The sequence below is a fragment of the Mycolicibacterium sichuanense genome (assembly GCF_033741125.1).
Classification (GTDB): Bacteria; Actinomycetota; Actinomycetes; order Mycobacteriales; family Mycobacteriaceae; genus Mycobacterium.
Genome location: NZ_JAWQPU010000001.1, coordinates 1261058 through 1318118 on the forward strand (window position 1 = coordinate 1261058; position 57061 = coordinate 1318118).

The window sequence follows — 57061 nt, forward strand, 5'->3', positions numbered from 1 at the left end:
CCGACGGCAGGGTCGAGGCCAGCACGGTCGGCGAGATCCGGGTCGCCGGCGTGCGCGGCCGCGAGGACGCGTTCTACGACTTCGCCACCAAGTATCTCGAGGACGCTGCCGAGCTCGACGTCCCGGCGAAGGTGGACGACGAGATCGCCGAGGAGATAAGGCAACTCGCGATCAGGGCGTTCCGTGCCATCGATTGCCAGGGCCTGGCACGGGTCGACTTCTTCCTGACCGACGACGGCCCGGTGATCAACGAGATCAACACGATGCCGGGCTTCACCACCATCTCGATGTACCCGAGGATGTGGGCGGCCAGCGGGCTGGACTACCCGGCGCTGCTCGCCACGATGGTCGATACCGCGGTGGCCAGGGGGATCGGTCTGCGCTAGCGCGCCGGCGCGGGATCGAGCGCGGTGGCGGGCAGCGTCTGGGCCACCGTCCGCGAGATCACTTGAATGGGTGTCGGTCCCGAGTCGTCGGGCAGCGTCAATGCCACGTAGACCGGACGGTCGACGGTCACCCACGTGGTGCGGCCGTCACCGGGGATGCGGAACCACTGGACGTCGTCCACCACCTGCAGCGGCGAGCTCACCACGAAGTCGTCGGGGCGGTCCAGCCCGCAGCGCAGGATGACCGGGTCACCCCCCGACGCCGTCTGCCACGCCGCGGCCCCCGCCGGAACGGGTTCGACGGCCTTGGCGCGGTGGTAGTCGCCCAACGCGTCGGGCAGAGCCTTCAACAAGGCGCCACACGCCTCGCCATCGGCATGGGGCGCCGGCGCGGCGGCGATGGCCACGGGCTGCGGGGCCGGCGTGGCCTCCCTGATGGCGGCGAACACCAGAATCCCGACCACCGCACCGACGGCGACGACGATCGCGGCGATCAACAGCGCGCGCGGGGGACCGTCTTCGTCTTCGTCGTCATCGCCGTCGCCGACGTTGGCGGGGCCCTCGGCGGTGGCTTCTTCGATCACCCCTGCACTCTAGGAGTGCACTCCGTCGGCGATCGGACAGGTCAGGGTGCGGGTGATGCCGATGACGTTCTGCACGCTGGGCACCACGACGGATTCGAGCTCGTCGGTGGTGCTGGCCTCGACGCGGACGACGACGTCGTAGGGGCCCGTCACGTACTCTGCGGAGGCCACTCCCGGCAGTCCCGCCAGCTGCTTGGCGACCACCTCGGCGCGCCCGACCTCGGTCTGCACCAGCATGAATGCCTCGACCACTCGCGCCGTCCTCCGTTCCGCCTGCATAGACTCCACGCCGCAGGGACCCAAACGTACCGCAGGTCGCGCCGGTGTTCAGGACACGCAATCAAGGGGTGACATGGCCGATCGTGAAGTCGGCGACACGCTCGCCGATCGCGGCGAGTTCGTCGTGATCGACGGCCTCGTCGCGGGGCGCTCGCACCCGCGGACCGTCCAGGTGGGACCGGGTGACGACGCCGCCGTGGTCGTCGCGGCCGACGGCCGGGTGGTGGTGACGACCGACATGCTGGTCGAGGGGCGACACTTTCGGCTGGACTGGTCGGCGCCGCAGGACGTCGGCCGCAAGGCGATCGCCCAGAACGCCGCCGACGTGGAAGCGATGGGGGCCGTCGCCACGGCGTTCGTGGTCGCGTTCGGCGCTCCCGGGTCCACCTTGGCCGACGACGCCCAGCGGCTCTCGGACGGAATGTGGCAGGAGGCAGGCACGTTCGGCGCGAGCATCGTCGGCGGTGACTTGGTCGCGGCTCCGCAGTGGGTGATCTCGGTGACCGCCATCGGCGATCTCGGCGGTAGGCAGCCGGTGTTGCTCGCCGGTGCCCGCCCTGGTGACGTCGTCGCGGTCGTCGGTGAGCTGGGCCGCTCGGCTGCCGGACATGCCCTATGGCTGGGTGACGTCGACGAACACCCCGACCTTCGCGGCCGACATCTGGTGCCCGCGGTGCCCTACGGTCAGGGGCGTGCTGCCGCCGACGCCGGTGCGACGGCGATGACCGACGTCTCCGATGGCCTACTCGCCGACCTCGGCCATGTCGCAGCGGCGTCGGGTGTCGGTCTTGACCTGTCGCGGGCCGCGCTGGCGGCCGACCACGACGCGGTCGCCGGCGCCGCCGAGCTCACCGGTGCGGACCCGTGGACCTGGGTGCTGGCCGGCGGTGAGGACCACGCGCTGGTCGCGACCTTCCCGGGCGCCCTCCCGGCCGGGTGGCGGCCGATCGGGCACGTGATCGATGGGCCGGCGCGGGTGCTGGTGGACGGCGCCGCGCCCGCCGGTGCCACGGGCTGGCAATCGTTTTGATGGCTCGACGGTGTCATCGGGTGTGACGTTCCCGACCCCATGGAGCCGATTCGGTCGGCACGCCCGGTGTGGTCACACGATAGGTTGACCTCTCGTGACTGCACGCCCGCTCTCCGAGCTCGTCGAGAAGGGCTGGGCGCAAGCGCTCGAGCCCGTGGCCGACCAGGTAGCCCAGATGGGTGAATTCCTGCGCGCCGAGTTGGCCTCCGGCCGGGGTTATCTGCCCGCCGGTCAGAACGTGCTGCGGGCCTTCACCTTTCCCTTCGAGGACGTGCGGGTGCTCATCGTGGGGCAGGACCCCTATCCGACGCCGGGACACGCCGTCGGCCTGAGCTTCTCGGTGGCCCCCGACGTGCGGCCGCTGCCGCGCAGCCTGGACAACATCTTCAAGGAGTACGCCACGGATCTGGGCCACCCGGCGCCGAGCTGCGGCGACCTGACGCCATGGTCGCAGCGCGGGGTGATGATGCTCAACAGGGTGCTCACGGTCAGGGCGGGCACGCCCGCCTCGCACCGCGGCAAGGGTTGGGAAGCGGTGACCGAGCGCGCGATCCGGGCGCTGGCCGACCGGTCCGAACCGCTGGTGGCCATCCTGTGGGGCCGCGACGCGCAGACGCTGAAGCCGATGCTGACCGATGCGCACTGCGCGACCATCGAGTCGGTACACCCATCGCCGCTGTCGGCGTCGCGGGGGTTCTTCGGTTCACGGCCGTTCAGCCGCGCCAACGAACTGTTGGAGAAGATGGGCGCCGAGCCGATCGACTGGCGACTGCCCTAGGCCACGCAGACACGCCGGGTGTGCCGGCAGGTCGTCATCCGACGGGTCGGGACGATCTCACCGCACACTCGGCGTGTGGTGAAGCGGCTAATCAGCCGCGGGCGACCTTGCCTGCCTTGATGCAGGACGTGCACGCATTGATGCGCTTCTTGTTGCCACCGGGACGGGTGACGGCATGCACGGTCTGGATGTTCGGATCCCACCGGCGGTTGGTCCGACGATGGGAGTGCGACACCGACTTGCCGAAGCCGGGACCCTTCCCGCAGACATCGCAAACCGCAGCCATGTGAACTCCTTGATCGGTACTGGGGGCCAACGACCGCGACGCGGGTGACCCGACAACCTGACCAGGATACCGGCCGCACCGGGTATCGCCAAAACCGTATGCACAGCACCGCTGCGCGCTGTGCATGGCGCCGACGGCATCGGCGCGGTGTCGGGCACAGTGGCTAGGCTGACGCGCACGTGGCCGCGTTGGGTCGAAGGAGAGGCGGTTGGGAATGTCCGCACGCCGACTCGACGCCACTGCCCTGCGGGAGTGGGCGCACGCCGCCGTCAGCCACCTCATGGCGCGCACCGACGAGATCAACCGGCTCAACGTCTTCCCCGTCGCCGATGCCGACACGGGCACCAACATGCTCTTCACCATGCGCGCGGCAGGGGCGAGGGCCGAATCGACCCGCGTCGCCGACGTGGCGGCCGTCGCCGCCGCGCTGGCCGAGGGCGCCCTGCAGGGAGCGCGCGGCAACTCCGGGGTCATCCTCTCCCAGATCCTGCGCGGGCTTGCCGACGTCGCCGCCGGCGCCGCCGAGGAGCGCGGCGGCGTGCTCGCCGACATCGACGGACCGCTGCTGGCCTCGGCGCTGCGCCATGCCGTGGTCCTGGCCGACGCCTGCGTCGGTGAGACGGTGCCCGGCACCATCGTCTCGGTGCTTGCGGCGGCCGCGGGTGCCGCCGAGGACGCCGCGCTCGACTGCCCGGACGTGGCCGACGTGGTGGCCGTGGCGTCCAACGCCGCGGTGATCGCGCTGGAGAAGACGCCGCAACAGCTCGACGTCCTGGCCGACGCCGGAGTCGTCGACGCGGGCGGCCGCGGTCTGCTGGTCCTGCTCGACGCGCTGAGCGCCACCCTGACCGGACACGTCCCGCACCGCGGTGCCTACGAGCCGACCGGTGTCGTCACCGGGTCGACCGAGGTGTCCGTCGTCGCGCCCCCTCGATTCGAGGTGATGTACCTGGTCGACGAATGCGATCGGGCCGGGCTGGAGACGCTTCGCGCCCGGCTCGAGAAACTCGGCGACTCCGTCACCATCGCCACCTCGGGCACCGGCGAGCGCTACTCGGTGCACGTCCACAGCGACGATGCGGGGGCCGCGGTCGAGGCGGTGCTCGACGTCGGCACGCCAAGCCGCATCCAGATCACCGCGCTGACGGGCGCCGGCGCGATTCCCTCGGGTGGGTGGGCCCGCGACCGGGCCGTGCTGGCGATCGTGGACGGCGAGGGAGCGGGGGAGCTGTTCGAGGGCGAGGGCGCACACGTCCTGCGCCGGGGTGAGGAGGCGATCGGCGCCCAGCACCTCCTGCGGGCGCTCGTCGATGCCGGCGCGGCGCAGATCATGGTGTTGCCCAACGGGTACGTCGCCGCCGAGGAGCTGGTGGCCGGGTGCACCGCGGCGATCGGGTGGGGCATCGACGTGGTGCCCATGCCCGCGGGCTCGATGGTGCAGGGGCTGGCCGCGCTCGCGGTGCACGACGCCGCCCGCCAGGCCGTCGACGACGGCTACACCATGGCCCGGGCCGCAGCCGGCGCCAGGCACGGATCGGTGCGGGTGGCCACCGAGGAGGCGCTGACGTGGGCGGGCACCTGCAGCCCCGGTGACGGGCTCGGCATCTCCGGTGACGAGGTGCTCGTGGTCGGCAAGGACGTCGTCGCAGCGGGCGAGGGCCTCATCGATCTGCTGCTCAGTGCCGGAGGCGAACTCGTCACCGTTCTGACCGGCGAGGGGGTCGACCCGTCGGTGGGCGCCGCGCTGCAGGACTACGTCCACAACCGACACCTCGGCGCCGAGTTGGTGACCTATCACACCGGCCATCGCGGCGACGCGCTGCTGATTGGGGTGGAGTAGCCGTGCCGGGCGAGCGAAGCGACGCAGCGACATGACCGTCGCCCTCACCGATTCCCTGGACCGGGTCATCGGTGCCAAGGCCGCGGGTCCGCTCGAGGAGCACTTCGGCATCCGCACCGTCGACGACCTGTTGCGGCACTATCCGCGCAGCTACAGCCACGGCATGTCGGTGCTCGACGAGGGCTGGCAACCCCCCGAGGAGGGCGAGCACGTCACCTTCGTCGATCAGATCGCCAAGGCCGACGTCCGCTGGACCAACCGGCAGCCCAAGCGGGAATTCCTGGTGGTCACGCTCGAGAACCGCAAACCCAAGGTCACGGCCACCTTCTTCAACGCCAAGTACACCAAGAACATCCTGGTGCCGGGAACGCAGCTGATGCTCTCGGGCGAGGTCGGGTTCTTCCGCGGCACGATGCAGTTGACCCATCCCGCGTTCTTGATCCTGGAGGGTGCCGGACAGGGCAAGGGCAGCCGGTCGCTGGCCAAGATCGCCGAGACGTCGCGCACCAGCGATGGCGAGCTATCGCTCTCGGGGTTCGAGCGGGAGTTCTTCCCCATCTATCCGGCCTCGGCGAAGGTGCAGAGCTGGGATATCTACGCCTGCATTCGCCAGGTGCTTGCCGTCCTCGATCCGATCGAGGACCCGTTGCCCGAATCCCTGCGCCGGCAATGGGATCTGCTCGGGGAGGACGAGGCCCTGCGAGCCATCCACCTCGCCGAGAGCGAGGACGAGCGCGAACGCGCCAAGTTGCGCCTGGCGTTCGACGAGGCCGTCGGACTGCAGTGGGCGCTGGTGGAACGTCGTCACGGTGCGCTCGGCGACACGGGCCCGCCCGCCCCGGCGCGTGACGACGGACTGGCCGCCGCGCTGTGGCGGCAACTGCCGTTCGAGCTGACGGCGGGCCAGCGCGACGTACTCGAGGTCCTGTCCGCCGAACTCGCCGAAACCAAGCCCATGCACCGGATGCTGCAGGGGGAGGTGGGTTCGGGAAAGACCATCGTCTCGGTCCTGGCGATGGCGCAGATGGTCGACGCCGGATATCAGTGCGCATTGCTGGCGCCGACGGAAGTTCTTGCAGTGCAACATGACCGGTCCATTCGGGCCGTCCTCGGTCCGTTGGCGATGGCGGGCCAGCTCGGTGGCGTCGAGGGTGCCACCCGGGTCGCACTGCTCACCGGATCGATGACGCCCCAGCAGAAGCGGCAGGCACGCGAGGCGGTCGCGAGCGGGGAGGCCGGCATCGTCGTCGGCACGCACGCGCTGCTGCAGGACGCCGTGGAGTTCCACGACCTCGGCATGGTGGTGGTCGACGAACAGCACCGCTTCGGTGTCGAGCAGCGAGACCGACTGCGCGCCAAGGCCGTTGGTGGCATCACCCCGCACCTCCTGGTGATGACGGCCACGCCGATCCCGCGCACCGTAGCGCTGACGGTCTACGGCGACCTCGAGACGTCGGTGCTTCGCGAGCTTCCCCGCGGCAGGCAGCCCATCGCCACCAACACCATCTTCGTCGGACAGCAGCCCGCCTGGCTGCAGCGAGCCTGGCAGCGAATCGTCGAGGAGGTCCGCGCCGGCAGACAGGCCTACGTCGTCGCCTCGCGCATCGACGAAACCGACACGGGCGGTAAGGATTCCGGCAAGAAGGCAACCGATGGCCAGCAGGGTCCGCCGGTGACCACCGTGGTGGAACTATTCGAACTCCTCGGGCGCGGGCCGCTGAGCGGGCTGCGCCTCGGGTTGATGCACGGCCGGCTCTCCGGGGACGAGAAGGACGCCGTGATGTCCGCGTTCCGCGCCGGCGAGATCGACGTCCTGGTGTGCACCACCGTCATCGAGGTCGGCGTCGACGTCCCCAACGCGACCGTGATGGTCGTGATGGACGCCGACCGCTTCGGCATCAGCCAGCTGCACCAGCTGCGCGGACGCATCGGCCGCGGTCAGCACCCCAGCCTCTGTCTGCTGGCCACCAACCTCCCCGAGAACTCCAAGGCCGGGGCGCGGTTGAAGGCCGTGGCGTCCACCCTCGACGGTTTCGAGCTCGCCGACCTCGATCTCGAGGAACGCCGGGAGGGCGACGTTCTCGGGCTCACCCAGTCCGGCCGACCGATCACGCTGAAACTGCTGTCGTTGGCCGAGCACCGGCAGATCATCGAGGCCGCGCGGGCGTTCGCCGAACAGGTGTACGAGGCCGACCCCCGGCTGCTGGAGTACCGCGGAATCGCCGTGCTGGCAGCGCCGTTCGCCGAGACCGAGCGCGTCGAGTACCTGGACAAGGCGTGAGGAAGCCGGTCTGGCTCATCGTCGCGGTGGTCCTGGCCGTCACCGTCGCCGTCCAGGTCTCCGTCGCCGCCGAGCGCGACGGTCGCTTCGTCGCCGCGGCCGACGTGCCGACGGTGGCGCCGGGGGTGGACGTCCTGGCCGGCATCCCGTCGATCCCGGTCCGGGTGCGCGAACACGACTATCGCCGAGCGGCCTTCGGGGAGGCCTGGACCGACGACAACGGCGCGCCGGGTGGACACAACGGCTGTGACACCCGCAACGACATCCTCGACCGCGACCTCGTCGACAAGACGTTCACCTCGATCAAGCGCTGCCCGACGGCCGTCGCGGCGGGCACGCTGCACGATCCGTACACCAATGACACCGTGGCGTTCACCCGCGGCAATCAGATCGGCGCAGCAGTCCAGATCGATCACATCGTGCCGTTGGCCCTGGCCTGGGATCTCGGCGCTCGCGACTGGCCCGATGACCTGCGCGTGCGATTCGCCAACGATCCGGCCAACCTGCTGGCCGTGCAGGGGCAGGCCAACCAGGACAAGGGCGACGCCGAGCCGGCCGACTGGATGCCGCCGAATCACGCCTTCTGGTGCCAGTACGCCGTCCAGTTCGCCGCCGTGCTGCGGGGTTACGCGCTGCCGATCGACGAGCGCTCTGCGGTGGTACTGCGCGACGCCGCCGCGACCTGTCCCGCCGGGTGAGGTGGGGTGGCGGCGTCCCGTCCGACGTGCTGGCTTGTCCGTGCATCCGCACCACGGATAACTTGGACACATGTCCAGTCAAGGGTCGTCCGACGTGACCGACTTGGAGGTTCGGCGGCGCGCCAGGTCGAACGAGGAGATCACCCAGCGGCTGGTCGATGCGACCGTGGCCCTGCTGCGCGAGTCCTCGGCGAATCACGTCACGGTCCACGAGGTGGCCACCCGCGCCGGCGTCTCCACCAGGGCCGCTGGTGAGCTGTTCTCCTCGACCGACGCCCTGATCGTCGAGACGTGCCTGCGCCGGATTCGGGGCGTCGAGTTGAGTACCGAGGCCAGCCACGGTTCGCTGACCCGGGTCGCCGAGCAGCTCAGCCAGATGATGCTGATGATCGCAGAGGAGCCCGCGATCGCGTCGGCCTGTTCGGCGGTGTTCCTCGACGGCGGGCCGACCGCCGACCGGGCGCGGGAGCTGATCGGACAGGAGATCCACCGGCTCATCGCCTCCGCCGTCGGCCCCGGCTCGTGGCCCGAGGTGATCACCACGCTCGAGCTGGTGTTCTCCGGAGCCCTGATTCAGGCGGCGGCGGGCACGATGACCTTCCAGCGGGCCGCCGAACGCGTCGAGACGGCGGTCAGCCTCATCCTCGAGGGAGTGCCGCCGCGCTGACCCCTCGACGACGGTCTAGGTGCCCGTGTACGTCGCGGGGTCCGGGCGGAAGCGGGTGCCCTCGTCGAGCCCGTTGAGCGCGTCCATGTGCTCGGCGGCCAGCTCGAACTCGAACACGTCGGCGTTCTCGACGATCCGCTCCGGCGTCGCCGACCGGGGGATGACGACGTTGCCGAGCTGCAGGCTCCATCGGATCAGCACCTGGGCGGGCGACTTGCCGTACTCCCCAGCGATCGAGGTGACGGTCGGATTGTCCAGCAGCCGACCGACGCCCAGCGGCCCGTAGGCCTCGGTGACGATGTCGTGCTCGGCGTTGGCGGCGCGCAGCTCGGCCTGGTTAAGCAACGGGTGCAGCTCGATCTGGTTGATGGCGGGCGCGCTGAAGGACAGCTCGATGACGTTGGACAGATCCTCGGCCGAGAAGTTGCATACGCCGATCGACTTGGCCAGGCCGTCCTCCCTGAGCTTGAGCATGCCGCCCCAGCTGTGCATGTAGGCGCCGGGGTCGGGACCGGGCCAGTGGATCAGGTAGGCGTCGACGTAGTCGGTGCCCAGTCGCTCGAGGCTGGCCCGGCAGGCGTCCTGAGCCGACCGGAACCCGTGATCCGGCATCGCCAGCTTGGTGGTGACGAAGATTTCCGCGCGCGGAATGCCGGACGCGGCGATCGCGCGCCCGACCGCCGCCTCGTTGCCGTAGGCCGCCGCCGTGTCGATCAGGCGGATGCCGATCTCGAGCGCGGTCGAGACCGCGCGCTCGGTTTCGGCGTCCGACAGTTCGCCCACCCCGATTCCGAGCGCGGGAATGCTGTTCTCGTCGTTGAGTGCCACCGAAGGAATGGCTGCCGCCGAGGTCATGTCACCTACCCTGTGAAGTTGAAGGTTCGTGGATCGGGCCCCAGCCGCGTGCCGTCCTCGAGCGAAGCGATGGACGCCATGTCCTGCTCGCCGAGTTCGAAGTCGAACACGTCGATGTTGCTCTTGATCCTGTCGGGGTTCACCGATTTGGGGATGACGATATTACCGAGCTGCACGTGCCACCTAATCAAGATCTGAGCTGGTGTCCGCCCGTGCGCCTCGGCAATGCCGACGACGGTGGCGTGCTCCAGCAGTGAGCCCTGTCCCAGCGGGCTCCACGCCTCGGTTGCGATGCCGAGCTTGGCGTGCAACTCCCGCAGTTCGTGCTGGGGGAGCAGGGGATGGAGTTCGATCTGGTTGACCGCGGGGACGATGCCCGTCTGGTCGATCAGCAGCGTGAGGTGCTCCGGTTCGAAGTTGCTGACGCCGATCGAGCGAATTCGGCCCTGATCGCGGAGATGGGCGAACGCCCTGAAGGTGTCGACGTAGGCGTCGACCTCGGGCAGTGGCCAGTGGATGAGGTAGAGGTCCAGGTAGTCGAGCGCGAGCTTGCCCATGCTCTCGTCGAAGGCCCGCAGCGTCTTGTCGTAACCCTGTTCCGAGTTCCAGAGCTTGGTCACGACGAAGACGTCGTCGCGGGCGATTCCCGAGGCCTGTGCACCGGCGAGGGCCAGCCCCACTTCTGCTTCGTTACCGTATGCCGCCGCGGTGTCGACGTGGCGATAGCCTGCGTCCAGCGCGGCAGTCACCGCGCGTTCGGTGTCACCCGCCGGGGTTTGCCATACCCCCAGTCCGATGGCTGGTATCGAATTACCGTCGTTCAGCGTGATCGAGGGAACCGAAGGGTTCGAAGGAGAAGCCATGACGAGAAGTCTGCCAGTCGAGGGTCGGATCGCCGCGCGCACCGCGCCGGTGCCGCACGCCGAGGTGGGCCGTCCCGGGCGGGCCAAGCTGGCGATGCTGAACGCATCGAGCGCGGTCATGCTGCGGCTCCTGCCGCACGTCCCCGACGCCGTCAAACGACTATTGCTCGGCCGACGCACGATCACGGTCGACGGCAACACGCTCGACACCACGTTGCAGTTCATGCTCGCCGCGCAGCGGGCAGCCGGGGTGAACGGATTGGTCGCCAGCAGCGATGTCGGCGTCGCGCGCGACCAGCTGCGCACCCTCTCGGCGATGCTCGACGCCGGCATCGCCGTCGGGGTCCGGGACACCTCGGTGCCCGGTCTCGAGGGACCAATCCCGGTGCGGCACTACACCCCGGTCAACGTGGTCGGCCCCGCGAGCGGGTCGGGCGGGCGGCCACCGCTGCTGGTCTTCTTCCATGGCGGCGGGTTCGTCGTCGGCGATCTGGACACCCACGACGGCCTGTGCCGGCTGATCTGCCGCGACGCCGGCATCGGTGTGTTGGCCGTCGACTACCGGCTCGCCCCGGAGCATCCGGCGCCCGCCGCCTTCGACGACTGCTACGCCGTCTACCGCTGGGCCCTCGAGCACGCCGCCGAGCTCGGCGCCGACCCGGCGCGGGTCGCGGTGGGCGGCGACAGCGCCGGCGGCAACCTGGCGGCGGTCGTCTGCCAGGCGGCGCGCCGCGACGCCGTCCCGCTGCCCGTCCTGCAACTCTTGATCTACCCGGTCACCGACTTCGTCGACGACACCCGGTCCAGGACGCTCTTCTCCGACGGATACTTCCTGTCGCAGAAGGACATCGACTGGTTCCGCGAGAACTACTTGCTCGGGTCGGCACTGGAGCTGAGCGACCCGAGCATCTCGCCGCTGCTGGCGGAGGACCTGTCCGGGCTGCCGCCGGCGATGGTGCTGACGGGCGGCTTCGATCCGCTGCGCGACGAGGGCAACCGGTATGCCGAGGCGCTCGCGGCGGCGGGCGTGACCGTCGATCATCGACAGTTCGGGTCGCTGGTGCACGGCTTCGCCAACTTCTTCCCGCTCGGAGGTGCCAGCGCGACCGCGACCGCGGAGATGATCTCGGCGCTGCGGGCCCACCTGAGCCGGGGCTGAGGGGCCGCTGCAGGCCGCCGGTACCCTAGTGCCGTGGCCACGAAACCCAAGAAGAACGCCAGCTACGACCTGAAGGCTGCCGACCGCAGGCGCAACATCATGATCCAGGTCGGACTCACCGCGATCGTCGTCATCTTCGCCGTGGTCCTGGTGCTCTATATCGTGATGTCCGGCAAGGACAAGCCGGCCGGCGGAGACACCAAGGCGATCCGGGTGGCGACGAGCAACGTGGTCACCAAGGACGGCAGCTCGGACCCGAAGGTCGTTGTGTCGCTCTACGAGGACTTCCTGTGCCCGGTCTGCGGGAACTTCGAGCAGCAGTTCGGTCCCACGCTGAGCAAGCTGGTGGACAGCGGTGCGATTGCCATCGACTACAACATGGTCGCCATCCTGGACCGGCCGTCGAACCAGAACTACTCCTCGCGAGCGGGTGCGGCCGCCTACTGCGTGGCCGACGCGGACACCTCGCCCGACAAGGAGGTGTTCCGCCGCTTCCACGCCGCGATGTACGCCCAGCAGCCCAGCGAGACCGGCACGACGTTCCCCACCAACGCCCAGCTGATCGAGACCGCCCGCCAGGCCGGCGTCGTCGGCAACGTGCCCGAGTGCATCAACAACGGTCGCTACCTCGACCTGGTCAAGGGTCTCGCGGCCGCCAACGGCGTCAACGCCACACCGACCGTCCGCATCAACGGGGAGGACTACAAGCCGTCGACACCCGACGCGCTGGTCGCCAAGATCAAGGAGATCGACGGCAACGTCGCCGGGTTGAGCACGGCCCCCGCCGCCCCCGCCCCGATCTCCCCGGCGCCCGCGCCGGCCAGCCCCACCACCACCCGGTGACCGTCGCCGCGGCGGGTGACACCGCGTCGATCGACCCCGACGAGCGCGGCGGCGTGCGGGTGGGTACCGCGAGCGCGGTGTGGATCTTCATCGCCGGCGTGGTGGGCCTCGTCGCGGCCGCCACGCTGTCGATCGAGAAGATCAAGCTGCTCGAGAACCCGGCCTACGTCCCCTCCTGCAGCATCAACCCGGTGCTGTCGTGCGGGTCGGTGATGGTGACGCCGCAGGCGTCGGCCTTCGGCTTCCCCAACCCGCTCATCGGCATCGCGGCGTTCACCGTGGTGCTGGTCACCGGGGTGCTGGTGCTGGCCAAAGTGTCTCTGCCGCAGTGGTATTGGGTCGGGCTGGCGGTGGGAACGCTGCTCGGCGCGGTGTTCGTGCACTGGCTGATCTACCAGAGTCTGTACGTCATCGGCGCCCTGTGCCCGTACTGCATGGTGGTGTGGTCGGTGACGGTGCCACTGCTGGTGGTGGTGTCCTCGATCGCGCTTCGGCCGTTGGCGGGCAATGCGATTGCCCGCACGGTGTATCAGGTGCGCTGGTCACTGGTGGCGTTGTGGTTCACCGCCGTGGTGCTGCTGATCCTGGTCCGCTTCTGGAACTACTGGTCGACGCTGATCTAGACCGGACCGGAAGGGTCGCGAGTTAGGGTAGCGCGTGATCTCCAAACTCCTGGTCGCCAACCGCGGCGAGATAGCGATCCGCGCGTTCCGTGCCGCCTACGAGATGGGCATCGCGACGGTCGCGGTGTACGCCTTCGAGGACCGCAACTCCCCGCACCGGCTCAAGGCCGACGAGTCGTATCAAATCGGTGAGCCCGGGCATCCGGTGCGGTCCTATCTCTCCATCGACGAGATCATCCGGGTGGCCCGCGACGCGGGTGCCGACGCGGTGTACCCGGGGTACGGATTCCTCTCGGAGAACCCGAATTTGGCGGCCGCGTGCGCCGCTGCGGGCATCACGTTCGTGGGACCGGGAGCACACGTCCTGGAACTGACCGGCAACAAGGCCCGCGCGATCGCGGCAGCCCGCGACGCGGGGCTGCCGGTGCTGGCGTCCTCGGAACCGTCGGCGTCGGTGGACGACCTGGTCGCCGCTGCGGGGCAGATGAGCTTTCCCTTGTTCGTCAAGGCGGTTTCCGGTGGCGGCGGTCGCGGCATGCGGCACGTCACCGACGCCGAGGGGCTGGCCGAGGCGATCGAGGCGGCCAGCCGCGAAGCGGAGTCCGCGTTCGGCGACCCGACGGTGTACCTCGAGCAGGCGGTGCTCAACCCGCGCCACATCGAGGTGCAGATCCTCGCCGACGCCAAGGGCAATGTCATCCACCTCTACGAGCGGGACTGCAGCGTGCAGCGGCGCCACCAGAAGGTGATCGAGCTCGCGCCGGCGCCGAATCTCCCGGATGAGTTGCGTACCAAGATGTGTGCCGACGCGGTGGCGTTCGCCCGCCGGATCGGCTACTCCTGCGCGGGCACCGTCGAGTTCCTGCTCGACGAGCGCGGCCACCACGTGTTCATCGAGTGCAATCCGCGGATCCAGGTCGAGCACACCGTCACCGAGGAGATCACCGACGTCGACCTGGTGGCCAGTCAGCTGCGCATCGCGGCGGGGGAGACCCTGGCCGACCTCGGGTTGAGCCAGGACGCGATCCAGATCCGGGGCGCGGCCATGCAGTGCCGCATCACCACCGAGGATCCGGCCAAGGGGTTCCGCCCGGACAGCGGCCGCATCACCGGTTACCGCTCGCCGGGTGGCGCCGGCATCCGCCTGGACGGCGGCACCAACCTGGGCGCGGAGATCGGTGCGCACTTCGACTCGATGCTGGTCAAGCTGACGTGCCGCGGCCGGGACTTCTCGACGGCCGTCGCCCGCGCGCGGCGCGCACTGGCCGAGTTCCGCATCCGTGGCGTGTCGACCAACATTCCGTTCCTGCTCTCGGTGGTCGACGATCCCGACTTCCGCGCCGGGCGGGTCACCACCTCGTTCATCGACGAACGGCCGCAGTTGCTGACCGGGCACGCCTCGGCCGACCGCGGATCCAAGATCATCAACTACCTCGCCGAGGTCACGGTCAACTCGCCGTACAAGGGCATCACCCGGGTGTACCCGCAGGACAAGTTGCCCGAGATCGACCTGGAGTCACCGCCGCCCTCGGGGAGCAAGCAGCGGCTGGTGCAGCTGGGGCCCGAGGGCTTCGCGGCTTGGCTGCGGGACTCGCCCGCCGTCGGGGTCACCGACACCACGTTCCGGGACGCGCATCAGTCGCTGCTGGCGACCAGGGTGCGCACCTCGGGTCTGCTCGCGGTGGCGCCGCACATCGCCAGGATGACCCCCGAGCTGCTGTCGCTGGAGTGCTGGGGCGGGGCGACCTACGACGTGGCGCTGCGGTTCTTGAAGGAGGACCCGTGGGAGCGGTTGGCCGCGCTGCGCGAGGTCGTGCCCAACATCTGTCTGCAGATGCTGCTGCGTGGCCGAAACACCGTGGGCTACACCCCGTATCCGGAGACGGTGACCGACGCCTTCGTCGAGGAGGCCACGGCCACGGGCATCGACGTCTTCCGTATCTTCGATGCGCTCAACAGCGTCGAGTCGATGCGTCCGGCGATCGACGCGGTCCGCGCGACCGGGACCGCGGTGGCGGAGGTGGCGATGAGCTACACCGGCGACCTGTCCGATCCGGGTGAGACGCTCTACACCCTGGACTACTATCTCGAACTGGCCGAGCAGATCGTCGACGCGGGCGCGCACGTGTTGGCGATCAAGGACATGGCCGGCCTGCTGCGGGCTCCCGCGGCGACCACGCTGGTGAGCGCGTTGCGCAGCCGGTTCGACCTTCCGGTGCACGTGCACACCCACGACACCCCGGGCGGTCAGCTGGCCACCTACGTCGCGGCCTGGCAGGCCGGTGCGAGCGCGGTCGACGGTGCGGCCGCACCACTGGCGGGCACCACCAGCCAGCCTTCGCTGTCATCGATCGTGGCGGCAGCCATGCACACGCGGTACGACACCGGGCTCTCGCTGCGCGCGGTGTGCGACCTCGAGCCGTACTGGGAGGCATTGCGAAAGGTCTACGCGCCCTTCGAGTCTGGATTGCCTTCGCCGACCGGTCGGGTGTACAGCCACGAGATTCCCGGTGGTCAGCTGTCGAATCTGCGCCAGCAGGCGATCGCGCTGGGGCTGGGCAATCGCTTCGAGGAAATCGAGGATGCGTACGCCGGCGCCGATCGGGTGCTTGGGCACCTGGTGAAGGTGACGCCGTCGAGCAAGGTGGTCGGCGACCTGGCGCTTGCGCTGGTGGGTGCCGGCGTCACCGCCGACGAGTTCGCGGCCGATCCGGCGCGATTCGACATCCCCGATTCGGTCATCGGGTTCCTGCGCGGTGAGCTCGGCGATCCGCCGGGCGGTTGGCCGGAACCGCTGCGCACCAAGGCACTTCAGGGACGTCCGCCGGCCAAGCCGGTCGCCGAACTGGGAGCGCAGGACGAGGAGCTGCTCGCGACACCGGGCCCCACCCGGCAGCGCACGCTGAACCGGCTGCTGTTCCCCGGCCCCACCAAGGAATTCGAGTCGCACCGCGAGATCTACGGCGACACGTCCCGGTTGTCGGCCAATCAGTTCTTCTACGGCCTGCGTCACGGTGACGAGCACCGCATCCAGATCGACAAGGGTGTCGACCTCATCATCGGGCTCGAGGCGATCTCCGAAACCGACGAACGCGGCATGCGCACCGTGATGTGCATCCTCAACGGGCAGCTGCGCCCCGTGGTGGTTCGCGACGAGAGCATCGCCGACACCGTCCCGGCGGCGGAGAAGGCGGACCGCACCAACGCCGACCACGTCGCGGCACCGTTCGCAGGCGTGGTCACCGTCAACGTCGCGTCCGGCGATCGGGTCAGCGCCGGTGAGACCATCGCGACCATCGAGGCCATGAAGATGGAGGCCGCGATCACCGCGCCGAGGGATGGGACCGTCGAACGCGTCGCGGTCTCGGCGACGGCTCAGGTCGAAGGCGGGGACCTGCTGGCGGTGATCTCCTCGGCGGGAGCGCAGCGAGCGGGGGAGCGAACCTGACCCGGATCGTCGGCGGTCGGTTCGGAGGGCGTCGAATCTCGGTGCCGCAGGCACGGTCCGGGCGCGGTACCCGGCCGACGACCGATCGCGTGCGCGAGTCGCTGTTCAACGTGCTCGACGCTCGCATGGACCTTTCCGGGCTCGCCGTGCTCGACCTGTACGCCGGCTCGGGTGCCCTCGGCCTGGAGGCGCTCTCGCGCGGCGCCGCGTCGGCGCTGTTCGTCGAGGCCGACCGGCGCGCGGCCGCGGTGATCTCCGACAACGCCGCCGCCCTCGGCGCCGCGGGGGCGACGGTGCGGTGCGGGACGGTCTCGGCGGTCCTCGCTGCAGGCGCGTCGCGCCCGGTCGACCTGGTGTTCGCCGATCCGCCGTACGAGGTGACCTCAGCCGAGGTGGAGGCGGTGCTGGCGGCCCTGGGCGAGAGCGGCTGGCTCAATCCGGGTGCCCTCGCGGTGGTGGAGCGCCCGGCGTCCGCCCCCGTGCTGGGCTGGCCGGCCGGCTGGACCGCGGGCCGGGATCGCCGTTATGGCGACACCCGCCTGGAGTTCGGTGAGTTCGAGTCCTGAGCCGGTGGCGTACCGTGCTCGACCATGAGTGGCGCCGTATGCCCAGGCTCGTTCGACCCCGTGACCCTCGGCCACGTCGACGTGTTCGAGCGGGCGGCCGCACAATTCGACGAGGTGATCGTCGCGGTGCTGGTGAACCCGAACAAGTCGGGGATGTTCACCGTCGAGGAGCGCCTCGAGCTGATCCGTGAATCCACGGCCCACCTGCCAAACGTGCGCGCGGAGAGCGGCACGGGGCTGGTGGTCGACTTCGTGACCTCCCGGGGATTGACGGCGATCGTCAAGGGGCTGCGCACGGGTACGGACTTCGAGTACGAGGTCCAGATGGCGCAGATGAACAGGCATGTCGCGGGTGTCGACACCTTCTTCGTGGCGACCAATCCGCAGTACGCCTTCGTGTCGTCCTCGCTGGCCAAGGAAGTCGCGTTGCTCGGTGGTGACGTCTCGAAGTTGCTGCCGGAGCCAGTCAACGTACGGCTGCGGCTCAAGCTCGCCGAACACTGAGATCCTCCGATGGCGCGGAAACCGCGACTCACCGGCGTGGCCTCCCTAGTCACACGGGTAACAGCAGGCACACTGGTAACGACCAACTAGGCCGGGAGGGTGTTGCCGTGTACCGAGTATTTGAGGCGCTCGACGAACTCGGAGCGATCGTCGAGGAAGCCCGCGGTGTGCCGATGACGGCTGGCTGCATGGTGCCGCGTGGCGACGTGCTCGAATTGCTGGACGACATCAAGGACGCCATCCCCGGCGAGCTCGACGACGCCCAGGACGTCCTCGATGCCCGTGACGGGATGTTGCGCGAGGCCAAGGACCATGCCGACTCGATGGTCGCCAACGCGACCGCCGAGGCGGACTCGCTGCTGAATCACTCCCGCGCCGAGGCAGACCGCATCCTGTCCGACGCAAAGGGCCAGGCCGACCGCATGGTCGCCGAGGCGCGCCAGCACAGCGAGCGCATGGTCATCGAGGCCCGCGAGGAAGCCAACCGGATCATGATGACGGCCAAGCGCGAGTACGAGGCCAGCACCGGACGCGCCAAGGCCGAGGCCGACCGCCTCATCGAGAACGGCAACATCTCCTACGAGAAGGCCGTGCAGGAGGGCATCAAGGAGCAGCAGCGCCTGGTGTCGCAGACCGAGATCGTGCAGACCGCGACCGCGGAGGCCACCCGGTTGATCGACACCGCCCACGCCGAGGCCGACCGCCTGCGCGGGGAATGCGACATCTACGTCGACAGCAAGCTGGCCGAGTTCGAGGACTACCTCAACGGCACGCTGCGCTCGGTGGGACGGGGCCGCCATCAGCTGCGGACCGCCGCGGGCACCCACGACTACGCACAGCGGTAGCCCGCGCGACGGATTCGGTCGCGTCGGGCCTCGGCCGTAGGATCGTCGAATGGCTGGGAAGTCGAATCATGCTGCGCGCGATCGTGCCCGAAGCGGCCCGCGATCACCGTTCGTCCTGGACATAGCCCGACTGGGCCGGCGGCCCGGCTCGATGGTGACCGTCGAGGAGACGGTGCCGGCGCCGTTCCGCATCGGCGTCGAACTCGTCGCGATCCCCGAGGGCGCACCGGTCGATCTCGATCTGCGTCTGGAATCGGTGTCGGAGGGCGTGCTGGTCAGCGGCACGGTGTATGCGCCCACCACGGGCGAGTGCGCACGCTGCCTGATGCCGGTCACCGGTGACGTGGAGATCTACCTCACCGAATTGTTCGCCTACCCCGACAGCACCACCGAGGCCACCACCGACGAAGAGGAGATCGGGCGGGTGGTGTCGGACTCGTCCGGTGACACCGTCGACCTCGATCAGCCGATCATCGACGCCGTGGGCATGGAGCTGCCGTTCTCCCCGCTGTGCCGCGACGACTGTCCGGGACTGTGCCCGGAATGCGGCGTCCCGCTTGCTGACTTCGACGGGTCCAACGGCACCGATCCCGTGCCGCACGTCCACGACGTGATCGACCCACGGTGGGCCAAGCTGGCGGCCATGACGGCCGAGGAGGAGCCGCCGGCGCCGGGAGGCCGCGAGTGACGGTCGATCGGACACCGCTGCTCGAGGCGCTTGGCGTCGACCTGCCCGAGGACCTGCTCACCCTGGCACTGACCCACCGCAGCTACGCCTACGAGGCGGGCGGTCTGCCCACCAACGAACGCCTCGAGTTCCTCGGCGACGCGGTGCTCGGTCTCGTCATCACCGCCGAGATCTTCACCAAGTACCCCGACCGCAGCGAAGGCGAGCTGGCGAAGCTGAAGTCCGCCGTGGTCAACACTCAGGCGCTGGCGCGGATCGCCAGGAATCTGACCGACGACGGCCTGGGCGCCTACCTGCTGCTCGGCCGCGGCGAGATCGGCAGCGGCGGAGCGCAGAAGGCCAACCTCCTCGCCGACGCCGTCGAGTCGCTGCTCGGCGCGACCTACGTCCACCACGGACACGAGGTCGCGGGCGAGGTGATCGTGCGGCTGTTCTCCGACGCGCTCGACGCCGCTGCCAACCTCGGGGCCGGTCTGGACTGGAAGACCAGCCTGCAGGAGCTGGCCGCCGCCCGCCGGCTGGGGGTCCCCGCATACGTCGTCACCTCGACCGGTCCCGAGCATGACAAGCACTTCACTGCCCGCGCCGTGGTCAACGGCGAGGACTGCGGCCACGGCGAGGGGCACACCAAGAAGGAAGCCGAGCAGCAGGCCGCCGCCGCTGCCTACGAGGCGCTCAAGGTGCTCGGCGACGCCGTCCCTGCCAACGGGACGCCCCCCGTCACCGAGCTCGCGCGGGATGCCTGAGCTTCCCGAGGTCGAGGTCGTCCGCCGCGGTCTCGCCGCCCACGTCGTCGGACGGACGATCACCGCGGTCCGCGTCAACCATCCGCGCGCGGTGCGCCGCCACGAGCTCGGTCCGACCGATCTGACGGCGCGCCTGCTCGACAACGTCGTCACCGGCACGGGGCGCCGGGGCAAGTACCTGTGGCTGACGCTCGCCAGCGGCGACGCCCTGGTGGTGCATCTCGGAATGAGCGGTCAGATGCTGCTCGGGCCGGTCGCGCGGACCGAACACCTGCGGGTGGCCACGCTGCTCGACGATGGCACGGCGATGAGCTTCGTCGACCAGCGCACGTTCGGCGGATGGATGATCGCCGACCTCGTCACCGTCGACGGCACCGAGGTGCCCGTACCCGTCGCCCATGTCGCGCGGGACCCGCTGGACCCGCTCTTCGACGTCGCGTCGGTGGTGAAGGTATTGCGGGGCAAGCACTCCGAGATCAAACGACAGCTGCTGGACCAGACGGTCGTCTCGGGCATCGGCAACATCTACGCCGACGAGTCGCTGTGGCGGGCCAAGGTCAACGGAGCGCGCATCGCCGAGACGCTGACCAAGCCGACGCTGGCTTCCATCCTCGGGCACGCCGCCGACGTGATGCGCGACGCGCTGAGCCAGGGCGGCACGTCGTTCGACTCGCTGTACGTCAACGTCAACGGCGAGTCGGGATACTTCGACCGGTCGCTGGACGCCTACGGCCGAGAGGGCGAGCCCTGCCGGCGGTGCGGCGCGGTGATGCGCCGCGACAGGTTCATGAACCGCTCCTCGTTCTACTGTCCGAAATGCCAGCCGCGACCGCGGCGTTGATGACCACGTCTCGCCATGCGAGCAGAGAGGGGAACCACATGACGGATCTGTGGGTCGAACGCACGGGCGTGCGCCGCTACACCGGTCGAAGCACCCGCGGTGCCGAGGTGCTCGTCGGCTCCGAGGACGTCGAGGGGGTGTTCACCCCAGGGGAGTTGCTCAAGATCGCGCTCGCCGCGTGCAGCGGTATGAGCAGCGACCACGCATTGCGCACCCGCCTCGGCGACGACTACCAGGCGACCGTGCGGGTGTCCGGGCCCGCCGACCGCGAGCAGGAGCGCTATCCGCTCCTCGAGGAGCAACTCGAGGTCGACCTCTCGGGGCTGTCCGAGGAGGAGATCCGCAAGCTCAAGACCATCGTCGAGCGATCCATCGACAAGGTGTGCACCGTCGGTCGCACGCTGAAGTCGGGCACCGAGGTGACGTTCGAGGTCGCCGATGAGCCGCTCGTGCGACGAGAAACGGCCGCCGATGAGCCGCTTGCGCGACGAGAAACGGTCGCCGAGAAGTGATTCCGCCGGCCGGCGAGGACGTCCGTCTGTCGGCCTGGGTGCACGGCCGCGTCCAGGGCGTCGGGTTTCGCTGGTGGACGCGTGCCAGGGCACTCGAGCTCGGGCTCACCGGATACGCGGCCAACAAGGACGACGGCCGCGTGCACGTGGTGGCCCGAGGACCCCGGGCCGCATGCCAGCGGCTGCTGGACCTGTTGCAGGGCGGTACCACGCCGGGCCGGGTGGACACCGTGGTCTATGACTGGGCGGCCGCCGGCGAGGAGATGACCGGGTTCGTCGAACGCTGACCGGCTGGCCGGGCTCCGCCCGGTGTGGCCGGTATTGTGGCACGTCATGCATCTGAAGAGTCTGACGCTGAAGGGCTTCAAGTCCTTCGCTTCGCCGACGACTCTGCGCTTCGAACCGGGCATCACGTGCGTCGTGGGACCCAACGGATCGGGCAAGTCGAACGTCGTCGACGCCCTGACGTGGGTGATGGGCGAACAGGGCGCGAAGACGTTGCGCGGCGGCAAGATGGAGGACGTCATCTTCGCCGGCACGTCGTCGCGGGCCCCGCTCGGTCGGGCCGAGGTGACGCTGACGATCGACAACTCCGACAATGCCCTGCCGATCGAGTACTCCGAGGTGTCGATCACCCGCCGGATGTTCCGCGACGGTGCCGGTGAGTACGAGATCAACGGCAGCAGCTGCCGATTGATGGACGTCCAGGAACTGCTGAGCGACTCCGGCATCGGCCGTGAGATGCACGTCATCGTCGGCCAGGGCAAGCTCTCCGAGATCCTCGAATCCCGCCCGGAGGACCGGCGCGCGTTCATCGAGGAGGCCGCCGGTGTGCTCAAGCACCGCAAGCGCAAGGAGAAGGCGGTCCGCAAGCTCGACTCCATGTCGGCGAACCTGAACCGGCTCTCCGATCTGACCACCGAGTTGCGCCGTCAGCTCAAGCCGCTGGGACGCCAGGCCGAGATGGCGCGGCGCGCCCAGACCATCCAGGCCGACCTGCGTGACGCGCGGCTGAGACTGGCGGCCGACGACCTGGTCACCCGGCGTACCGAGTTCGACGACACCAACCAGGCCGAGACCACGCTGCGACGAGAGCACGACGAGATCACCGCCCGGCTGGATACCGCGACCCTGGAGCTGACCGCCCACGAGACCGCCGTCTCGGGACTCAGCGGCCGCGCCGAGGCCGCGCAGCAGACCTGGTTCCGGCTCTCGGCGCTGGCCGAACGGGTGGGTGCGACCGTGCGGATCGCCGCCGAGCGCACGCAGATGCTCGACGCCGACGCCGATCGGTCCCAGGGCGCCGATCCCGAGGCGCTGGAGGCCCAGGCCGACGAGGTCGCCGAGCGCGAGCGGGAGTTGCTGTTCGAGTTGGCGGAGTCCCGCGAGCGCCAGGAGTACGCCCGCGCCGAGCTCAGCGAACGCGAACGCATGGCGGCCGAGGCCGAACGCGCACATCTGGCGGCCGCCCGTGCCGAGGCCGACCGCCGGGAGGGGCTGGCCAGGCTGGCCGGTCAGGTCGACACCATGCGCACCCGCGTCGAGTCGATCGACGAGGGGGTGGCCCGGCTCACCGTGGCCATCGAAGAGGCCGCGATGCGGGTGGAGCAGACCAGCGCGCAGTTCGACGAGGTCCAGAGCCGGGTCGCCGAGCTGGACGCGGGCGAGGTCGGCCTCGACGAGCAGCACGACCGCACCGTGAGCGCCCTGCGGCTGGCCGACGAGCGGGTCACCGAGCTGCAGGCAGCCGAGCGCGCGGCCGAGCGGCGGGTGGCGTCACTGCGGGCGCGCATCGATGCCCTCGCCGTCGGGCTGGACCGCAAGGACGGTGCGGCGTGGTTGCAGAAGCACCACGGCGGTCCCGGCCTGTTCGGATCGGTGGCGCAGATGCTGCGCGTCCACCCCGGACACGAGTCGGCCATCGCCGCCGTGCTGGGGTCGGCGGCCGACGCGCTGGCGGCCGAGGACTTCGGCGCCGCCCGCGCCGCGGTCGACGCGCTGAAGGAGGCCGATGGCGGCCGCGCCGCCCTCGTCTTCGGTGATTGGCCCGAAAGTCCGGTCGCGCAACGGGATTCGGATGAGCTGCTGCCCGATGGCGCACAGTGGGCGCTGGACCTGGTCGAACCGTCACCCCGCTTGCGCGGAGCGGTCGCGGCGTTGCTGGCGCGGGTCGTGGTGGTGCCCGATCTGGTCGCCGCACTGGACCTGGTGGCGGCCCGCCCGGCGTTGCGGGCAGTCACCCCCGACGGTGACCTGGTCGGTGCGGGCCTGCTCACCGGCGGTTCGGACCGCAAGCCGAGCACGCTGGAGATCTCCTCGGAGATCGACAAGGCGCGCAGCGAACTCGCCGATTCCGAACGACAGGTCTCCGAGTTGGCCGCCGCCCTGTCGGGCGCCCTTGCCGAGCAGGCGTCGCGCCAGGACGCCGCCGAGGACGCCCTTGCGGCGCTCAACGAATCCGACGCCGCCATCTCCGCGATCTACGAGCAACTCGGCAGGTTGGGTCAGGACGCCAGGGCCGCCGACGAGGAGTGGCAGCGGCTCATCGGGCAACGCAACGAGCTCGAGGCGGGCCGGGTCAAGACGGTCGAGGAGCTCACCGGGCTCGAGGAGCGCCTGCGCAACGCGCAGGAGGAGCCGATGTTCGACGCCGAGCCGGTCGACCGGCAGGAGTCGGTGGCGGCTGCCGAGGAAGCCAGGGCCGCCGAGTTCGAGGCGCGACTCGCGGTGCGTACCGCCGAGGAGCGCGCCAACGCCGTTCGAGGACAAGCGGATTCACTTCGTCGTGCAGCGGCCGCCGAACGCGAGGCACGGGTGCGCGCGCAACGGGCGCGCGAAGCCCGCGAACACGCCGCCGCCGTTGCCGCCGCCGTCGCGGAATCGGGCCGGCTGGTCGCCGCGCGGCTGGCCACCGCGGTCGCCGTGGCGGGCCGCACCCGCGACGGGCTCGCCGCCGAGCGCAGCCATCGCGCCGAGGCGCTGAACCGGGTGCGCCAGGAGGTCAACGAACTCAGCGCCAGACTCGCCGCGCTGACCGACTCGCTGCACCGTGACGAGGTCGCCAAGGCGCAGGCGGCGCTACGCATCGAACAGCTCGAGCAGCAGGCGCTCGAACAGTTCGGCATGGCCACCGACGACCTCGTCGAGGAGTACGGGCCGCATGTCCCGCTGCCCCCGACCGAGTTGGAGATGGCCGAGTACGAGCAGGCCAGGGAGCGCGGCGAACAGGTGACGGCACCGGCCCCGATGCCGTTCGACCGGCCCACCCAGGAGCGGCGCGCGAAGAAGGCCGAGCGCGAGCTCGCCGAGCTCGGCCGGGTGAATCCCCTCGCGCTGGAGGAGTTCGCGGCCCTCGAGGAGCGCTACAACTTCCTGTCCACCCAGCTCGAGGACGTCAAGGCGGCACGCAAGGATCTGCTCGACGTCATCACCGATGTCGACGACCGCATCCTGCAGGTGTTCTCCGAGGCCTACGCCGACGTGGAGCGGGAGTTCACCCAGGTGTTCGCCACGCTGTTTCCCGGCGGGGAGGGCCGCCTCGTCCTCACCAACCCCGACGACATGCTCACCACGGGCATCGAGGTGGAGGCCCGGCCGCCCGGCAAGAAGATCAAGCGGCTGTCGTTGCTGTCCGGTGGCGAGAAGTCCCTGACCGCCGTGGCGATGCTCGTCGCCATCTTCCGGGCCCGGCCGTCGCCGTTCTACGTGATGGACGAGGTCGAGGCCGCACTCGACGACGTCAACCTGCGACGGCTGATCAGCCTGTTCGAGCAGCTGCGGGAAGTCTCCCAGCTCATCGTCATCACCCACCAGAAGCCGACGATGGAGATCGCCGACGCCCTGTACGGCGTCACCATGCGCGGTGACGGCATCACGACGGTGATCTCGCAGCGCATGCGCGGTCAGGAGCTCGTCACCGCGCCGAGCTGACCCGGCCCACGGGCGCATGCGCGCCGTCCCGGCGCCGGGGGTGGTCGATCGTGGCCTGGCACCCTGAGACAATGACCCGGTGACGCAAGGTCAGCTGATAGGTCTCTGGATCGCACTAGCGGTCATCGCCGTAATCGTCGTCGTGGCGCTGGTCGTCGGGCTGGTGCGCTACCGGCGGCGACGGATCAGCCTGTCGTCGCAGGACGGCGCGACGGCACTCGACGAGCCCGTCGACAGATCCGGTGGCTACACCGCGTCGTCCCCGATTTCGTTCTCCCAGTCGACCGGCACCCTCGAACCGCCCCCGACCCGGGTGGCACCGCCGCTGGACACCAGCGGTCTGCCCGCGGTGGGCGATGACGCCACCATCCCGCGGGACGCGCCGAAGCGGTCGATCTCGGACGTGCAGCTGCCAGAGCCGACTGCGCCGGAGGCGCCAACGGCTGCGACGGCGCCGGAGGCGCCAACGGCTGCGACGGCGCCCCCAGCTCCAGAGGCCCCCGTCGAAGCCGAGGTCGCGGCGGAACCGGTGACGGTCGAGCCGTCGGTGATCGAGTCGATCGAGCCGGCGGACGGCAGGCTCGAGCGACTGCGTGGCCGGCTGGCCAAGTCGCAGAACGCGCTCGGCCGCAGCATGCTCGGTCTGCTCGGCGGAGGCGATCTCGACGAGGAGTCGTGGGAGGAAATCGAGGACACCCTCCTGGTCGCCGATCTGGGGCCGGTCGTGACGGAGTCGGTGATCACCGCGCTGCGCGCCAGGATGGCCGCCACCAGCGTGCGCTCGGAGGCCGACGCGCGTGCCGTGCTCCGCGAGGTGTTGGTCAAGGAGTTGCGGCCCGAGCTGGACCGCTCGATCAGGGCACTGCCGCACGCCGACAAGCCGTCGGTACTGCTCGTCGTCGGCGTCAACGGCACCGGCAAGACGACGACCGTCGGCAAGCTGGCCCGGGTGCTGGTCGCCGACGGCAGACGCGTCGTGCTCGGCGCGGCCGACACGTTCCGCGCTGCGGCGGCCGATCAGCTGCAGAGCTGGGCGGCCCGGGTCGGTGCCGAGGTGGTGCGCGGCCCGGAGGGGGCTGATCCCGCGTCGGTGGCCTTCGACGCGGTCGACCAGGGCATCGCCTCCGGTGCCGACGTGGTCGTGATCGACACCGCGGGCAGGTTGCACACCAAGACCGGTCTGATGGACGAGCTCGGCAAGGTCAAGCGCGTCGTCACCAAGCGCGCGGTGGTCGACGAGGTGCTGCTGGTGCTGGACGCCACCATCGGGCAGAACAGCTTGCCCCAGGCTCGGGTGTTCGCCGAGGTCGTCGAGATCACCGGTGTCGTGCTGACCAAGCTCGACGGGACTGCCAAGGGCGGCATCGTCTTTCGGGTGCAGCAGGAACTCGGGGTGCCGGTCAAGCTGGTCGGTCTGGGGGAGGGGCCCGACGATCTCGCGCCGTTCGAGCCGGCGGCGTTCGTGGATGCCCTGCTGGGGTCCTGACGTCGCGATTAACGTCGACGAAACGAAATCCGTCGATCCGTTCACATCGGTGAAACACAGCCGCGTCATCGGCGAAACAACGAGTGCGCAAAGTCTTGGCCTAGGTCATCGGTGACTAACCGTGGCATGGGCGAAGGAGGAACCTGCGAGTGGACGGCTTTCCGGTAATGGGTGTTCCCGATACGGGGGACACGGCATGGATGTTGGCGAGCGCCGCGCTCGTGCTGTTGATGACGCCGGGTCTGGCGTTCTTCTACGGCGGTATGGTCCGCGCCAAGGGCGTGCTCAACATGCTGATGATGAGCGTCAGCGCCATGGGCGTGGTGACCGTGTTGTGGGTGCTCTACGGCTACTCGATGGCCTTCGGCACCGACAAGTTCAACTTCGTCGGTGATCCGACCCAGTACTGGGGTCTGAAGGGACTCATCGGCGGGACCTACCTGCAGCTCAAGCCGACCGACGCGGCGGTCTCCATCCCGCTGGCCGGCACCATTCCGATGACCGTGTTCGTCGCCTTCCAGCTGATGTTCGCCATCATCACCGTCGCCCTGATCTCCGGTGCGGTGGCCGACCGGCTGAAGTTCAGTGGCTGGCTGCTGTTCTCGGCGCTGTGGGCGACCATCGTCTACTTCCCGGTGGCGCACTGGGTGTTCGCGTTCGACGGGGTCACCGGTGAGAAGGGTGGCTGGATCGCCAACCAGCTCAAGGCCATCGACTTCGCCGGTGGTACCGCGGTGCACATCAACTCGGGTACCGCGGGCCTGGTGCTGGCGATCATCCTCGGCAAGCGCATCGGCTGGCCCGGCACCATGATGCGTCCGCACAACCTGACGTTCGTCATGCTGGGTGCCGGCCTGCTGTGGTTCGGCTGGTACGGCTTCAACGCCGGTTCGGCGGTGGGCTCCAACGGCATCGCCGGCGCGACGTTCATCACCACGACCATCGCCACGGGTGCCGCGATGCTCGGATGGCTTCTCACCGAACGCATTCGGGACGGTCACGCCACCACGCTCGGCGCGGCGTCGGGCATCGTGGCCGGTCTGGTCGCGATCACCCCGTCCTGTTCCTCGGTGAATGCCATTGGGGCACTGATCATCGGCGTGCTGGCCGGCGTGGTCTGCGCGCTCGCCGTCGGACTGAAGTTCAAGCTCGGCTTCGACGACTCGCTCGACGTCGTCGGCGTCCACCTCGTCGGTGGTCTCCTCGGCACGCTCATGGTCGGCCTGGTCGCCGCTCCCGAGGCGCCCGCGGCGGTCGCGGGACTGTTCTACGGTGGCGGGTTCGACCAGTTGATCAAGCAGGCAATCGGCGCGTTCGCCGTGCTCGCGTACTCGGCCATCGGCACCGCCATCATCGCGTTGGTCGTGAAGTACACGATCGGTCTGCGTCTCGACCCCGAGGACGAGAGCAACGGCATCGACGAGGCCGAGCATGCGGAAACGGCTTATGAACTCGCGTGATCGGGAACAATTGACAGGGACTTGGAAGGAACCGACTAAATGAAGCTGATCACCGCGATCGTCAAGCCGTTCACCTTGGAGGACGTCAAGACGGGCCTCGAGCAGGCGGGCATCCTCGGCATGACCGTCAGCGAGGTGCAGGGCTACGGCAGGCAGAAGGGTCACACCGAGGTCTACCGCGGAGCGGAGTACTCCGTCGACTTCGTGCCGAAGGTGCGTGTCGAGGTCCTGGTGGACGAGTCCGCCGTCGACAAGGTGGTGGACGTCATCGTTCAAGCTGCCCGCACCGGCAAGATCGGTGATGGCAAGGTGTGGGTGAGTCCCGTTGACACCGTCGTCCGCGTGCGGACCGGTGAGCGGGGAAGCGACGCCATTTGACGCAGGAGTGATCTAAGCGTCGTCTCCCGGACGCGCATCGAGGAATCAGTCAACAGCACGTCCGGGGAGGACCGAGATGATCAAGAAGACACCAGATCCCGCCGCCGGTGCCCCTCGCTGGGAGCCACCGGCGGCGGGGTCGTCGCGTCCGGCCACCGATCTGGCCACCGCCGCCGAACAGTTGCTCAGCGGCGGTGCCCGGCTCGACTCCGCGGCGCTGCGTGACGCTCTGCTCGATCTGCACGAATTCTGGCTCACCACCAAGGCTGCCGAGATCGGCATCACGTCGACCAGTGGGTTCGCCATCGTCGCCACCGGCGGTCTTGGGCGCGGTGAACTGCTGCCGTACTCCGACCTGGATCTCACGCTGGTCCACGACGACATGCCCCGTGACGTGGTGTCGCAGGTGGCCGAACTGCTCTGGTATCCGTTGTGGGACGCCAACATTCACATCGACCACAGCGTCCGCACCGTTCCCGAGGCGCTCACCGTTGCGAGCCAGGACATCTCGGCGGGGCTGGCGATGCTCGACGCCCGCCACATCGCCGGTGACGCCGACCTGTCGGCGCTACTGGTCGGTGGAGCCCGGCGCCAGTGGCGGACCGGCATCGCGCCACGCTTCGAGGAGCTCGTCGCACACACCCGCGCGCGCTGGGAACGCAGCGGGCAGATCGCCCATCGCGCCGAACCCGACCTGAAGAACGGCCGCGGTGGATTGCGCGACGTCCAGCTGCTCAACGCGCTGGCCATCGCCCAGCTGGCCGATGCCTACCCGAGCCGCTCGCTGGCCTCGCCAACCGGTTCCCTTGGCGACGCGCACCTCGCGCTGCTCAACGTCCGCACCGAGCTGCACCGCGTGTCGCGACGTGGCAGGGAGATGCTGCTGGCCCAGTACGCCGACGAGATCGGTGCCGCGCTGCACATCGGTGATCGGTTCGATCTGGCCAGGATGCTCAGCGACGCCGCCCGCACCATCAGCTACTACGTCGACGCCGGCATCCGCACGGCCTCGAATGCGTTGCCGCGCCGCGGTTTGTCGGCACTGCGGCGCCCGGTGCGCCGCCCGGTCGACGAGGGCGTCATCGAGTACGGCGGCGAGATCATGCTCGCTCGCGACGCCCGTCCCGAACGCGATCCCGGTCTGATCCTGCGCGTCGCGGCCGCCTCGGCGACCACCGGTCTGCCGATGTCCGCGTCGACCCTGAGCCGGCTGGCCGAGACCGCGCCGGAGCTGCGCACGCCGTGGCCCCGCCAGGCCCTCAAGGATCTGCTGGTCATGCTGGGCGCTGGACCTGCCGCGGTATCCACCATCGAGGCGCTCGACCGAACGGGACTGTGGGGCAGGCTGTTTCCCGAGTGGGGTGCGGTCCGCGACCTGCCGCCGCGCGACGTGGTCCACATCTGGACGGTGGACCGGCACCTGGTCGAAACCGTTTCGCGGGCAAGTGCATTCACCACGCGTGTGTCGCGTCCCGACCTGCTGGTGCTGGGAGCCCTCACCCACGACATCGGCAAGGGGCGCGGCGGTGACCACAGTGTCATCGGTGCCGATCTGGCCACCCAGATCGGCACCCGGCTCGGCCTGTGGCCGTCGGACGTCGCACTGCTGTCGAAGATGGTGCGCTATCACCTGCTGTTGCCCGATACCGCGACCCGCCGCGATCTGCAGGACCCCAAGGTGATCTCGGCCGTCGTCGATGCCCTGGACGGTGACCCGGTGCTGCTCGAGTTGCTGCACGCGCTGGCCGAGGCGGACTCCCTGGCCACCGGCCCGGGAGTCTGGGGGGACTGGAAGGCCTCGCTGATCGGCGATCTGGTGCGCCGCTGCCGCCTGGTGGTGGCGGGCGAACCACTGCCGCAGCCCGACCCCATCGAGCCGCGTCACCTCACCCTGGCTGCCGACGGCGGGGTGCACGTGGAACTGGTGGCCGGTGACGGTGCGCACGTCTTCGACGTGGCGATGATCGCCCCGGACCGTCGCGGGCTGCTGTCCAAGGCGGCCGCCGTGCTGGCGCTGAACTCGCTGCGGGTGCACTCCGCATCGGTCAACAGCCACGACGGTGCGGCGATCAACACGTTCGTGGTGTCACCGCACTTCGGTTCACCGCCTGCGGCAGAATTGCTGCGCGAGCAGTTCGTCCTGGCGCTGGGGGGTGACCTCGACGTCCTCGGCGCCCTGGAGCGTCGCGATCGCGATTCCGCCGCGACGGTGACGACGCGGGCCGGGGACATCCCGGACGCCGTGCCCATCAATGCCCCCGCGCCGCCGCGCATCCTGTGGTTCGACGGCACCTCGCCCGGCGAGTTCGTGCTGCAGATCCGCAGCACCGACCGGGCCGGACTGCTGGCCAGGCTTACCGCTGTCATCGAGCGTGACGGGCTGGACGTCGCCTGGGCGAAGGTCACCACGCTCGGATCGTCGGTCGTCGACGCGTTCGGGCTGGTGGTGCCCGCGCTGACCGGCGACGATGCGCCGCGGGACACCGAGCACGACTACGTGCGGGCGCGGGAGGAACTCGAACGCGACCTCTATGCGGTGCTGCCCGCCCCCGGCCCGGCCAAGGCCGTGCCCGAGGCCAGCTAGCGGCGGTGGGTCGGGGTTCCCCGGTCGGCGCGCCCGGCTAGGCTAACGACGTGTTTGAATCCCTGTCCGACCGATTGACCGGGGCCCTGTCGGGCCTGCGCGGCAAGGGTCGGCTCACCGACGCCGACATCGACGCCACGGCGCGCGAGATCCGGCTGGCCCTGCTCGAGGCGGACGTCTCGCTGGCCGTCGTGCGTGCCTTCATCGCCCGGGTCAAGGACCGTGCCAAGGGCGCGGAGGTCTCCGGCGCGCTCAACCCGGCGCAGCAGGTCGTCAAGATCGTCAACGACGAACTGGTCGCCATCCTCGGCGGTGAGACCAGGACGATCCGCTACGCCAAGACGCCTCCGACCGTCATCATGCTCGCGGGCCTGCAGGGTTCCGGCAAGACCACGCTGGCCGGCAAGCTCGCCAAGTGGTTCAAGGGCCAGGGCCACACGCCGCTGCTGGTGGCCTGCGACCTGCAGCGCCCCGGCGCCGTCAACCAGCTGCAGATCGTCGGTGAGCGAGCTGGCGTCCAGGTGTTCGCCCCGCATCCCGGTGTGTCGCCGGGCGGCGAGGACATCGCGGCGATGAAGGCCGGCGATCCCGTGTCCGTCGCGGCCGCGGGTCTGGCCGAGGCCAGGGCCAAGCACTTCGACGTCGTCATCGTCGACACCGCGGGCCGTCTCGGCATCGACGAGGAGTTGATGGCGCAGGCCGGCGCCATCCGCGACGCCGTCGATCCCGACGAGGTGCTGTTCGTCCTCGACTCGATGATCGGTCAGGACGCGGTCACCACCGCCGAGGCCTTCCGCGAGGGCGTCGGCTTCACCGGCGTCGTGCTGACCAAGCTCGACGGCGACGCCCGCGGCGGCGCCGCGCTGTCGGTCCGCGAGATCACCGGCGTGCCGATCCTGTTCGCCTCCGACGGCGAGAAGCTCGAGGACTTCGACGTCTTCCACCCCGACCGGATGGCCAGCCGCATCCTGGGCATGGGTGACGTACTCACCCTCATCGAGCAGGCCGAGCAGCACTTCGACGCCCAGAAGGCCGAGGAGGCCGCCGCCAAGATCGGCTCGGGCGAGCTGACGCTGGAGGACTTCCTCGAGCAGATGCTGATGATCCGCAAGATGGGGCCGATCGGAAATCTGCTCGGCATGCTTCCCGGCGCCGGTCAGATGAAGGACGCCCTGGCCGCGGTCGACGACACCCAGCTCGACCGCGTGCAGGCCATCATCCGCGGTATGACGCCCGCCGAGCGCGCCGATCCCAAGATCATCAACGCCTCCCGTCGGTTGCGCATCGCCAACGGCTCCGGTGTGACGGTCTCCGAGGTGAATTCGCTCGTCGACCGGTTCTTCGACGCCCGCAAGATGATGTCGCAGATGGCTGGCCAGATGGGAATGCCGTTCGGGCGCAAGGGATCCACCCGCAAGGCCGCCAAGGGCAAGAACAAGCAGGCCGGCAAGAAGAAGGGCAACCGGGGGCCCACCCCACCGAAGGTCGGCAACCCGATCGGCGCAGGCGGTCTGCCGGCGGGGTTCCCAGATCTGTCCAACATGCCCAAGGGGCTCGACGAGCTGCCGCCAGGGCTGGCCAACATCGATCTGTCGAAGCTGAAGTTCCCCGGCCAGAAGTAGCGTGGCCGCGTTCCACCTCCGTGGACGGGGGTTGCCAGACGGCGAACCCGTCGAGTGGTGGGTAGTCGACGGTGTCCTCAGCGCCGAACCCGTGGCAGGCGCCGAGACCGTCTTCGGAGCCGACGGCGCCAGCGGGTGGATCATCGCAGGCCTGGTCGACGCGCACTGCCACGTGGGGCTCGGGCACGACGGCCCGACCGACCTCGACGAGGCCATCGCGCAGGCTGAGACCGAACGTGGCGTCGGTGCGCTGCTGTTGCGCGACGCGGGCTCACCCGTCGACACCCGCAGCCTCGACGATCGCGCGGACCTGCCCCGGTTGATCCGCGCGGGACGGCATCTGGCCCGGCCGAAGCGCTACATCCCCCGGCTGCCGCTCGACGTCGAGGACGAGTCGCAACTTCCCGCTGCGGTTGCCGAACAGGCCCGGCGCGGTGACGGCTGGGTGAAGCTGGTCGGCGACTGGATCGACAGGGCCGTGGGTGATCTCACGCCGCTGTGGTCCGACGACGTGCTCGTCGAGGCCATCGCCGCCGCGCATTCGCAAGGGGCCAGGGTGACGGCCCACGTCTTCGGCGAGGATGCCCTGCCCGGTCTGATCAACGCGGGCATCGACTGCATCGAACACGGCACCGGCATCACCGACGACGTCATCGCGCTCATGCTCGACCGCGGCACCGCACTGGTGCCCACCCTGATCAACATCGAGAACTTCCCCGGCATCGCCGACGCCGCGGACAAGTACCCCAGCTATGCCAGGCACATGCGGGATCTGTACGCCACCTGCAAGGGACGGGTCGCCGCCGCGCACGACGCCGGTGTCCCCATCTATGCCGGAACCGATGCCGGCGGGATGATCGCCCACGGCCGGATCGCCGACGAGGTCGAGGCGCTGACCACCGTCGGCATGACTGCGACGGCAGCTCTGGGCGCGGCCTGCTGGGATGCCAGGGCGTGGCTCGGCAGGCCAGCGTTGGAGCACGGCGCGTCGGCCGATCTGGTCTGCTACGCCGAGGACCCGCGCATCCCCGGGGTGCTGAACCATCCGTCGCGAATCATCCTGCGCGGCCGCGTCTTTCCCCCGCGAGCAGACGCATGAGGCCCGCAAGTGCCCGCATCGGGGGCCGTTTGCGTCTGCTCGCGAGGGAAAGCGCGGCTCAGGCGGGTTGACCGAAACCCCAGTCGAACAGGTTGATCGCCTGGCCGTAGAGGTCGCCGTCGCCGTACATCAGCACCACCAGCAACCGGCGCCCATTGCGCTGGGCGGCCGTGACCAACGTCTTGCGCGCCAGGTCGGTGTATCCGGTCTTGCCGGCGAAGTCACCGGGGTAGCGCGCGAGCAGTTCGTTCTGCGCGGTCAACGTCTTGACGCTGCCGCCCGGCCCGGGGAACGCTGCCGACGGGGTTTGGAAGATCCGAGCGATCAGCGGGTACTTCAACGCCTGGCGGTAGATCAACGCGAGATCGTATGGCGTCGTGACGGTTTCCCAACCGGGTCCGTCGAGTCCGGACGGGGACGACGCGCGGGTGCTGCGCGCGCCGAGCGCCCGGGCCTTGGCGTTCATCGCTGCCACCGCGACCCGTTGCCCGCCGAGCATGTCGGCGAGCATGTTGGCGGCGTCGTTGCCCGAGACCATCAACAGCCCCGCGAGCAGTTGCGTGGTGGTGTACGCCTGGCCCGGGATCAGCCCCACGCACGAACACTCCACCTTGGTGTGGCTGGAATTGGCTCGCGCGAAGGAGTTCGGGTCGAGGTGGTCCAGCACGACCATCGCCAGTAGCGGTTTGATGGTGCTGGCTGGGGCGTGCGCGCCGTTGGGATCGCGGCTGCCGAGCACCTTCCCGCTGTCCAGGTCGGCGACCAGCCAGGCCTGCGCCGGACCATCGGGTGGGGCCGTGACCGCACCCGAGGGCTGGGCGTCGGGAAGCGCTGACGCGGTGGGGGCGGTCAACGCCGCGGTGATGGCGAACGCCGTCGCCGCGAGCAGTCTGCGCACGCGGTGAGCCTAGGGATCGCAGGACTCATCCAGCGCGCGATCGGGTCTCCGTCGGGTATCGGCGGGCTACAGCGTGCCGACCGCGGTCGAGCGGTCCTGCGCGAAGCCCCAGTCGAGCAGCCCGGTGGCCTGGTCCCAGTAGGTCGGGCCGCCCGGCACGACGAGGCCGTACATCATCGCCACGACCAGACGTCGGCCGTCGCGTTGCGCCGCACCGACGAACGTCTTGCGGGCGGGGTCGGTGAAACCCGTCTTGCCGCCGAGCATGCCCGGGTACCGTCCCAGCAGCTCGTCCTGGTTGATCAGCGTCACCGGACCCGCGTCCCCGGGAAACGGGGCGGTCGGTGACGACGTGATCGCCGCGAAGACCGGATTGGCCAGTGCAGCGCGGAAGAGGACGACCAGATCGTGCGGGGTGGTGTACCCGTCGATGCCGGGGCCGTCCAGGCCCGACGGTGAGCCGGCCCGGGTGCCGGTGGCTCCGAGCGACACGGCCTTGGCGTTCATCTTGGCCACTGCTGCGTCGCGACCGCCGAGCATGTGGGCCAGGGTGTTGGCTGCGTCGTTGCCCGACACCAGCAGCAACCCGTCGAGCAGCTCCTGGGTGGTGTAGGTGCGGCCGGCCCGCACCCCGGCGCAATTGCACTCGGTCCGCGCGTCCGCGTCGTCGGCCACCACCGAGCGGTCGAGCGGCAGCTCGTCGAGGACCACCAGGGCTAGCAGCACCTTGATGGTGCTGGCAGGCGGATGGGTGACGTACTCGTCGCGCCCGGCCAGGATCTGCCCGGAATCCATGTCGGCGAGGATCCACGCCGGGGCGGGACCGTTGGGAATCTGCGGCGCGGCGATCGGCGCGACGTCGGTGTCGGCGCTGGCGGCGCCGAGCGATGGTCCCGCCAGCACCGTTGGGCAAACGGTCATCGCCATCGCCAACGCCAGAGCGCCGAGGAGCCTCGCCATGACCGCCGAGCCTACGGGGACCGGCATGGGGGTCCGGCAGCGCCCTCGCCCGCCAGTGGCCTGGGCCACACGTGTTTGACGCCGGCGTAATGGGGCTACACATCGGCCGGCCGACATCGTCGTGCGCGGACGATTCTCGGCCGTTCTTCTCGACATCGAGGACGCAGACCGAGGGAGTCGATCACCATTTGTGGCATAGCCGGCGAAATCGCCAAGGGCCGCCCCGCCGACCTGGCGGCCATCGGCGCGATGACGGACTGCATGGTGCCCCGTGGACCCGACGGCGGTGGTGCCTGGTCCAGCGGGGGGGTGGCGTTCGGCCATCGCCGCCTGGCGATCATCGACCTGTCCACCAGCGGGCATCAGCCGATGCACGATCCCGAACTCGGCCTGACGGTCGCGTTCAACGGCTGCATCTACAACTACCCGGAACTGCGCCAGCAGCTGCTGGGGCTTGGGTACCGCTTCTTCTCGCACAGCGACACCGAGGTCATCCTCAAGGGGTACCGCGAGTGGGGTGAACGCGTCGTCGACCACCTCAAGGGCATGTTCGCCTTCGCCGTCGCCGAGACCGACAGCGGGCGGGTCGTGCTGGCGCGCGACCGCCTCGGGGTGAAGCCGCTGTACTGGAGCGAGGTGGCCGAGGGCGGCGGCACCGGGGCACTGCGCTTCGCCTCGTCGCTGCCCGCCCTGGTGGCCGCGGGCGGGGTCGACACCGACCTGGACCCGATCGCGCTGAACCACTACCTGAGCTTCCACTCCGTGGTGCCGGCGCCCCGGACGATCCTCAAGGGCGTCCGCAAGCTCGAGCCGGGCACCATCATGCGGATCGAGCCCGACGGCAGCCGCAGCACCCATACGTATTGGGAGCCCGTGTTCGAACGTGCGCCCGAGCGCGCCGACTGGTCGGAGGCGGACTGGCAGGACGCCGTCCTCACCTCGCTGCGGACCGCGGTGGAGCGCCGCCTGGTGGCCGACGTCCCGGTGGGCTGTCTGCTGTCGGGCGGGCTGGACTCCAGCCTCATCGTCGGCCTGCTCGCCGAGGCCGGTCAGCATGGCCTGCAGACCTTCTCCATCGGCTTCGAGTCCGTGGGTGGCGAGGAGGGCGACGAGTTCAAGTACTCCGACGTCATCGCCCGTCACTACGGCACCGACTACCACCAGATCCGCATCGACACCGCGCGGATGCTGCCCGCGCTCACCGACACCATCGGCGCGATGAGCGAGCCGATGATGAGTCACGACTGCGTGGCGTTCTATCTGCTGTCCCAGGAGGTCAGCAAACACGTCAAGGTCGTGCAGTCCGGCCAGGGCGCCGACGAGATCTTCGCCGGTTACCACTGGTATCCACCCATGGCCAAGGCCGCCGACGACGACCCCCGCGACGCCCTGGCGCGCTACCGCGCGGCGTTCTTCGACCGTGACCATGCGGGCCTGAACCGGCTGTTGTCGCCGCCGTGGCAGCTCGACGCCGACGTCGCGGGGGAGTACGTCCTCGAGCACTTCTCCCGTCCCGGTGCCGCCACCGCCACCGACCGCGCCCTGCGCCTGGACACCACCGTGATGCTCGTCGACGACCCGGTGAAGCGCGTCGACAACATGACCATGGCCTGGGGGCTCGAGGGCCGCGTGCCGTTCCTGGACCACGAGCTCGTCGAACTGGCCGCCACCTGCCCACCCGAGCTGAAGACCGCCTACGACGGCAAGGGAGTGCTGAAGGAGGCCGCCCGCAAGGTCATCCCGCACGAGGTGATCGACCGTCCGAAGGGGTACTTCCCGGTGCCGGCGCTCAAGCACCTCGAGGGGCCGTATCTCGACCTGGTCGGAGACGCGCTGCACAGCTCAGCCGCCCGTGACCGCGGGCTGTTCGCACCGGACGCCGTCGACGGCCTGCTCGCCGACCCGAACGGCAACCTCACTCCGCTGCGCGGAAATCCGTTGTGGCAGATCGGTTTGCTCGAGCTGTGGCTCGCCAACCACGTGGATGGAACGAAGTGACCATGACCAAGGACGCGGACAGCCAGGCCGTCGGCGTAGTCCAGGACCTCGGCTGGGGCCGGCTGGTGTTCGGGCAGACGTGTGAGGATCCCGAGCAGTTCGGGACTGCCCTGCGGGCCGAGGCCAGCGGTCGCCGCGACATCGGCATGTACCTCGACGCCCCGCACGTGTTCGTCGCGCTGCATCCGCAGGAGTTCTTCATCGACCCGAGCTTCACCTACCGGGTCGACCTGACCAAGCCGCTGGCCTACGAGCCGGCGCCGGTGCCGGGATTGACCGTGCGCGCGGTGCGCAGCATCGACGACTGCGCCGCGATCAACCACATCTACCTGCAGTGCCGGATGGTGCCAGCCGACGTCGACCTGATGTGGGAGAACAGCCAGCACCAGCCCCACATGGTCTACCTGGTGGTGACCGACGACGACACCGGGGCCGTGGTGGGTACCGTCACCGGAATCGACCACGTCCAGCTCTTCGGCGACGAGGAGAACGGTTCCAGCCTGTGGTGCCTGGCGGTCGACCCGACGCTGTCCCGGCCCGGTGTCGGCGGCTTGCTGGTGCGCTCGCTGATCGACGAGTTCATTCGCCGCGGACGCGCGCAGATGGACCTGTCGGTGCTGCACGACAACGAGGGCGCGATCGCGCTCTACGAGCGGATGGGCTTCGTGCGCGTGCCGGTGCTCGGCGTCAAGCGCAAGAACGCCATCAACGAGAAGCTGTTCGCTCCCGCGATGGCCGAAGAGGAACTGTCGCAACTCAATCCGTACGCCAGGATCATCGCCGACGAGGCGATCCTGCGAGGCATCGCCGTGCAGGTGCTCGACGCCAAGGGCGGCTACCTCAAGCTCACCCACGGCGGCACCAGCGTCGTGACGCGCGAGTCGTTGTCCGAGCTGACCAACGCGGTCGCCATGAGCCGCTGCGACGACAAGCGCGTGGCGCGCCGGGTCGTCGCCGAGGCCGGCATCCGGGTGCCGCGCGGATTCACCGCCACGTTCACCGACGAGGACCACGCATTCCTCGAGGAGGTCGGCTCGGTGGTCGTCAAGCCGGCCCGCGGCGAGCAGGGCGCGGGAATCACCGTCGGGGTCACCAGGGCCGAAGACCTCGACCGTGCCACCAAGCTGGCCGCCCAGCACAGCCCCGTGGTGCTGATCGAGGAGCTCTGCCAGGGTGAGGACCTGCGCCTCGTCGTCATCAACGGCAAGGTGATCGCCGCGGCGTTGCGCCGGCCGCCGGAGGTCGTCGGCAGCGGTGACCACACCATCCGCCAACTCGTCGAGGCCCAGAGCCGGCGGCGGGCCGCCGCCACGCACGGCGAGTCGACCATCCCGATCGACGACGTCACCGTCGACACGGTCCGCGAGGCGGGCTATGAGCTCGACGACGTGCTGCCGCTCAACGAGCGCCTGGTCGTTCGGCGAACTGCCAACCTGCACACCGGGGGAACGATCCGCGACGTGACCGACGACCTGCACCCCACTCTCGCCAAGGTCGCCATCGACGCCGCGGACGCGATCGGCATCCCGGTGACGGGCATCGACCTGATCGTGCCGTCGGTCGACGGCGAGGAGTACGTGTTCATCGAGGCGAACGAACGCCCCGGGCTGGCCAACCACGAGCCGCGGCCGACGGCGCAGGCATTCGTCGACCTGCTGTTCCCGCGGACCGCGGCGACCCCGTGGGCGTGGCAGCCCGACCCCGTCGGCCAGGACTGAGCGGCACTAGGCTCCCTGCGACGACTCGTAGACCCGAAAGGCAACCTTGACCGACCTCGCGACCCATGCCGCCCGGATGCCCTCCGACGACCGAAGCTGGATGGTCGACACACTGCTGGCCCTCCTGCAGACGCCGAGCCCGTCGGGCCGCACCGACGCCGTGATGCAGTTGATCGGCGGCATCCTCGACGACATGGGCGTGCCCTTCACGCTGACCCGCCGCGGTGCCCTTACCGCCGAACTGCCCGGTGCGTCGTCGACGATCGACCGCGCGATCGTCGTGCACGCCGACACCATCGGCTGCATGGTGCGCGAGCTGAAGGACAACGGCCGGCTGGAGCTGATCCCGGTTGGCACGTTCTCCGCGCGGTTCGCCGCGGGCGCCCGGGTGCGTATCTTCACCGACGACGCCGACGAGTTCATCACCGGAACGGTCATGCCGCTCAAGGCATCCGGACACGCGTTCGGCGACGAGATCGACACCCAGCCGACCGACTGGGAGCACGTCGAGGTCCGCGTCGACCGCAACGTGTCCACCCGGGACGACCTCGTCGCGCTCGGGCTCAACGTGGGTGACTTCGTCGCGTTCATCACCAGCCCCGAGCTCACCGAGGACGGCTTCATCGTCTCGCGCCACCTCGACGGAAAGGCCGGCGTCGCGGTCGCACTGGCTCTTGCGCGCAACGTGATGGCCAAGGAGGTGGTGCTGCCGCACCGTACGACGATCATGGTGACCATCACCGAGGAGGTCGGCCACGGCGCCAGCAGCGGGCTGCCGCCGGACGTCGCCGAGCTGATCTCGGTCGACAACGCGGTGTGCGCGCCGGGGCAGCACTCGCTCGAGCACGGCGTCACCATCCCGATGGCCGATCTGCACGGCCCGTTCGACTACCACCTGACCCGCAAGCTGCTGCGGCTGGCCAAGGAAGAGGGAATCGCCCACGCGCGGGACATCTTTCGCTTCTACCGCTCGGACGCGGCGGCGGCCATCGAGGCGGGCGCCAACACCCGGGCGGCGCTCGTCGCGTTCGGCCTGGACGGCAGCCACGGTTGGGAGCGAAGCCACCTGGACTCCCTGGAGGCGTGCTACCTGCTGCTGGAGCGTTGGCTGCGCACCCCGCTGACGTTCGCGACGTGGGACGCCAAGCCGTCGGGCAAGCTGCGCGACTTCCCCTCGTCCAAGCAGCCTGCCCCCAGCGAGCAGTGGGTGCCGCTGTCGCGCGGTGACCACACCGAACCTGGGGACGTCTCACCCGGTGAGCACTGGCCCCCCGCCGACGGCCCGCAAGCCTGACCCGGGTCTTGACGGGCGGTGTTGAATCGAACCCGTGCTGAGCCTCGAAGAGATCTCCGACCGCCTCGAGTTGCAACAGCTCCTGGTGAATTACTCGACGGCGATCGACACCCGGCGGTTCGACGACCTCGACCGGGTGTTCACCGCCGACGCCTACATCGACTATCGCGCCATGGGCGGCATCGACGGTTCGTTTCCCGAGGTGAAGGCGTGGCTGGCCGAGGTGTTGCCGCACTTCCCGGCATATTCGCATTTGATCGGCAACTTCGACGTCGCGATCACGGGGGACACCGCGGCGTCGCGGGTGCTCTGCTTCAACCCGATGGTGCTCGGCGGGGACGGGCAGGTGCTGTTCTGCGGGCTCTGGTACGACGACGAGTTCGTCCGCACACCCGACGGCTGGCGGATGACCCGGCGCGTCGAGACCAAGTGCTTCGACCGGGTCGTCTGAGCGGGATTTTCCTCCGCGGGGCGTGGTCTGGCACAATGGTCGGCTGTCTGCTGCGCGACACGGTTCGATTCGCTCGATGCGCCGTGCAGCGGTCACACACGTAGGGCAAGACCGGACCGGGCAATCCGCCCGAGTCGCTGAATTGCAGCGTGGCAACCGGAAACGAGTTCGTAGAACATGGCTGTCAAGATCAAGCTCACCCGCCTCGGCAAGATCCGCAACCCGCAGTACCGCATCGCCGTCGCCGACGCACGCAACCGTCGCGACGGACGCTCGATCGAGGTCATCGGGCGCTACCACCCCAAGGAAGATCCCAGCATCATCGAGATCGACTCGGAGCGTGCGCAGTACTGGCTGGGCGTCGGTGCCCAGCCCACCGAGCCCGTGCTGGCGCTGCTGAAGATCACCGGTGACTGGCAGAAGTTCAAGGGCCTGCCCGGCGCCGAGGGCACGCTGCGCGTCAAGGAGCCCAAGCCAAGCAAGCTGGATCTGTTCAACGCCGCGCTCGCCGCCGCGGACGACGCCCCGACCGGCGACGCCACCACGGCCAAGAAGAAGAAGGCGCCGGCCAAGAAGGCCGACGAGGCCGAGGCCGTTCCCGCCGACGCCGCCGCCGAGTCCGCACCCGCGGACGCCGCCACCGAATGAGCACCGTCGTCGTCGACGCCGTCGAGCACCTGGTGCGCGGCATCGTCGACAACCCCGATGACGTCCGCGTCGACATGGTGACCAACCGCCGGGGACGCACCGTCGAGGTGCACGTGCACCCCGACGACCTCGGCAAGGTCATCGGTCGCGGCGGCCGCACGGCCACCGCGTTGCGCACGCTGGTCGCCGGCATCGGCGGCCGAGGTATTCGCGTCGACGTGGTGGACACCGACCAGTAGCAGACGCTCGCCGGTACGGGAGCGAAGCGACTCGGGAGGAATACGCATGGATCTCGTCGTCGGGCGCGTCGTCAAGGCGCATGGAATCGGTGGCGAGATCGTCGTCGAGGTCCGCACCGACGATCCCTTCGACCGCTTCGCTCCCGGTACCGCACTGCGGGCCAGGGCCCGCGACAGGAGCGAGCGCGACTTCCGCGTCGAATCCATGCGCGAGCACGGCGGCCGGCTGCTGGTTCGGCTCGAGGGCGTGGGCAGCCGTGACGCCGCAGATGCGCTGCGCGGCAACCTGTTCGTCGTCGACACGGCCGACCTGCCGCCGATCGAGGACCCCGACGAGTTCTACGACCACCAGCTCGAGGGGCTGCGGGTGCGCACCACGGCCGGTGCGGTCGTCGGTGCCGTCGCCGAGGTGCTGCACACCCCTGCGGGGGAGCTGCTGGCCGTGCGCCCGGCCGAGGGTGACGGTCCGGAGATTCTGGTGCCATTCGTCAGCGCCATCGTCACGGGCGTATCGCTGGAGGACGGCGTGATCGAGATCGACCCGCCCGACGGCCTGCTGGACCTGGACTCGATCTAGGTGCGACGCCATGCGAATTGACGTCGTCACGATCTTCCCGGACTACCTGGACCCGTTGCGACAGTCGTTGCCGGGCAAGGCCATCGCCAACGGCGTCGTCGACATCGCGGTGCACGATCTGCGGCGCTGGACCCGCGACGTGCATCATTCCGTCGACGACTCCCCGTACGGTGGCGGCCCCGGCATGGTGATGAAGGCGCCGGTGTGGGGCGAGGCGCTCGACGAGATCTGTTCGGCGGAAACGCTTCTCGTCGTTCCGACCCCGGCCGGTCGGCCCTTCCGGCAGGTCGACGCGCAGCGGTGGAGTGCGGAGTCGCACCTGGTGTTCGCCTGCGGGCGCTACGAGGGCATCGACCAGCGCGTCGTCGACGATGCGGCGCGGCGGATGCGGGTGGAGGAGGTGTCCATCGGCGACTACGTGCTACCCGGCGGTGAATCGGCCACCCTGGTCATGATCGAGGCCGTCGTCCGGCTGCTTCCCGACGTACTCGGCAATCCGGAGTCGCACCAGCAGGATTCGCACTCCAATGGCCTGCTCGAGGGTCCCAGCTACACCCGGCCGGCGAGCTGGCGCGGGCTGGACGTCCCGCCGGTCCTGCTCTCGGGTGACCACGCCAAGGTGGCGGCGTGGCGCCACGAACAATCCGTGCACCGAACCCGCGAGCGCAGGCCGGACCTTCTGCCCGACTAGATGCGGCCGGTGGGGAACATGGTCTTGACCGCCTGGGTGATGGTCTGGCGCGCCTCGGCATCGTCGACGGGTTGCATCGACCCGATCACCATGACGTAGCGCCGGTCCAGGCCGATCACCCCGGTGGACATGTGCATCCAGTTGCCACCACCCCAGCAGCACATCCAGCCCTGCTTGACGGCGACGGACTCGGCGGGCAGCCCGTCGGGGATGCCGAACCGCTGCGGGTAGCCGTCGATGCCGTTGGGGGTCGACTGGGAGAGGTTGGACAGGATGATGCTGGCGCGCTCGGGCGGGAGGCCGCCGCGGCCGTCGAGCAACATGTCGTAATACCGCACCAGGTCGGCGGCGGTGCTCATCGTGTTCCACCAATTGCCGTCGTACGGCGTCGTGGTCGAACTCAGCCCGTAGCGGGCCGCCACGCGGGTGATGATGGCGCTTCCACCGCTGCGGTTCCAGAACGTGTTCGCGGCGTCGTCGTCCGAGGACCGCAGCATCACGTCCAGCTGCTGCCGGTCGGCGGGGGAGAGCTCGGTCTGGTTCTTGGACTCCTGCAGCAGCAGGTCGTCGGCGATGAACAGCTTGGCCACCGACGCGATGGGCATGGCCGTGGTGTTGCCGTTGGACACCATCTGGCCCGTGCTGCGATCGAGTATCAGCGCGATGATCTTGGCACCGTCGCTGGCGGCATCCGCGGTGGCCTGGTGTTCGCGGACGTCCAGTCCGGTGAAGCCTGCGGGGGGTTCGCCGGGTGGGGCCTCGGGCAGGGGCGCCATGCTGCCCAGGGGTGCGACGACCGTGAGCGCGGGAGAGACGGGCGCCGGCGGCGTGCCGTAGACCTTGGCTTCGCAACCCGCGGCGACCGTTGCAGCGGTGGCTGCGAGCGCGGCGATCACGAGCACCCTGGACGGTCGCCGGAACATGGCCCTCCCTCGGCGAATCTGACGGACGGGTGAAAGTGTTTGGTTGCCAGCCCCCACACTCGTTGCCCACCCTAACCGTTTCGCGGTGGCACCGCGCCCCGCTGCGGCACCTGCCTGCCGGGTGGCGTTCACCGATCGTTCGATCACGATTTCGTCGGCGAGGTGCCCGTCTGGCACAATTGACCAGTTGTCTGCGCACGGCGGATCGAACACGTCCCTGCCTGCTGCGTCAGCACCCGAAGGACCCCGGCCCGGCCACGCGTCGTACAGCGACGCGATGCCCAAGGTCGCAACTGAGAACAACGAACCATGAGGAAGTGTCACCGATGAACACCCTGGACTTTCTTGATCAGTCGTCGCTGCGCGACGACATCCCGGTCTTCGGCCCCGGCGACACCGTGAACGTTCACGTGAAGGTCATCGAGGGCTCCAAGGAGCGAGTGCAGGTCTTCAAGGGCGTCGTGCTGCGCAGGCAGGGTGGCGGCGTTCGCGAGACCTTCACCGTGCGCAAGGAAAGCTACGGCGTCGGCGTCGAGCGGACCTTCCCGGTGCACTCGCCCAACATCGATCACATCGATGTCGTCACCCGCGGTGACGTTCGTCGCGCCAAGCTCTACTACCTGCGCGAGCTGCGGGGCAAGAAGGCGAAGATCAAGGAAAAGCGCTGATCGCCTCCGGCGCCGCACCCGGACGGGTGTGACGGTTGGAACCCGAGCAGGGCAGCGGTCAGCACCGCGCTGGCTACTCTGATGGCGTGAGTGGATCCACTGATGCCCCCGATGCGACGGAAGCGGACGCCGATGGTTCTGAGCCGTCTGCGGTAGCGGACCGCGAGGCCGAGGCGCAGGACGAGGATCCGCCGAAGAAGAAGCGGGGCGCGGTCCGCGAGGCCGCGATCCTGCTCACCATCGCGCTGGTCCTGTACTACGTGATGCTGACGTTCGTCGCGCGTCCGTACCTGATTCCCTCGGAGTCGATGGAGCCGACGCTGCACGGCTGCGCCGGGTGCGTGGGCGACCGCATCATGGTCGACAAGGTCACCTACGACTTCAGCACTCCGCAACCGGGTGACGTGATCGTGTTCAAGGGCCCGCCCGCTTGGAACGTCGGCTACAAGTCGATCCGGTCCGACAGCACGCCCATCCGCTGGGTGCAGAATGCGCTCTCGTTCATCGGGTTCGTCCCGCCGGACGAGAACGACCTGGTCAAGCGGGTCATCGCGGTGGGCGGCCAGACGGTCGAGTGCCGAGCCAGCACCGGGCTGACCGTGGATGGCAAGAAGCTGCACGAGCCCTATCTCGACGTCACCACGATGATGGCCGACCCGGCGATCTACCCCTGCTTGGGCAATGAGTTCGGGCCGGTCAAGGTCCCGCCGAATCGGCTGTGGGTGATGGGTGACAACCGCACGCACTCGGCCGACTCGCGCGCGCACTGCACCAACCTGCCCGCCGACGCCCAGCGCGGTCTGTTGTGCACCGGCGACCCGATGGCGGGCACCGTTCCGGTGGACAACGTCATCGGCAAGGCGCGGTTCATCGCCTGGCCACCCGGACGCTGGGGCGGCGTGTCGGCCATCAACCCGCAGACCACGCAGTAGGAGCCCCCTTGCCGGCGTCCTGGCCGCCTCGAGCCGTGATCCGCAAGTCCACGGGGCTGCGCACCATCGAATCCGCGCTCTACCGCGGCGGTCTTGGCCCGGTCGCCGGGGTCGACGAGGTGGGTCGCGGTGCGTGTGCGGGTCCGCTCGTGGTGGCGGCCTGCGTGCTAGGCCCCAATCGGTTGGAGAGCCTGGCGGCGCTGGATGACTCCAAGAGGCTCAACGAGCGGGAACGCGAACGGTTGTTCCCGCTGATCCGCCGGTATGCCCTGGCCCATCACGTCGTGTTCATCCCCTCGACGGAGGTGGACCGGCGCGGCGTGCACGTGGCCAACATCGAGGGCATGCGCCGGGCCGTCGCGGGGTTGTCGCTGCGGCCGGGGTACGTGCTCAGCGACGGGTTCCGGGTGCCCGGGCTGCCGATGCCGTCGCTGCCGGTCGTCGGTGGGGACGCCGCGGCGGCGTGCATCGCCGCGGCCAGCGTACTGGCCAAGGTCAGCCGCGACCGCCTGATGGTGCAGCTGGATTCGCGGTATCCCGGCTATGGCTTCGCCGAACACAAGGGGTACGGCACCCCGTTCCACACCGCGGCACTGGCCCAGCTCGGCCCGTGCAGCGAGCACCGATTCTCATTCATCAACGTGCGGAGAGTGGCCCATGGCGAGCCCGAGCGGCACGCCGAATCGGGCTGAGGAAAGATGTACCGTACGACTACCGGAGGACCACTGAACCGATGAGTGCCGAGGATCTCGAGAAGTACGAAACCGAGATGGAGCTCTCGCTGTACCGCGAATACAAGGACATCGTGGGGCAGTTCAGTTACGTCGTGGAGACCGAGCGCCGCTTCTACCTGGCCAACAGCGTGGAGCTGGTGCCCCGCAACGCCGACGGAGAGGTCTACTTCGAGCTCCGTCTCGCCGACGCGTGGGTCTGGGACATGTACCGGCCCGCCCGCTTCGTCAAGCAGGTCCGGGTCATCACCTTCAAGGACGTCAACATCGAAGAGGTCGAGAAGCCCGAGCTACGGCTGCCGGACTGATTTCAGCAGCGCCGAGAACCACACCTGCGTCGCCCTCGTCTCCAGGGCAGGAGCTTGCCACGCGTGCCGTCGGAGCATGGCCGTGAAATCGTCCCTCGAGCCGAGGTGGCGAGGTAACGTTCGGCCTCGAAGCGCGTGACGCAGAGGGGTGGATCATGGACATTCGGAAATTCGTGGGAGCAACCGGCATCGCTGCGGTCGCGGTCGTCGTGGCCACCGGTACGGCCATTCCGGCTTCAGCTGCCAACGACATCAAGCCATTCGGAGTGCCGGAGTCACTCGAGGACGTCTACGGCAACCCGATGATCACCTACACGGTGCAGGGGTTGCGACCGAGTTCGGACGCCGTGTTCCACAACGGCCGGTTGTACGAGGCGACCGTGACGAGCGATGGGGGCATTCCCGTGGCTGCGCTGTTCAACGCCCGCGCCGAGAGCGGGCAGAACTATCGGATCGTCGGCGGCGGAATCCCCGGCAAGATCTACTTCGACGTCGTTGGCGACACCCCCAACAGCGTCGTCTACAACGACGGTGTTCAGGACTTGATGGTGTGGGTCTCGACGAGCGGTGCGAACCAGGGCATTGGTCCGGCGGGCCCTGGAGACACCAGCGAGATCATCGGGGGAGCCCCCACCGACGTCGGTGCCGGGCAGGGGCCGAGCGAACCGGCCGCACCCGAGGTCGTCGTGCCGCCCCCCTTCCAGCTCACGGAACCCGACGTGGCTCAGCCTGGGTTCAACGCCGGCTCTGGCGGTGGTCGTCGCTGATCGCTCCGTCTGCTGAGTCGGACGCACCCGGCTGGGTGATGAGTGCGCCAGCGTCACATTTCGCGCTCTCGGACCTGCATGTCGGATCCCTTGGCGGCATGCGCTGACGCCGCTAGCCCGGGCTTGCCACACTGTAGGCATGCGAAAGACACCGGAGTGCTGGCTCACCGACATGGACGGCGTCCTCGTCCACGAGGAACGCGCCCTGCCGGGTGCCGCCGAATTCCTCCAGCGGCTCACCGACAAGCGGCGGCCGTTCCTCGTGCTGACCAACAACTCGATCTTCACGCCGCGGGATCTGGCCGCCCGATTGCTGCGATCCGGACTCGAGGTGCCCGAGGAGGCGATCTGGACCTCGGCACTGGCGACTGCGGACTTCCTTCGTTCGCAGCTGCCCGGCGGGTCCGCCTACGTGATCGGCGAGGCCGGCCTGACGACGGCGCTGCACGAGGTGGGGTACACGCTGACCGACACCGGACCCGACTTCGTCGTGCTCGGGGAGACGCGGACGTACTCCTTCGAGGCGATCACCAAGGCCATCCGGCTGATCGGCGCGGGCGCCCGCTTCATCGCGACCAACCCCGACGTCACCGGTCCGTCGGCCGAGGGGCCGACACCGGCAACGGGATCGGTCGCCGCGCTGATCACCAAGGCCACCGGCCGCGAGCCGTACTTCGTCGGCAAGCCAAATCCGATGATGTTCCGCAGCGCCATGAACCGCATCGAGGCGCACTCGGAGAGCACCTACATGGTGGGCGACCGGATGGACACCGACGTCGTCGCCGGCATCGAGGCGGGCCTGGAGACCATCCTGGTGCTCACCGGTTCCACGGCGCTGGCCGACATCGAGAAGTATCCGTTCCGGCCCAGCCAGGTGCTGAACTCCATCGCCGACGCCGTCGAGTTGGTCTGAGCCCCCGCGGGTGACCTCGCGGGCGATCAATATCGTGTGGGCATGACTGACGCCACGCGTCCGCTGGCCGGGGTGCGGATCATCGAGATCTCGAGCTTCGTCGCCGTTCCGCTCGCCGGGATGACGTTGGCCCAGCTGGGCGCCGAGGTGATCCGGGTCGATCCGGTCGCCGGGGCGGCCGATCAGCACCGCTGGCCGCTTACGGCCGACGGGGAGAGCATCTACTGGGCCGGGCTCAACAAGGGCAAGCTGTCCGCCGCAATCGACGTACGGGCATCGGCGGGGCAGGAGCTGATCGCCCGGTTGATCCTCGACGGCGGCATCTTGATCACCAATGTCGTTGGACGTCAATGGCATTCGTATGAGACGTTGGTGGCGTCGCGATCCGATCTGATCCACGTCGAGGTCTCCGGTCGCGCTGACGGCGGCACCGGGGTGGACTACACCGTCAACGCCGGCGTCGGCTTCCCGATGGTGACCGGTCCCGCCGACCTGGCGGGTCCGGTCAACCACGTCCTGCCCGCGTGGGACGTCAGCTGCGGGCTCTACGTGGCGCTCGCGGTGTTGGCGGCGCTGCGACACCGCGACGCCACCGGGCAGGGGCAGCGCGTCGTCGTCCCGCTGGAGGACGTCGCGCTGGCCACCGCAGGCAACCTCGGCTTCTTGACCGAGGCGATGGTCAACGGCGTGACCCGCGGACGCATCGGCAACTCGATCTACGGTCAGTACGGGCAGGCCTTCGTCAGCGAGGACGGGGTCTCCTTCATGGTGGTCGCGCTCACGGGACGCCACTTCCGCGATCTGACCGAGGTGACCGGAACGACGAAGGCGGTTGCCGCACTCGGTGTCGCACTTGGCGTCGACCTCACCGACGAAGGCCAGCGGTATCGCCACCGCGACGCGCTCACCGGCCTGTTCACGGTGTGGTTCGCCAGCCACACCGCCGACCAGATCGGGACGGCCCTGGCCGGGACGTCGATTCTGTGGGAGCGCTACCGCACGTTCGGAGAGACCGCGAGGGACCCCAAGGTGACCGACAACCCGCTGTTCAGCACGCTGCACCAACCCCGGATCGGCACGTACCTGGCACCCGGCCTACCGCTGTCGGTCGACGGCGTTCACGCGCCGGCGCAGCCCGCGCCGGCCCTTGGCGACCACACCGCCGCCCTGCTCCGTGAGCGACTCGGCCTGTCCGACGCCGAGATTGGGCGCCTGACCGATGCGGGAACCATCGCGTGAGCAGGCTGCTGCGGTTGCTCGACGTCCAACCGGGTGCGACGGAGGACGCCTGGCTCGGGCCGGCCAGCGGGCCGGAGGGCAAGCGCGCCTACGGCGGTCAGTTCATGGCGCAGAGTCTGGCCGCCGCCAGCCGCACCGTGGAGCCCGCCAAGCTGCCCACCAGCATGCACCTGCAGTTCCTGCGAGGTGGCGCGGCCGGCGCGTCCGTCGACTACTCCGTGCAGCGGGTCTTCGACGGCCGCACCGCCTCCTCGCGCCAGGTCGAGGCCCGCCAGGATGGCCGGCTGATGACCCTGGCCACCGTTGGCTTCGCGGTGCCGCTGCCCGGTCCGGAGCACGGCAGCCACGACGGGGTGACGCAGGACCCCGAGGCGCTGCCGCGTACCGGGCCCGCCGGTCCCGCACCGTCGATGCCGCTGGACGAGATCGACATCCGGGTGGCCGACGACGGCTCCGGCGGCGAATTCGTCCGCCGGCTCTGGTGGCGGGTCGAGGTGCCGGTGCCCGACGATCCGCTGCTGCACGACGTGATCGCCACCTACGTGTGCGACGTATACATGATCGATCCGGCGCTTCGGGTGCACGGCCACTCGATGCAGGCCCGCTCCCACCGCAGCGGCACGACGGACTCGTCGATCTGGTTTCACCGGCCGGTGCGCGCCGACCGCTGGAACCTACTGGAGACCAGGTCCCCGGCCGCCGCGCGCGGCCGGGGCGTCATCACCGGCAGCCTGGTCGGGGCCGACGGCGAGATCGCCGCCACCCTGGCGCAGGAGGGGCTCATCGCCGAGCGGTAGCGACCGCACGGCGCGGCGGGTCCGCGCTACCGTGAGCAGCTTGGTCAGGGCGATGCCGACCACCAGCGACGCGGTCACGCCGAGCGCGCGGTGCTCGCCGAACAGCGGATACACCTGGTAGTGGGTGAGATAGATGAACAGCGACGCATCGGCGATGACGCCCGCGGCCACGGTGCACGCTGACGGGCACCGGATCGCGGGCACCCACACCAGAAGGGCCAGTCCGACGAACACCAGCGCTTCCCGGCCCGAATCGTCGAAGTAACCCACCACACCGACCGCAAGGACGGCGGTGACGGCGGCGCGCTGCCAGGGATTCGACGCCTTCGACGCGGCCCAGCCGACGGCGAAGAACCAGAACGCCAGCACCGTGAACCAGGCGCCGTGGCCCATGCCGAACCCGTCGAACCGGATCGCCAGGCCGAAGACCAGGAACGCGCACGCGAAACCGAACGGACCGCGCCGCTCCAGGCGGTCCGCCAGGGGTGTGCAGCACACCAGCGCCAGGGCCACCAGGATCCACACCACGACTTCGACGAACCACAATCGGCCCGCCGTCATGCTGTCGTCCGGGCCGAGGAACTTGTTGGCCAGCAACAGGTTCGACGCCGTGTAGTCGTCGGTGATCACCAGCGCGATCGCCACCCACAGCACCGACGGGACCGCGATCCAGGCGATGGTCGCGGCCATTCGTCGGCTGCGTTGGACGCGCGGCAGTGGGGTCAGGCAGAACCGGCCGAAGTTGTAGCCCGCGACGCCGAGTAGCACGTGCGCACCGCCCCACAGCGTGTACAGGTCGGCGTGCGAACCGACGACCAGCACGATGGCGAGGGCCCGCAGCGCGACGCTCGCCTCGAGCGTGGCGCTCCACCACCGTCGCGGCTTGGCGGCGGCCTGCAACTCGCGCAACGGCATTCGCGGCCAGTCGGCGGGCAGGTGGCCGATGGCGCGTTCGAGGCGCACCGACAGCGACACGTATGACAGCGAGTTCCCGCCGAGATCGACGAAACTCGCGCCGGGGTCGATCACCGTGGGATCGAGCTGCAGCACCTCGGCGTAGAGGTCGCGCAGATCCCGGCCGGTCCCTCCCGGCGCCTTCGTCGCGGCGGCCAGCGCCCTGACGGCGGGAAGGTCGGGCTTGCCGGCGGGCAGGCGCGGGATCTCGTCGACGGCCAGGACGCGGATCGCCGACGGGGGCAGGCCGGCGGCTTCGGCGGCGATGCGCTGGACGTCGCATCCGCGCGATTGGTCGCTGACCGCGACCAGGAGGACGTCCGCGTCCTCGGTGCAGACCGCGGTGACACCAGCCGCGTGGAGGAAGTCCTCGACCCGCTGCAGGTCGATGCGCAGACCGTACAGCTTGACGAAGCGGCTGAGGCGGCCGACGACTTCGTACAGACCGTTGGCGTTGCGGCGGGCGAGGTCGCCGCTGCGCAGCGCGTGGGTCGTGCGACCGGCCGCGAGGTCCTCGGTCCCCGCGGCGTAGCCCATCATGACGTTGGGGCCGTGGTAGATCAGCTCGCCGGCGTCGTCCGGGGCGCCGGCCACGGGTTCCAGATCGAACCGGCCACCGGGGATGGGTACGCCGATCGCCGCCGGGTTGTCGGCGGCGAGATCGGGCGGGAGGTAGGCCATCCTGGCGGTGGCCTCCGTGGCGCCGTACATGACGAAGAACTGCCAGCCACGTCGGCGCCCGAGGCCGGCCCACCGACGCACCTGCTCGGGGGCGAGCCGGCCGCCGGCCTGCGTGAGGTAGCGCAGGTGCGGCAGCGACATGTCGTCGAAGCCGACGCGGTCCAGCAGGTCGAAGGTGTGCGGCACCCCGGCGAACGTCGTCACCCGGTGGCCTGCAACCAGATCCCAGAACGCGTCGTCGACGACGGAGTGGTCGGTCAGCACGAGGCCGGCGCCGCGTCGCAGGTGGCTGTGGATCACCGAGAGGCCGTAGCAGTAGGACATCGGCAGAGTCGTTGCGGCCCTGTCGGTGTGGCGGATGTCGAGGTAGGTCGCGATGGCGTCGGCGTTGGCGGCCAGATTGCCCCGCGACAGCCGCACCAGCTTCGGGGACCCCGTGCTGCCCGACGTGGACAGCAGCAGTGCCAGGTCCGGGTGCAGGTCGTGGGCGGCACCGTGCCGGTGCCGGACCCGGCCCGCGCCGATCACCACGTCGGGGTCGTAGGCGTCGATCACCGCGCAGTGGTCGACGCCGGCGGGCAGCGGCATGACGACGTGTCCGCCTGCGAGGGCCCCCAGGTAGCTCACCAGGGTGTCGACGTCGTTGCAGGTCTCGAGCAGGACCAGTCTGCGCCGAGCACCGAGATCCGATGCGGCTGCGGCGGTCCGGTCCGCGAGGTCGCGGTAGCTCAGGGTTTCGTCGGCGGTCAGCACCGCGGGATCGTCACCGCGCGAGGCGAGGTGTTCGACCAGTCGGTCGAACATCAGCGCGACCGCTCGTCGAGGACGACCGCCGATCCCACCACGTCGATGCGGACCTTGGCGTCGACCCGGGGCGGGTCGAGGCTGTGCTGGCGGACGGTGATCGGCTGTCCCGCACCGGGATCCACTACCAGCAACACGTCGTGGCCGCGGAACTCCGAGGACAGCACGGTGCCGGTGCCCACGGCGTCGCCCTCGTCGTCGCCCACCTCGGTGGCGACCAGCTGTTCGGGTCGCAGCATCAGGGTGGCCGGTCCATCGGCGGCACCGGCCCGCACGGGAAGCCGGCCGAGTACGCAGTGCGCCACGTCGTCGGCGACCGTGCCGGGCAGCAGTACGCAGTCGCCGAGGAACTGGGCGGTGAACGCGTCGCCCGGGGCGAGGTAGACCTGTTGTGGCGTACCGACTGTGGTGAACCGGCCGTCGCACATGACGGCCACCTGGTCGGCGATCGACAACGCCTCCTCCTGGTCGTGGGTCACCAGCAGCGTCGTCACGCGGGCGTCGGCGAGCAGGCGGGCCACGGCCTTGCGGGTGGACGCGCGCAGGCCGGTGTCCAGGGCGCTGAAGGGTTCGTCGAGCAGCATCACCGCCGGCTTCCTGGCCAGCGCCCTGGCCAGCGCCACGCGTTGCTGCTGACCGCCGGAGAGTTGATGGGGCCGGCGTCGCGCCATCGATGCGTCGAGGGAGACGGTGTCGAGCAGTTCGGCGACCCTCGCGCGGGAGCGCCGGGCGCCCCCGGGCAGGCCGTAGGCGATGTTTTGTTCGACGGTCAGGTGCGGGAACAGCGCGCCGTCCTGCGCGACGTAGCCGACGTCCCTGCGGTGCGCCGCGATGAATCCACCGGGCTCGGCCACCGTGCGTCCGGCGATGGAGATGGTTCCGGCGTCCGGGGTTTCGAAGCCGGCAACGAGTCGCAGCAGGGTGGTCTTGCCGCAGCCGGAGGCGCCGACCACGGCGGTGACGGTGCCCGTCGGAACGGTCAGGTCGATGCCGTGCAGGACGGTGTGGCCGTCGAACGACTTGGACAGGCCGGTGACCTCGAGCGCATTGGTCGTCACAGTGCGGCGGCCTTCGTCGATTGCCGGGACAAGACCAGGGTCACCGGCACGGACAGTGCGACCAGCAGCAGTGCGAAGGGTGCGGCGGCCGCGTAGTCGAGCTCGCTACTCAGCGACCAGAAGCGCATCGCCAGTGTGTTGGTTCCGGTCGGCGCGAGTAGCAGGGTGGCCGTCAATTCGGTTGCCACGGCCACGAATACCAGCGACGCGCCGGCTGCGGCGGCCGGGGCGGTGAGCCGCAGGGTGACGCGAAGGAACGTCCGCGTGGGGGACACCCCGAGCGAGCGCGAGGCCTCCTCGACCCCCGGCGGCACCTGGGCCAGCCCCGACCGTAGGTTCACCATCGCCCGCGGGATGAACATCAGCACGTAGGCTGCCAGGATCAGCGAGAGGGTCTGATACAGCGGGGGAGCGATGCGAATGGCGACCGTGACGAGCGCCAGCGCGGTGACGATCCCCGGCATGGAGCTGGTGACGAAGTTCGAGCCCTCGACGAAGCGGGCGAAGAATCCGCGGTACCGCACGGCCACCCAGGCGAAGGGAAAGGCCAGCATCGTCGTGACGGCGGCGGCGATCGCGGCCAGGCCCGCGGTCTGCAGCGTCGCGGATAGGACGTCACCGTGGGACCACACCCCGGCGCCGCCGATCCACAGCCAGCGCGTCACCGTCCAGGCCGGCACTCCGAGCGCCAGCACGATGAGCACGAGCAGGGCGGCCGTCGCAGGAATCCGATTGCGGCCCAATCGGTGTGCTGACAGCCGCCGTTGGGCGCCCGACCCGATCCTGGCGTACCTGGCGGTACCGCGGGCGCCGGCCTCACCGGCCAGCAGGATCAGGCACAGGATGACGAGCACCCCGGCGAGCGTGCTGCCCGCCGCACCGTTGAACGTCGACTGAAATTGTTCGAAGATGGCCGTCGTCAGGGTCGCGAAGCGCAGCATCGCAAAGGCGCCGTACTCCGCCAGCAGATGCACCCCGATCAGCAGGCCGCCGCCGAGGATGGCCAGCCGCAACTGCGGGAGCACTACTCGCCAAAAGGCTCCGCTCGCACTGGAACCCAGTGCGCGCGCGGACTCCTCGAGCGCGGGATCGAGCCGTCGCAGCGTGGCCGCGGCCGGCACGTAGACGAAGGGAAAGTAGGACGTGGTCGCGACCAGTATCGCCGCCCAGAAACCGTGCAGCGACGGGATGACGCTGACCCAGGCGTAGCTGTTGATGAATGCCGGCACCGCCAGCGGCGCCACGAACAGGGGGCGCCACAGCGCGCGGCCCGGTGCGTCGGTGCGCTCCACCAGCCAGGCGGCCCCGACGCCGAGCACCACGCACAGCGGAACGGTCACGACCACCAATCCGACGGTGTCGACCAGTAATTCGCCAACGCGAGGCCGCGCGATGAGGGCGTAGGCCTGAGCCGGACCGGTCGACACCACCGCCCAGGCGACGTACCCGAGCGGCACGAAGGTGGCGGCGACCAGAACTGCGACGACCCCGATCAGCAGCGGCCCAGGCCGGGATGCCGCCAACTCGACCGACCGCGGGTGCTCCGCGGTCGGCACGGCTCGTGTGGTGACCACCTACCGCTCCATCTAGAGCAGGCCGGCCTTGGTCATCATGTCGGTGACCTTCTGCGCGTCGAGGTCCGACGGGTTGACGGCGGGCGCCTGCAGCTGGGACAGCAGTACCAGAGCGGGATTGGCCGGCACGTCACTGGCGACCGGGTACTCGAACGACGTGCCCTTCTCGAGCACCTCCTGGCCGGCCTTGCTGGTGATGAACGTCAGGAACCGCTGAGCCTCGTCCTTCTTCTTGCTCGAATTCAGCACGCCGCCACCGGAGATGGACACGAACGCGCCGGGATCGGAGTTCTTGAAGTAGTGCAGCGCGGTGTTGCCGCTGATCTCCTTGGTACTGGCCTGATCTCGGAACCAGTAGTAGTGGTAGATCACGCCGCCGGCGACCTCGCCGGCGTTGATGGCGCGCAGGGTGGCGATGTTGTCCTGGAAGATCTCGGCATTGGTCTTCATGCCGGCCAGCCACGCCGCGGTGGCGGGCTCACCGGTGAGGTCGAGCATGGCCGCGACGATCGCCTGGAAGTCGGGTTTGACGGGCGGGGCGCCCCAGCGTCCCTTCCACGCCGGCTGCTCGAGGTCCATGATCGACTTCGGCAGTTGATCCTCGGTGAGCTTGGTCTTGTCGTAGGCGAACACCGTGGTGCGCGCGGCCACCCCGGTCCACTTGTTCGACGCCGGCCGGTACTGCGCGGGCACCTGGTCGAGGGTCTCCTTGGCGACGTCGGTGAACAGCCCGGCCTTCTCGACCGCGGCCATGGCCGGCGAGTTCTCGGTGAGGATCAGGTCGGCGGGCGACGAGGCGCCCTCGGCGATGAGCTGGTTGCCCAGTTCGGTGTCACCGCCTTGGCGGTAGGTCACCTTGATGCCCGTCGCCTTGGTGAAGGCGTCGATCCACTCCTTGGTGAGCGACTCGTGCTGGGCGTTGTAGATCAGCAGTCCGTCCCCACCGTCGGAGCTCGACGAGCACGCCGTCATGCCGACGGCGAGGGCGATGGCGGACGCCACGGCACCGATCCGCCTCCAGGGCGACCGTTGATCCTTCGATGACCGGACGAACAGAGGCAAGAGGACTTCCTTCCCGCGCGGGCGACACCGGTTTGAGGTGAGGATTGCCTAAACATACCTGGGACTTGGGTGGGAGATTTCCGCGGTTCGTGTGACAGCACCGCCGTGTCGTTTGCCAGGGTTGGCGGTCGGTTTGGGTACGTTGAGTGGCGTGGGTCACGGTGGCCGACGTGACGAGGGGATCGACGCCATGAATTCGATGACCGCCACCGTGCGTCGCTGCACTCTAGGCAGCGTGGGCGCCGGTGCTCTCGGAGTGCTGGTCGCCGGCGCGCTCGCGCTGCCGACGGCCGCT

At 69.5% G+C, this 57061-nt stretch carries 54 protein-coding genes and 1 pseudogene (2 of these 55 cut by a window edge); 43 read left to right on the top strand and 12 right to left on the bottom strand.

Annotated elements, in window-relative coordinates:
* Window positions 1–386: the end of a D-alanine--D-alanine ligase family protein gene (locus SBI80_RS06100; protein ID WP_318973484.1), read on the top strand. Its footprint begins 754 nt before the window's first position; 386 of the gene's 1140 nt are visible here — the last part of the coding sequence; its start codon lies off the left edge, out of view; its stop codon occupies window positions 384–386.
* Here SBI80_RS06100 and SBI80_RS06105 read toward each other — a convergent pair.
* Entirely contained in the window at window positions 383–970 is a 588-nt protein-coding gene (locus SBI80_RS06105) for a DUF3515 domain-containing protein (RefSeq protein WP_413232637.1), read from the bottom strand. The two genes, SBI80_RS06100 and SBI80_RS06105, sit on opposite strands and share 4 nt — an antisense overlap.
* A 9-nt stretch (window positions 971–979) precedes the next feature.
* Window positions 980–1222, bottom strand: a complete 243-nt coding sequence (locus tag SBI80_RS06110; RefSeq protein ID WP_318973485.1) for an Lrp/AsnC family transcriptional regulator — start codon at window positions 1220–1222, stop codon at window positions 980–982.
* Between the two features lie 100 nt (window positions 1223–1322).
* Here SBI80_RS06110 and SBI80_RS06115 point away from each other — a divergent pair, with 100 nt between their 5' ends.
* Together SBI80_RS06115 and SBI80_RS06120 are read left to right on the top strand one after the other, a co-directional pair.
* A complete protein-coding gene (locus SBI80_RS06115) occupies window positions 1323–2279 on the top strand; it encodes a thiamine-phosphate kinase (protein ID WP_318973486.1) in 957 nt (318 codons plus the stop codon).
* A gap of 94 nt (window positions 2280–2373) precedes the next feature.
* Window positions 2374–3057, top strand: coding sequence for a uracil-DNA glycosylase (locus tag SBI80_RS06120; RefSeq protein WP_318973487.1), 684 nt, complete (start codon window positions 2374–2376; stop codon window positions 3055–3057).
* A 91-nt stretch (window positions 3058–3148) separates the two neighbouring features.
* On the opposite strand, the gene rpmB is transcribed toward SBI80_RS06120, so the two are convergent.
* Window positions 3149–3343 (bottom strand): 50S ribosomal protein L28, encoded by a 195-nt coding sequence (gene rpmB, locus SBI80_RS06125; protein ID WP_284227688.1) that lies wholly within the window; start codon window positions 3341–3343, stop codon window positions 3149–3151.
* A 214-nt stretch (window positions 3344–3557) separates the two neighbouring features.
* Between rpmB and SBI80_RS06130 the strand changes: the two genes are divergently transcribed.
* The 4 genes from SBI80_RS06130 to SBI80_RS06145 all read left to right on the top strand — a co-directional run bounded on the left by SBI80_RS06130 (window position 3558) and on the right by SBI80_RS06145 (window position 8829).
* Window positions 3558–5183, top strand: a complete 1626-nt coding sequence (locus SBI80_RS06130) for a fatty acid kinase ATP-binding subunit FakA (protein ID WP_318973488.1) — start codon at window positions 3558–3560, stop codon at window positions 5181–5183.
* 31 nt (window positions 5184–5214) lie between these two features.
* Entirely contained in the window at window positions 5215–7464 is a 2250-nt protein-coding gene (recG, locus tag SBI80_RS06135) for an ATP-dependent DNA helicase RecG (protein WP_318973489.1), read from the top strand.
* Complete coding sequence (locus tag SBI80_RS06140) at window positions 7461–8162, top strand: HNH endonuclease family protein (protein ID WP_318973490.1); 702 nt, start codon at window positions 7461–7463, stop codon at window positions 8160–8162. Before recG ends, SBI80_RS06140 begins: the two co-directional genes overlap by 4 nt.
* A 94-nt stretch (window positions 8163–8256) precedes the next feature.
* Window positions 8257–8829, top strand: a complete 573-nt coding sequence (locus tag SBI80_RS06145; RefSeq protein WP_318973491.1) for a TetR/AcrR family transcriptional regulator — start codon at window positions 8257–8259, stop codon at window positions 8827–8829.
* 15 nt (window positions 8830–8844) lie between these two features.
* On the opposite strand, the gene SBI80_RS06150 is transcribed toward SBI80_RS06145, so the two are convergent.
* Together SBI80_RS06150 and SBI80_RS06155 are read right to left on the bottom strand one after the other, a co-directional pair.
* Window positions 8845–9684, bottom strand: coding sequence for an aldo/keto reductase (locus SBI80_RS06150; RefSeq protein ID WP_318973492.1), 840 nt, complete (start codon window positions 9682–9684; stop codon window positions 8845–8847).
* A 5-nt stretch (window positions 9685–9689) separates the two neighbouring features.
* A complete protein-coding gene (locus tag SBI80_RS06155) occupies window positions 9690–10547 on the bottom strand; it encodes an aldo/keto reductase (protein WP_318973493.1) in 858 nt (285 codons plus the stop codon).
* On the opposite strand from SBI80_RS06155, the gene SBI80_RS06160 reads away from it, so the two are divergent.
* From SBI80_RS06160 to SBI80_RS06250, 19 genes are all read left to right on the top strand, one after another.
* A complete protein-coding gene (locus SBI80_RS06160) occupies window positions 10546–11706 on the top strand; it encodes an alpha/beta hydrolase (protein ID WP_413232638.1) in 1161 nt (386 codons plus the stop codon). The genes SBI80_RS06155 and SBI80_RS06160 overlap by 2 nt on opposite strands.
* 33 nt (window positions 11707–11739) lie before the next feature.
* A complete protein-coding gene (locus SBI80_RS06165; protein ID WP_318973494.1) occupies window positions 11740–12549 on the top strand; it encodes a DsbA family protein in 810 nt (269 codons plus the stop codon).
* The gene (locus SBI80_RS06170; protein ID WP_413232639.1) at window positions 12546–13172 is read left to right on the top strand and encodes a vitamin K epoxide reductase family protein; all 627 of its coding nucleotides are present in this window, start codon (window positions 12546–12548) and stop codon (window positions 13170–13172) included. The genes SBI80_RS06165 and SBI80_RS06170 overlap by 4 nt, the downstream gene beginning before the upstream one ends.
* 34 nt (window positions 13173–13206) lie before the next feature.
* Window positions 13207–16620 (top strand): pyruvate carboxylase, encoded by a 3414-nt coding sequence (locus tag SBI80_RS06175; RefSeq protein WP_318973495.1) that lies wholly within the window; start codon window positions 13207–13209, stop codon window positions 16618–16620.
* Window positions 16617–17186 (top strand): 16S rRNA (guanine(966)-N(2))-methyltransferase RsmD, encoded by a 570-nt coding sequence (rsmD, locus tag SBI80_RS06180; RefSeq protein WP_318973725.1) that lies wholly within the window; start codon window positions 16617–16619, stop codon window positions 17184–17186. Before SBI80_RS06175 ends, rsmD begins: the two co-directional genes overlap by 4 nt.
* A 24-nt stretch (window positions 17187–17210) precedes the next feature.
* Window positions 17211–17690 carry a pantetheine-phosphate adenylyltransferase gene (coaD, locus tag SBI80_RS06185; RefSeq protein WP_318973496.1) on the top strand — a complete coding sequence of 160 codons (480 nt, stop codon included), beginning with the start codon at window positions 17211–17213 and terminating at the stop codon, window positions 17688–17690.
* A gap of 107 nt (window positions 17691–17797) precedes the next feature.
* Complete coding sequence (gene sepIVA, locus SBI80_RS06190) at window positions 17798–18535, top strand: cell division protein SepIVA (RefSeq protein WP_318973497.1); 738 nt, start codon at window positions 17798–17800, stop codon at window positions 18533–18535.
* A 49-nt stretch (window positions 18536–18584) separates the two neighbouring features.
* Window positions 18585–19223 (top strand): YceD family protein, encoded by a 639-nt coding sequence (locus SBI80_RS06195; RefSeq protein ID WP_318973498.1) that lies wholly within the window; start codon window positions 18585–18587, stop codon window positions 19221–19223.
* Window positions 19220–19969, top strand: a complete 750-nt coding sequence (gene rnc, locus SBI80_RS06200; RefSeq protein WP_318973499.1) for a ribonuclease III — start codon at window positions 19220–19222, stop codon at window positions 19967–19969. The genes SBI80_RS06195 and rnc overlap by 4 nt, the downstream gene beginning before the upstream one ends.
* Window positions 19962–20810, top strand: a complete 849-nt coding sequence (mutM, locus tag SBI80_RS06205) for a bifunctional DNA-formamidopyrimidine glycosylase/DNA-(apurinic or apyrimidinic site) lyase (protein WP_318973500.1) — start codon at window positions 19962–19964, stop codon at window positions 20808–20810. Before rnc ends, mutM begins: the two co-directional genes overlap by 8 nt.
* A gap of 38 nt (window positions 20811–20848) precedes the next feature.
* Window positions 20849–21322 (top strand): OsmC family protein, encoded by a 474-nt coding sequence (locus SBI80_RS06210; RefSeq protein ID WP_318973501.1) that lies wholly within the window; start codon window positions 20849–20851, stop codon window positions 21320–21322.
* Window positions 21319–21609, top strand: a complete 291-nt coding sequence (locus SBI80_RS06215) for an acylphosphatase (protein WP_318973502.1) — start codon at window positions 21319–21321, stop codon at window positions 21607–21609. The genes SBI80_RS06210 and SBI80_RS06215 overlap by 4 nt, the downstream gene beginning before the upstream one ends.
* A gap of 46 nt (window positions 21610–21655) precedes the next feature.
* Window positions 21656–25252, top strand: coding sequence for a chromosome segregation protein SMC (gene smc / locus SBI80_RS06220; protein ID WP_318973503.1), 3597 nt, complete (start codon window positions 21656–21658; stop codon window positions 25250–25252).
* A gap of 79 nt (window positions 25253–25331) precedes the next feature.
* On the top strand, window positions 25332–26738 hold the full coding sequence (gene ftsY / locus SBI80_RS06225; protein WP_318973504.1) for a signal recognition particle-docking protein FtsY: 1407 nt from the start codon (window positions 25332–25334) through the stop codon (window positions 26736–26738).
* A gap of 149 nt (window positions 26739–26887) precedes the next feature.
* Complete coding sequence (locus tag SBI80_RS06230; protein ID WP_318973505.1) at window positions 26888–28198, top strand: ammonium transporter; 1311 nt, start codon at window positions 26888–26890, stop codon at window positions 28196–28198.
* A 39-nt stretch (window positions 28199–28237) separates the two neighbouring features.
* Entirely contained in the window at window positions 28238–28576 is a 339-nt protein-coding gene (locus SBI80_RS06235) for a P-II family nitrogen regulator (RefSeq protein ID WP_284227624.1), read from the top strand.
* 76 nt (window positions 28577–28652) lie between these two features.
* On the top strand, window positions 28653–31160 hold the full coding sequence (locus SBI80_RS06240) for a [protein-PII] uridylyltransferase (RefSeq protein ID WP_318973506.1): 2508 nt from the start codon (window positions 28653–28655) through the stop codon (window positions 31158–31160).
* A gap of 50 nt (window positions 31161–31210) precedes the next feature.
* Window positions 31211–32782: a signal recognition particle protein gene (gene ffh / locus SBI80_RS06245; RefSeq protein WP_318973507.1), complete on the top strand. Its 1572-nt coding sequence runs from the start codon at window positions 31211–31213 to the stop codon at window positions 32780–32782.
* A 1-nt stretch (window position 32783) separates the two neighbouring features.
* On the top strand, window positions 32784–33881 hold the full coding sequence (locus SBI80_RS06250) for an amidohydrolase family protein (RefSeq protein WP_318973508.1): 1098 nt from the start codon (window positions 32784–32786) through the stop codon (window positions 33879–33881).
* 58 nt (window positions 33882–33939) lie between these two features.
* Here the strand turns inward: SBI80_RS06250 and SBI80_RS06255 are convergent, their stop codons facing one another.
* Both SBI80_RS06255 and SBI80_RS06260 read right to left on the bottom strand, forming a co-directional pair.
* The gene (locus tag SBI80_RS06255; protein ID WP_318973510.1) at window positions 33940–34779 is read right to left on the bottom strand and encodes a D-alanyl-D-alanine carboxypeptidase family protein; all 840 of its coding nucleotides are present in this window, start codon (window positions 34777–34779) and stop codon (window positions 33940–33942) included.
* A gap of 66 nt (window positions 34780–34845) precedes the next feature.
* Window positions 34846–35739 carry a D-alanyl-D-alanine carboxypeptidase family protein gene (locus tag SBI80_RS06260; protein WP_413232640.1) on the bottom strand — a complete coding sequence of 298 codons (894 nt, stop codon included), beginning with the start codon at window positions 35737–35739 and terminating at the stop codon, window positions 34846–34848.
* 186 nt (window positions 35740–35925) lie between these two features.
* Between SBI80_RS06260 and SBI80_RS06265 the strand changes: the two genes are divergently transcribed.
* The 8 genes from SBI80_RS06265 to trmD all read left to right on the top strand — a co-directional run bounded on the left by SBI80_RS06265 (window position 35926) and on the right by trmD (window position 43355).
* Window positions 35926–37737: an N-acetylglutaminylglutamine amidotransferase gene (locus SBI80_RS06265; protein WP_318973727.1), complete on the top strand. Its 1812-nt coding sequence runs from the start codon at window positions 35926–35928 to the stop codon at window positions 37735–37737.
* Between the two features lie 2 nt (window positions 37738–37739).
* On the top strand, window positions 37740–39455 hold the full coding sequence (gene ngg / locus SBI80_RS06270; protein WP_318973511.1) for an N-acetylglutaminylglutamine synthetase: 1716 nt from the start codon (window positions 37740–37742) through the stop codon (window positions 39453–39455).
* A 76-nt stretch (window positions 39456–39531) separates the two neighbouring features.
* Complete coding sequence (locus SBI80_RS06275) at window positions 39532–40749, top strand: osmoprotectant NAGGN system M42 family peptidase (protein ID WP_318973728.1); 1218 nt, start codon at window positions 39532–39534, stop codon at window positions 40747–40749.
* Between the two features lie 34 nt (window positions 40750–40783).
* Window positions 40784–41200: a nuclear transport factor 2 family protein gene (locus tag SBI80_RS06280; protein ID WP_318973512.1), complete on the top strand. Its 417-nt coding sequence runs from the start codon at window positions 40784–40786 to the stop codon at window positions 41198–41200.
* Window positions 41201–41377: 177 nt separating this feature from the next.
* Entirely contained in the window at window positions 41378–41848 is a 471-nt protein-coding gene (gene rpsP / locus SBI80_RS06285; protein ID WP_318973513.1) for a 30S ribosomal protein S16, read from the top strand.
* Window positions 41845–42087 (top strand): RNA-binding protein, encoded by a 243-nt coding sequence (locus tag SBI80_RS06290; protein WP_029114920.1) that lies wholly within the window; start codon window positions 41845–41847, stop codon window positions 42085–42087. The genes rpsP and SBI80_RS06290 overlap by 4 nt, the downstream gene beginning before the upstream one ends.
* 46 nt (window positions 42088–42133) lie before the next feature.
* Entirely contained in the window at window positions 42134–42664 is a 531-nt protein-coding gene (gene rimM, locus SBI80_RS06295; protein ID WP_318973514.1) for a ribosome maturation factor RimM, read from the top strand.
* A gap of 10 nt (window positions 42665–42674) precedes the next feature.
* Window positions 42675–43355, top strand: coding sequence for a tRNA (guanosine(37)-N1)-methyltransferase TrmD (trmD, locus tag SBI80_RS06300; RefSeq protein ID WP_318973515.1), 681 nt, complete (start codon window positions 42675–42677; stop codon window positions 43353–43355).
* On the opposite strand, the gene SBI80_RS06305 is transcribed toward trmD, so the two are convergent.
* Complete coding sequence (locus tag SBI80_RS06305; protein ID WP_318973516.1) at window positions 43352–44278, bottom strand: serine hydrolase; 927 nt, start codon at window positions 44276–44278, stop codon at window positions 43352–43354. The two genes, trmD and SBI80_RS06305, sit on opposite strands and share 4 nt — an antisense overlap.
* 326 nt (window positions 44279–44604) lie before the next feature.
* Between SBI80_RS06305 and rplS the strand changes: the two genes are divergently transcribed.
* From rplS to SBI80_RS06345, 8 genes and pseudogenes are all read left to right on the top strand, one after another.
* Entirely contained in the window at window positions 44605–44946 is a 342-nt protein-coding gene (gene rplS / locus SBI80_RS06310; RefSeq protein WP_318973517.1) for a 50S ribosomal protein L19, read from the top strand.
* Between the two features lie 86 nt (window positions 44947–45032).
* Complete coding sequence (gene lepB / locus SBI80_RS06315) at window positions 45033–45878, top strand: signal peptidase I (protein WP_318973518.1); 846 nt, start codon at window positions 45033–45035, stop codon at window positions 45876–45878.
* A gap of 8 nt (window positions 45879–45886) precedes the next feature.
* Window positions 45887–46570 (top strand): ribonuclease HII, encoded by a 684-nt coding sequence (locus SBI80_RS06320; RefSeq protein WP_318973519.1) that lies wholly within the window; start codon window positions 45887–45889, stop codon window positions 46568–46570.
* A 41-nt stretch (window positions 46571–46611) separates the two neighbouring features.
* A complete protein-coding gene (locus SBI80_RS06325; protein WP_024450376.1) occupies window positions 46612–46917 on the top strand; it encodes a DUF2469 domain-containing protein in 306 nt (101 codons plus the stop codon).
* Window positions 46918–47072: 155 nt separating this feature from the next.
* A complete protein-coding gene (locus SBI80_RS06330; RefSeq protein ID WP_318973520.1) occupies window positions 47073–47684 on the top strand; it encodes a DUF1942 domain-containing protein in 612 nt (203 codons plus the stop codon).
* Window positions 47685–47823: 139 nt separating this feature from the next.
* Window positions 47824–48597, top strand: coding sequence for an HAD-IIA family hydrolase (locus SBI80_RS06335; RefSeq protein ID WP_318973521.1), 774 nt, complete (start codon window positions 47824–47826; stop codon window positions 48595–48597).
* A 42-nt stretch (window positions 48598–48639) separates the two neighbouring features.
* A complete protein-coding gene (locus tag SBI80_RS06340) occupies window positions 48640–49836 on the top strand; it encodes a CoA transferase (protein ID WP_318973522.1) in 1197 nt (398 codons plus the stop codon).
* A pseudogene (locus SBI80_RS06345) lies at window positions 49833–50561 on the top strand (acyl-CoA thioesterase); the annotation flags it as partial. The gene SBI80_RS06340 and the pseudogene SBI80_RS06345, both read left to right, overlap by 4 nt.
* Here the strand turns inward: SBI80_RS06345 and SBI80_RS06350 are convergent.
* From SBI80_RS06350 to SBI80_RS06365, 4 genes are read right to left on the bottom strand one after another with little or no spacing between them, the layout of a single operon-like run.
* Complete coding sequence (locus tag SBI80_RS06350; RefSeq protein WP_318973523.1) at window positions 50511–53072, bottom strand: AMP-binding protein; 2562 nt, start codon at window positions 53070–53072, stop codon at window positions 50511–50513. The pseudogene SBI80_RS06345 and the gene SBI80_RS06350 overlap by 51 nt on opposite strands.
* Window positions 53072–54130 (bottom strand): ABC transporter ATP-binding protein, encoded by a 1059-nt coding sequence (locus SBI80_RS06355; RefSeq protein WP_318973524.1) that lies wholly within the window; start codon window positions 54128–54130, stop codon window positions 53072–53074. Before SBI80_RS06355 ends, SBI80_RS06350 begins: the two co-directional genes overlap by 1 nt.
* Window positions 54127–55704 carry an ABC transporter permease gene (locus SBI80_RS06360; RefSeq protein WP_318973525.1) on the bottom strand — a complete coding sequence of 526 codons (1578 nt, stop codon included), beginning with the start codon at window positions 55702–55704 and terminating at the stop codon, window positions 54127–54129. The genes SBI80_RS06355 and SBI80_RS06360 overlap by 4 nt, the downstream gene beginning before the upstream one ends.
* A 12-nt stretch (window positions 55705–55716) precedes the next feature.
* Window positions 55717–56676, bottom strand: coding sequence for an iron ABC transporter substrate-binding protein (locus SBI80_RS06365; RefSeq protein ID WP_318973729.1), 960 nt, complete (start codon window positions 56674–56676; stop codon window positions 55717–55719).
* Window positions 56677–57001: 325 nt separating this feature from the next.
* Here SBI80_RS06365 and SBI80_RS06370 point away from each other — a divergent pair, with 325 nt between their 5' ends.
* A protein-coding gene (locus tag SBI80_RS06370) for a hemophore-related protein (RefSeq protein ID WP_318973526.1) crosses the window boundary here: on the top strand, window positions 57002–57061 show its beginning. 285 nt of this gene lie beyond the right edge of the window; the window shows 60 of its 345 coding nt (coding positions 1–60); the start codon lies at window positions 57002–57004; the stop codon falls past the right edge of the window.

Excerpts from the sequence above, each read along its gene's own strand:
- SBI80_RS06115 (WP_318973486.1), top strand. The coding sequence starts at position 1,323 with ATGGCCGATCGTGAAGTCGGCGACACGCTCGCCGATCGCGGCGAGTTC.
- rpmB (WP_284227688.1), bottom strand. The coding sequence starts at position 3,343 with ATGGCTGCGGTTTGCGATGTCTGCGGGAAGGGTCCCGGCTTCGGCAAG.
- SBI80_RS06130 (WP_318973488.1), top strand. The coding sequence starts at position 3,558 with ATGTCCGCACGCCGACTCGACGCCACTGCCCTGCGGGAGTGGGCGCAC.
- recG (WP_318973489.1), top strand. The coding sequence starts at position 5,215 with ATGACCGTCGCCCTCACCGATTCCCTGGACCGGGTCATCGGTGCCAAG.
- SBI80_RS06150 (WP_318973492.1), bottom strand. The coding sequence starts at position 9,684 with ATGACCTCGGCGGCAGCCATTCCTTCGGTGGCACTCAACGACGAGAAC.
- SBI80_RS06160 (WP_413232638.1), top strand. The coding sequence starts at position 10,546 with ATGACGAGAAGTCTGCCAGTCGAGGGTCGGATCGCCGCGCGCACCGCG.
- SBI80_RS06155 (WP_318973493.1), bottom strand. The coding sequence starts at position 10,547 with ATGGCTTCTCCTTCGAACCCTTCGGTTCCCTCGATCACGCTGAACGAC.
- coaD (WP_318973496.1), top strand. The coding sequence starts at position 17,211 with ATGAGTGGCGCCGTATGCCCAGGCTCGTTCGACCCCGTGACCCTCGGC.
- SBI80_RS06195 (WP_318973498.1), top strand. The coding sequence starts at position 18,585 with ATGGCTGGGAAGTCGAATCATGCTGCGCGCGATCGTGCCCGAAGCGGC.
- mutM (WP_318973500.1), top strand. The coding sequence starts at position 19,962 with ATGCCTGAGCTTCCCGAGGTCGAGGTCGTCCGCCGCGGTCTCGCCGCC.
- SBI80_RS06210 (WP_318973501.1), top strand. The coding sequence starts at position 20,849 with ATGACGGATCTGTGGGTCGAACGCACGGGCGTGCGCCGCTACACCGGT.
- smc (WP_318973503.1), top strand. The coding sequence starts at position 21,656 with ATGCATCTGAAGAGTCTGACGCTGAAGGGCTTCAAGTCCTTCGCTTCG.
- SBI80_RS06235 (WP_284227624.1), top strand. The coding sequence starts at position 28,238 with ATGAAGCTGATCACCGCGATCGTCAAGCCGTTCACCTTGGAGGACGTC.
- SBI80_RS06240 (WP_318973506.1), top strand. The coding sequence starts at position 28,653 with ATGATCAAGAAGACACCAGATCCCGCCGCCGGTGCCCCTCGCTGGGAG.
- SBI80_RS06260 (WP_413232640.1), bottom strand. The coding sequence starts at position 35,739 with ATGGCGAGGCTCCTCGGCGCTCTGGCGTTGGCGATGGCGATGACCGTT.
- ngg (WP_318973511.1), top strand. The coding sequence starts at position 37,740 with ATGACCAAGGACGCGGACAGCCAGGCCGTCGGCGTAGTCCAGGACCTC.
- SBI80_RS06275 (WP_318973728.1), top strand. The coding sequence starts at position 39,532 with ATGCCCTCCGACGACCGAAGCTGGATGGTCGACACACTGCTGGCCCTC.
- rpsP (WP_318973513.1), top strand. The coding sequence starts at position 41,378 with ATGGCTGTCAAGATCAAGCTCACCCGCCTCGGCAAGATCCGCAACCCG.
- SBI80_RS06290 (WP_029114920.1), top strand. The coding sequence starts at position 41,845 with ATGAGCACCGTCGTCGTCGACGCCGTCGAGCACCTGGTGCGCGGCATC.
- rimM (WP_318973514.1), top strand. The coding sequence starts at position 42,134 with ATGGATCTCGTCGTCGGGCGCGTCGTCAAGGCGCATGGAATCGGTGGC.
- trmD (WP_318973515.1), top strand. The coding sequence starts at position 42,675 with ATGCGAATTGACGTCGTCACGATCTTCCCGGACTACCTGGACCCGTTG.
- SBI80_RS06305 (WP_318973516.1), bottom strand. The coding sequence starts at position 44,278 with ATGTTCCGGCGACCGTCCAGGGTGCTCGTGATCGCCGCGCTCGCAGCC.
- rplS (WP_318973517.1), top strand. The coding sequence starts at position 44,605 with ATGAACACCCTGGACTTTCTTGATCAGTCGTCGCTGCGCGACGACATC.
- SBI80_RS06325 (WP_024450376.1), top strand. The coding sequence starts at position 46,612 with ATGAGTGCCGAGGATCTCGAGAAGTACGAAACCGAGATGGAGCTCTCG.
- SBI80_RS06330 (WP_318973520.1), top strand. The coding sequence starts at position 47,073 with ATGGACATTCGGAAATTCGTGGGAGCAACCGGCATCGCTGCGGTCGCG.
- SBI80_RS06335 (WP_318973521.1), top strand. The coding sequence starts at position 47,824 with ATGCGAAAGACACCGGAGTGCTGGCTCACCGACATGGACGGCGTCCTC.
- SBI80_RS06340 (WP_318973522.1), top strand. The coding sequence starts at position 48,640 with ATGACTGACGCCACGCGTCCGCTGGCCGGGGTGCGGATCATCGAGATC.
- SBI80_RS06350 (WP_318973523.1), bottom strand. The coding sequence starts at position 53,072 with ATGTTCGACCGACTGGTCGAACACCTCGCCTCGCGCGGTGACGATCCC.
- SBI80_RS06365 (WP_318973729.1), bottom strand. The coding sequence starts at position 56,676 with ATGACGGCGTGCTCGTCGAGCTCCGACGGTGGGGACGGACTGCTGATC.